Source organism: Solimonas terrae (assembly GCF_011067135.1).
GTDB classification, from domain to species: Bacteria; Pseudomonadota; Gammaproteobacteria; order Nevskiales; family Nevskiaceae; genus Solimonas; species Solimonas terrae.
Genome location: NZ_JAAMOW010000008.1, coordinates 1 through 56970, shown reverse-complemented (window position 1 = coordinate 56970; position 56970 = coordinate 1). Strand labels below are relative to the sequence as shown.

The window sequence follows — 56970 nt, the reverse complement described above, 5'->3', positions numbered from 1 at the left end:
GCCGGTTCGTTCCAGTCCAGCACTGTCCATTCGTAGCGGCCGCAGCCGCGTTCGACGCCGATGCGCGCCACCGCTTTCAGCAGGCGTTTGCCGATGCCGGCGCCGCGATGCTCGGACCGCACGAACAGATCTTCGAGATAGATGCCGGGCCGGCCGAGGAAGCTCGAGAAATTGTGGAAGAACAACGCGAAGCCGACACCGGTACCGCCCGTCTCGGCAATCAGGGCTTCCGCATACGGCCGCGCGCCGAACAGATGCTCGCGCAGCGAGGCCTCGGTCGCGACCACTTCGTGCGCGAGCTTCTCGTAGTCGGCCAGGGCGCGCACCAGTGCCAGCAGCAGCGGCACGTCGTCCCGGGTCGCCGCGCGAATCGTGATGTCGGCCATTGGCGTCGACAGGTCCTAGCCGAGCACGTCGCGCATGCTGTAGAGGCCAGCGGGCCGGCTGGCGACCCAGGCCGCGGCACGCACGGCACCGTTGGCGAAGTTCATCCGGTTCGACGCCTTGTGCGTGATCTCGACGCGCTCGCCGTCGCCGAGAAACATCACCGTGTGATCGCCGACCACATCGCCGCCGCGGATCGCCTGGAAGCCGATCGTGGCGCGCCGGCGGGCGCCGGTATGCCCTTCGCGCGCGTACACGGCGCAGTCGGCGAGCTTGCGGCCGATACCACGTGCAACCGCCTCGCCCATCATCAATGCGGTGCCGCTGGGCGCGTCGACCTTGTGGCGGTGATGCGCTTCGACGATCTCGACATCGAAGTCGTCGCCGAGCGCACGCGCGGCGTCCTCGAGCAGCTTCAGACACAGATTGACGCCGAGGCTGAAGTTGCCGGCCATGACGATCGGAATCTGCCCGGCCGCAGCCTCGATCTGCGCCTTCTGCTCGGCGGTGAAGCCGGTCGTGCCGATCACCATCGCCTTGCGCGCGGCGACGCAGGCCGCCAACGCTGCCAGCGTGCCCTCAGGGCGCGTGAAGTCGATCGCGACGTCGAAGTGCATCGCCGCCGCCGCGATGTCGGAGCCGATCGCGATGCCGTCGGCGTTCAGCAGCTTGCCGATGTCGGCATGCCCGGCCCGCTCGAATGCTGCGCCGAAGGCGACCAGACCGGACGCAGCGACGGACGCGGCGACGGCCTGCCCCATGCGGCCGGTGGCGCCGAGAATCGCGATGCGGGGGATTGCGCTCATGGTGATCTGTCGGAAAAACGGGCGCATAGCTTAGCGGCGCCCGCCGCCGCACGCAGCGTCGCGGCCTCAGATGTCGACGTCGTGCGGCTCGGCCGCGAATGCCAGACCCAATGCGCCCTCGCCGACGTTGATGCCGCCGGTCACGCTCATCACGCTTTCGAGCACTTCGATGCCGTTCTCGCGGCAGGTCCGCAACAGCTCGCCATAGCCCGGCAGCTTGCGCAACTCGCCGAGTTCGCCGCCGTAGCAAAGGCCCAGCGTCGGCGTCAGCAACCCGCTGACGACGCGCTGCGCGGCATACGCGAACAGCCGCGAGCAGGCATCGTCGAAATGCCGCAGCTTGGCGACCGGCCCGGTTTCGTTGCGGTAACCACGAATGATCGGCTTGATGTCGAGCATGGTTCCGAGCGCGGCGCCGAACCAGCCGACACTGCGATCGCCCTTCTTCTGGCCACGCACGCGCAGGTAATGCAGATCGCGCGGCACCATGTAGCCGTAGGTGTTCTGCACGATCAGCTCGGCGCGTTCGCGGATCTTGTTGGGATTCTGCTGCCCGGCTTCGATCATGCGCACGACTTCGACCGTGCTGATCGCCTGCGCGACGAACAGGTTCTGCGTATCGATGACGCGCAGCGCGAACGGGCCGGCAATGCCGGCCTGTGCGCGGATCGGCTTGTAGCCGTTGAGAATCGCGAACGAAGCCTGGGTGGCGTTGGCGTTGATCGGGCTGCGGCTGCTCGCGATCGTCAGGCAGAACACGTAGTCGTAGTCGAGCACCAGCTTGCTCAGGAACACATCGCGGATCTGCTCGACCGAAAATGGCGACGAGCCGGCGTCGCCCTTGGCGCCGAGGTGTTCGCGATAGAAGCGCAAGGTCGTCTCGGCATCGCGCTGGTCGACCAGATCGTGGCCGTCGAGATGAATCGTGATCGGCAGTATCTGGATCCGGTGCCGCTCCAGATAGTCCATCGGCAAATCACAGGCCGAATCGACGACGACGCCTATGCGCATTGTTTGACTCCCCCACCGCGGCGCGGCCTTGGCGGCCGCCTGACCTTACCGGTCCTGTTCGGCACGCTTGGCGTCCTGCCAGCGTGCTTCCATTTCATCTAGGCGACGAGGATCGCCGATCGGCGACAGTCCGACAAGGTCGCTGCAGACATGCGCGAAGCGTCGGGCGAACTTGGCATTGGCGCCGGCAAGCGCCGCCTGCGCATCGACACCCAGGTGTCGCGCGAGATTGACCGCCATGAACAGCAGATCGCCCAGCTCGTCCTGGACGCGATCCGGACCTTCGGCGACCGCCTGCTGCAGCTCGTCGGTTTCCTCGGCGAGCTTGGCCCACAACTCGTCGAGCCGGCGCCAGTCGAAACCCAGCGCCGCCGCCTCGATCTGCAGGCGCAGGGCCTCGCGCAGCGGGTCCGCGTTCATGCCGACTCCATGCGGCCGGCCAGATCCCAGAGCATGCCGGCCGTCGCGCCCCAGACCCGATGTTGCTGCCACTGCAATTCGAAGAACGGCACATTGATGCCGTCGCGGCTGAGAATCTTGCGCACGAAGTTCCGGCGGCTGGCAAGGATCTCGAACGGCACCTCGAAGACTTCGGCGACTTCGTCGGCGTCGATCGCCAGCACCGGCTCGGCATCGACGATGCCGACCACCGGCGTGATGCGGAAACGGCTCAGCGTCGGATAGTCGTCGAGATAGCCGATGATCTCGACGGTCGCCGGATCGAGCCCGACTTCCTCCTGCGCCTCGCGCAGCGCGTTGTCGACGGCGGTGACGTCGGCGGCATCGCGGGCGCCGCCCGGGAACGCGATCTGCCCACCGTGCGAGCGCAGCTTCGCCGAGCGTACGGTCAGCAGCATCGACAGGCGCTCGCCGCGACGAATCAGCGGCAGCAATACCGCCGACGGCCGCAGATTGGCAAGCAAGGTGGCATCGAACAGTCGGCCGAGCATCTCCGGCATGCCCAGCGACACCATGGCTCGCGGCGTTTCGAGATGGGTATCGGCCAGCGCCGCGCGCAGGCGGCGTTCGAGTTCGCTCATCGGGCGGCGGGTTTCGGCCACATTCATGCGGGCAGTTTAACGAAACTGATGCGTTGACCTTTAGAATCGGTCGATGGACAGCTCCACGTTTATTGCCGCACTGCGCGAGCGCTATCTCGAACTGTCGCCGCACATGGCCGAGTGCGGGCTGACGATCAGGCAGCTGTCCGCCGACAGCGCGACCCTCGAACTGCCGTCGCGCGAGGACTGGCTGGGCGATGTCGAAAGCGGCCGCTTCAATCCGGGCATCGTCTCGGTGCTGGTCGACAACAGCGCCGGGCTGGCGGTGATCGCCCATGCCGGCCGTCGCGACGCGATCGCGACCCTGGACCTGCGCCTGGATTACCTGCGGCCGGCCTTCATCGGCAGCCCGTTGTTCTGTCGCGCCCGCTGCACGCGCATGACCCCCAGCATCGCGTTCGCGCATGCCGTCGTCTGGCAGGACAACGAGGCCGCCCCGATCGCCACCGCCCAGGGGGTGTTCATGCGCAGCGGCGCGAACCGCGTGACGGGCGGCGACGCATGAGCAGCCACTGGAGCGAGGCGCGGCGTGCTGCGCGCGAACGTCACGACTATCAGGCGCTCATCGAGCTGATTCCGTATGCGCGCTTTCTCGGCATTCGCGCCGAAGGCGGCAACGGCCGGCTGTGTCTGCGGCTGCCGTTTCGCGACAGCCTGATCGGCAATCCGCGCCGGCGCGCCTGGCACGGCGGCGTGACCGCGGCATTCATGGAAAACGCCGCCCTGCTGCAACTGCTGCTGCAGCTCGACGAAGACCGCGTACCCAAGAGCATCGATTTCGCGATCGACTATCTGCTGCCGGGCCGCGCCGAGGACCTGCACGCCGACTGCACGGTGTCGCGGCTCGGCAGCCGCGTCGCCCATACCGTGATTCGCTGCTGGCAGCGCGAGGCCGACCAGCCGATCGCGGTCGCACGCGCGCACTTCCTGCTGTCGGCGTCGTAATGAACGCTGACCGGCAGTGGCGAACGCTGCGCGAGATCGATCGCGCAGCGAGGCTGCCGAAAGGCAGCGGCTTTCGCATGTTCAGACAGCTTGCGAGCACCTGGACGGAAGGCCGTGATTTCGTCGTCCTCGACCCCGGACAGGATGCCGCGACCATCGCCGCGCTGCGCGAGAGCGGCCGGATCTATGCCGGCAGCATCAAGCTCATCCTGCTCAGCGAAGCCGCTGCACGGACCCTGATCGACCGCCTTGCCACCGCGCCGTCGGCGCAACGGTAAGCCGGCTTTCCGCTCGTCCGTTTGCAGCTTGTACAGCGGTCCGGTCAGCGCTTAGGATGCGGCTCCTTTTTTGACATTTCCGGAGAGAGATTCATGACCGCTGCTGCCGACCTGCTGAAGAAGCTGCCTGCTGCGTTCAACGCCAGCGAAGCCAGCGGCATGGACTGCACCCTGCAGTTCAACTGCTCGACGCCTATGAACGCCGTGATCAAGGACGGCACCTGCACGCTCAACGACGGCACCGCCGGCAACGCCGATGTCGCGATCACGATGGAAGACGACGATCTCGTCGCGCTGATGAAGGGCGAACTCAATGGCATGACCGCGTTCATGACCGGCAAGCTGCAGGTCGAAGGCGACCTGATGCTCGCGCAGCGCATCGCCAGCATCTTCGACGGCAGCAAGCTCTGAGTTGACGGACACGCAGGACAGGACCCCGGGCGAGGCTGCCCGGGGTTTTTCGTTTGTGCTGGCGCAAGGCGCCGGCGGCCTCGAACTGCGCGCGCCGCAGCATCCGGGCTTCAAGCCGATCCACTGCGACTGGACCGACGCCGAGATCCGCCGCCGCGTCGCCGCCGGCAAGCAGCAGCTGCTGGCGCGCGCGATCGGCCTGCACAAGCACAAGGACCTGACGGTGCTCGATGCCACCGCCGGCCTTGGCCGCGACGGCTTCGTGCTGGCCGCGCTGGGTGCACGCCTGACGATGGTCGAGCGCCAGCCACTGTTCGCCGCCCTGCTCGCCGATGCGCACGCACGCGCGCTGCTCGATCCGCTCACGCAGGCGGCAGCGCGGCGCGTGCAGGTGCACGCCGGCGACGCCGTCGCCTTGATGGACGGCACGCTGCGCTGGGATGTCGTGCATCTCGATCCGATGTATCCACACCGCGACAAGCACGCACTGCCGCAGAAGGAAATGCAGGTCCTGCGCGAGCTGACCGGCAGCGATCCGGACGCCGACACCCTGCTGGCGCCGGCACTTGCGGTTGCGGTCCGCCGCGTCGTCGTCAAACGTCCCAGCCACGCGCCGTTCCTTGGCGGTCGCGAACCGGCGTTCCAGCTCAAGGGCAAGCAGGCGCGCTACGACGTCTACCTGCCGATCACGCCGACGACGACGTAGACTCGACACATCCCCCCAAGAGCAGGCTCATGCGCCACCTGACGATCGTCCGCCATGCCAAGTCGTCCTGGGACAGTCCGGACCTCAGCGACTTCGAACGCCCGCTCAACGAGCGCGGCCGCCGCGACGCCGCGCGCATGGCGATGTGGACGCGGCGGGCGATCGGCGTGCCGGATCGCATCGTCACCAGCCCGGCACTGCGGGCAATCACCACGGCACGAGTTTTTGCCGATGCAATGGGTATTGCCCACGACCATCTGCTGATCCAGGCAAGAATCTACGAAGCGTCGCTGAGCACCTTGCTGCGTCTGCTGCGCGGCTTCGACGACGAGACGCCGCACATCATGCTGTTCGGCCACAACCCGGGTCTGAGCGAACTGGCCGGCGCCCTCGCCCACTGCCCGTTCGACGGCCTGCCGACCTGCGCAGTCGTGCACCTGGAACTGCCGGACAAGCGCTGGGAAGACGTCGCCGAAGGCGGCGGCGAACTGCTGCGTTACCAGTTTCCGAAAGAACTGCGCGACGCCTGATCAACGGCCGGATGCAGCCCTGCCGTGCTCAGACCGGAACCGTCTCGACGGCCGGCAGCGGCTGCGGATCGAAGGCGTGGCCGCGTTCGAGCAGATAATCGAGCCACTTGTTCAACAGCAGGTTGCGCCGCCATTGGGCCGACAGAAAGGCGTGCGCGGCGGGATCGGCGTCGTCTTCGGCCTGCCACGGCGGCCGCTGGCTGCATTGCAGCGCTTCGGCGACCGCGGCATCGCGATACAGGCGCACCCACAGATCCGGCTGCCGGCGTACGCCGCTCTCGTCGGTGAATTCGTAGGTCAGGCGCAGGGTCTGCGTGTAGCGATCACGCTCGACGACTTCCAGATGCAGCGGACAGTCATGCTCGCTGCGCGACACTGCGCGCTGCCGGGTCGCGTGCCCATCAAGTTCCGGCAGCAAGCGCAGCAGCATGCGGTAGTTCCGCTCGTAGAGTTCGAGCAGATGCGCAATGCTGCGCGGTTTGCCGCAGCATGGACAAAGATGCGTAGTAGCCTGCATGGCGCGACTATAAGATACCGATCGACTTCCCACCAAAGACGGAAACAATAACGATGCCAGTCCGCGAGCTGCCCACCAAGCCCTATCACGACCAGAAGTCCGGCACGGCCGGCCTGCGCAAGAAAGTGGCGGTGTTCCAGCAGCCGCACTACCTCGAGAACTATCTGCAGTCGATCTTCGACTGCGTGCCCGAACTCAAGGGCAGCACCCTGGTCATTGGGGGCGACGGCCGCTATCACAACCGCGACGCGATCCAGACCGCCGCGTCGCTGGCGGCGGCCAACGGCGTCGCCCGCATCATCATCGGCCAGGGCGGCCTGCTGTCGACTCCCGCCGCCTCGAATCTGATCCGCATCCGCAAGGCCGCCGGCGGCCTGCTGCTGACCGCGAGCCACAACCCGGCCGGTCCGGACGGCGACTTCGGCATCAAGTTCAATGTCGCCGGCGGCGGACAGGCCAGCGAAAGCCTGACCTCGCGACTCTACGAACACAGCAAGACCATCCAGCGCTATCGCGTGCTCGAGGGCGCCGCGATCGACATCGACCGGCGCGGCGAACAGATGCTGGGCGACAGCACTGTCGAGATCATCGATTGCGTCGACGACTACGCGCAGCTGATGCAGCAACTGTTCGACTTCGACCGTTTGCGCGACTGGCTCAAGCGCGGCGCGCGGCTGCGGTTCGACGCCATGCACGCCGTGACCGGCCCGTACGCGCAGCGCATCTTCGTCGACATGCTCGGCGCCGCCAACGGCAGCGTCATGAATGCCGTGCCGCTGGAGGATTTCGGCGGCGGCCATCCGGACCCCAACCTGATTCACGCCAGACATCTTGCCGAACTCGCGTTCGAAGAAGATGCCCCGGACCTGATCGCCGCCAGCGACGGCGATGGCGATCGCAACATGATCCTCGGCCGCGGCCTGTTCATCTCGCCCGGCGATTCGCTGGCGATGCTGGCTGCCAATCTGCATCTGCTGCCGGGCTATCGCGATGGCGTCAAGGGCATTGCCCGCTCGATGCCGACCTGTCGCGCCGCCGACCAGGTCGCCAAGGGCCTGAAGGTGCCGCTGTTCGAAACCCCGACCGGCTGGAAGTTCTTCTGCAACCTGCTCGATGCCGGTGAAGCCACGATCTGCGGCGAAGAAAGTTTCGGCACCAGCTCCGCGCATGCGCGCGAGAAGGACGGCCTCTGGGCGGTGCTGGCCTGGGCCAACGTGATGGCCGCCAGCGGCAAGTCGGTGCGCGAAATCGCCGACGCACACTGGAGCCGGTACGGGCGCCATTACTTCGCGCGCCACGACTACGAAGAGCTGACGGCGAGCCAGGCCGAAGCCGTCATGCAGGCCGCTGCCGGCGAGATGGCCAGCCTCGCCGGCAAGCACTTCGCCGACTGGACGGTCAGTCTTGCCGACGACTTCAGCTATCGCGACAAGACCGACGGCAGCATCGCCAGCGGTCAGGGCCTGCGTATCGTCTGCGGCGACGATGCCCGCGTCGTCCTGCGCCTGTCCGGCACCGGCACCAAGGGCGCGACCCTGCGCGTCTACCTGGAGCGCTACGCGCACGAAGCCGGCAGCCTGCACTGGAAGACCTCGGACGCCGTCGCGCCGCTGGCCGCGGCGATCGACCGCCTCGCCCGCATTGCCGAACTGACGGGCCGGCGTGCGCCGGACGTCATCACCTGAACCCGATATTCCGGATCACCCATGAGCAAGCCTTCAGCGGCGGACAGACTGGGTATTTCGCGCAGGTTGTTGACCGACAGCAGCCTGCGCGCCAAGACGCTGTGGGCCTTGAGCATCACCATGGGCCTGTTCGTGCTGACCGCCGGCGCGTTCCTGATCAACCAGCAGCAGGTGCGCGAAGCACGGCGCTGGACCGACCACACGACGGAAGTCCTGTCGCTGACCGACGAGCTGCAGCTGCAGGTGCTCAAGCAGGAAAGCAATCTGCGGGGTTTCGTCGCCACCCGACGCGACGAATTCCTGCCGCCGTACAAGGCGGCCGTGCGGCATTTCGACACCACGATCGGCGAGCTGCTGGAGATGACCACCGACAATGCCGAACAGCAGGCACGCCTGCATCGCATTGTCGGCATGATGGCCCAGTGGCGCGAGGAAATCGCGACCGTCGAAATCAGCGAAATCGGCAACAGGGACGACAAGGACGCGACCGCGCTGGTGGCAACCGGTCGCGGCAAACAGCTCACCGATGCGATCCAGACCCAGATCAAGCAGTCCGCCGACGCCGAACAGGCCCTGCTGACGATCCGCAATCAGCTGCTCAGCCGGCAGCTCGACAACATCCGCCTGCTGGCGATCGCGTCACTGCTCGCGGGACTGCTGTTCTGCGCGCTGGCACTGGCGGTCGTGCAGCGTTCGCTGGCAACACCGATGCGCCATCTCACCGAGCTCGTCGCGCGGCTCACGGCAGGCGACCTGCGCATCGAAGTGCCGCACACCGAGCGCGGCGACGAGGTCGGCGCGATCGCCCGGGCGATCGAAGCCTTTCGCCACGCCTCGCAGGAAGTACAGAAGCGCGAGTGGTTGAAACGTCATCTCGCCGCGCTCAGCAGCGAGTTGTCGCAGCAACGCGACTACGAGAGTTTCGGCAACGCGATCCTCGCCTATCTGTGCCCGTTGACCGGTGCCGGCTACGGCGTGCTGTTCCGGGCGCTGGACGAGGAGCTGGCGCTCAGCCCGGTCGGCAGCTACGGCTACAAGGAGCGTCGCGACCAGGCTCGCACGCTGCGCGAAGGACTGGCGGCGGAATGCCTGCGCAGCGGCAAACCGATCACGCTCGACCCGGTACCGGCCGACTATCTGCGCATCGCCTCCGGTCTGGGCGCGGCCACGCCGAGCAGCGTGCGTCTGTGGCCGCTGCGCGGCATCGAACGCGTCGTCGGCGTGCTGGAGCTCGCCAGCTTCGCGCCACTCGGCGCCGCTGGCGAGGAACTGCTCGAAGAAGCGACGCGCCTGACCGGGCTGGCCATGGAGGCGCTCAGCAGCGCGATCCGCACGCGCGGCCTGCTCGAGGAAACCCGCGCGCAGGCCGAAGAGCTGCAAGCCTCGGAAGAAGCACTGCGCGTGCAGCAGGAGCAACTGCGCACGGCCAACGAAGCGCTCGGTACGAAGAACAGCGCACTCGAAGAACAGGGGCGACGTCTGCAGGCCTCCGAGGAGGAGCTGCGCGTGCAGACCGAGGAATTGCGCAATGCCAACGAGACGCTCGGCGACAAGAGCCGCGCGCTCAACGAATTCAACGATCGCCTGCTCGCGTTCCAGCAGGAACTCGAAAGCAAGAACCGAGACCTCGAACAGGCGAGTCGCTACAAATCGGAATTCCTCGCCAACATGTCGCATGAGCTGCGCACGCCGCTCAACAGCCTGTTGATCCTCGCCAAGGATCTGGCCGACAACGGCAGCGGCAACCTCACCGCCGAACAGGTCGAATCGGCCCAGATCGTCCATGACAGCGGCCAGAATCTGCTCGGCCTGATCAACGACATCCTCGACCTGTCGAAGATCGAAGCCGGGCGCATGGACGTCGACTGGGAAGAGGTCGCGCTCGACAGCATCGGCGGCAACGCCGATCGCAGCTTCCGTCGCGTCGCACGCGATCGCGGCCTCGAATTCTCGATCGACATCGAGCCGGGATTGCCGGCACGGATTCAGTCCGACGGCACCAAGCTGAACCAGATCCTGACCAACCTGATCGGCAACGCCCTGAAGTTCACGCACGCCGGCTCGGTCAGGCTGTCGATCGGCCGGCCGGGCGACGACTTGCCGACGCCCGGCGAGCTGCCGCGCGAACGGACGCTGGCGCTGAGCGTCAGCGACACCGGCATCGGCATCGGCCCCGAAAAGCTGGCGCGACTGTTCCAGCCGTTCGAACAGGGTGATGGCACGACCAGCCGGCGCTACGGCGGCACTGGCCTCGGCCTGTCGATCAGCCGTGCGCTGGCGCAGATGCTGGGGGGAGACATCGTCGTGCAGAGCACGCCCGGCAGCGGTTCGCGGTTCACGTTGCTGCTGCCGGAAGACGGTCGCGCCTTTGCCGGCAAGGCCACCGCCGGTGAAGCGACGATCGCCGTCGCCGCGACCGCACCGGCCGCGGCGCTGACGCCGACCGCCACGGTCGCCGCGCCGCCAGCCGCGGCGGTGCCTGTCGTCGCGCCGCCGGCCGCGCGCCGCGGCCCGCAGATTCCCGACGACCGCGAGCAGCTGCAGCCGGGCGACATCTGCATCCTCGTGATCGAGGACGACGGCGCGTTCGCCCGCGTGCTCGCCGAGATGACGCGTCGCAAGGGCTATCGCGCGCTGGTCGCGACCGATGGCGAAAGCGGTCTCGAACTGGCGCGCCGCTATCGGCCGAGCGGCATCCTGCTCGACGTCGATCTGCCGGTGATGAGCGGCTGGTCGGTCATGGAGCAGCTCAAGGGCGACATCGCCACCCGCCACATCCCCGTGCATTTCGTCACCGCCAACGACGAAGCCTCGCGTGGCCTGGCGATGGGCGCGGTCGGCTTCCTGACCAAGCCGGCGACGCGCGAGTCGCTGGACGTCGCATTCCAGCGCGTGCTGCAGGTCGGCGACGGCGAGCGCCGCCGCGTGCTGGTGGTCGAGGACGACCCGGGCGCACGGCATGCGATCGGCCGCCTGCTCGCCGGTCAGGCGATCGATCTGGTCGAAGCCGACACCGCCGCGCGCGGCCTGCAGCTGAGCCAGGAGCGCCGCTTCGACTGCATCGTCCTCGACCTGAGCCTGCCCGATGCCAACGGCCTCGAATTCCTCGAACAGCTCGCGCGGCGCGGGCCGGTGCCGCCGGTCGTGATCTATTCGGCGCGCGAGCTGAGCCGGGAAGAAGACCTGCGCCTGCGCGAATACACCGACAGCATCGTGATCAAGGGCGCGCAATCGCCGGGCCGCCTGCTCGACGAGGTCTCGCTGTTCCTGCACGCCGTTCGCAAGCCCTCCAGTCCGACGCCGACCGCGCAGCAACCGTCCGACCTGGCCGGACGGACGGTGCTGGTGGTGGACGACGACATGCGCAACGTGTTCGCGCTGTCGAAGACGTTGCGCGGTCATGGCCTGAAGGTGCTGGTCGCGCAGGATGGCCAGAAAGCGCTGGCGCAGCTCGAACAGCACAGCGATGTCGACTGGGTGCTGATGGACGTGATGATGCCGGGCATGGACGGCCATGAGGCGACGCGGGAAATCCGCAAGCGCCCGCAATGGCGCGAACTGCCGGTGATCGCGGTCACTGCCAAGGCGATGAAGGGCGATCGCGAGAAGTGCCTGGAGGCCGGCGCCAACGACTACCTGACGAAGCCGATCGACATCGACAAACTGCTGTCCATGATGCGCGCCTGGCAGCGCCACGTCTGAGCGAGCATGGAACCGGCGAAGCGGCAGGACATCGAGATCGACCTGTTCATGCGGGCACTGCAGCAGTGCCACGGCTACGATTTCTCCGAGTACGCCGCGGCGTCGTTCAAGCGCCGCGTGCAGGGCCTGCTCGATCACTTCGGCCTCGCCAACGTCAGCCAGTTGACCGAACGCGTATTGCATTGCGACGACCTGATTCCGGACATCATCGCGCGCCTCTCGGTGCCGGTCTCCGACATGTTCCGCGACCCCGACGTCTTCGCCCGCCTGCGTCGCGACGTGCTGCCGGTGCTCGCCAGCTATCCGCACATCAACATCTGGCAGGCCGGCTGCGCGCACGGCGAGGAAGTCTATTCACTGGCGATCCTGCTGACCGAAGCCGGTCTGTACGAACGCACGCAGATCTACGCCACCGATATCAGCGCTCACGCGCTCGACGTCGCGCGGGAAGGCATCTACGCCTCGCGCGACCTGCAGCAATGGGCCGCCAACTACCTGCAGGCCGGCGGCCAGCGTACGCTGTCGGACTATTTCCACGCCCGTTACGGCCATATCAAGCTCGACGAATCGCTGCGCCGCAACGTCGTGTTCGCCGCCCACAATCTGGCGGCGGATGCGGTGTTCTGCGAGGCACAGCTGATCCTCTGCCGCAACGTGCTGATCTACTTCCGGCCGCCTTTGCAGCGGCGTGCCGTCGCCCTGTTCCGCGACAGTCTCGTGCGCGGCGGCTATCTGTGCCTCGGCACCAAGGAGTCGCTGTCGTTCACCGGGCATGCCGGCGCATTCACCGTCGTCGACGGCAGCAGTTCGCTGTACCGGCTTGCCGATGTCGACTCGTCGTCCGTCTGAGCGCATCGTCGTCGTCGCCGCGTCGGCCGGCGGCGTCGCCGCGCTGCGGCGCCTGTTCGCCGGGCTGGCCGCCGATTTCGACTGGCCGCTGGTCGTGGTCCTGCATATCGCCGGCGACAACATCGACAGCCTGCTCGAAGTCCTCGGAGTCGACAGCGCGCTGCCGGTGATCGAGGCGCGGCACGGCGCACGACCGTTGCCGGGCACCATTCACGTCGCGCCCAGCGGCTATCACCTGCTGATCGAGGACGAGCACAGCTTTGCGCTGTCGGTCGACCCGCGCGTGCGCTTCGCCCGGCCGTCCGCCGATGTCCTGTTTTCGTCGGCTGCCGATGCCTGCGGCGAGCGCGTGATCGGTATCGTGCTGACCGGCACCAACGACGACGGCGCACGCGGCCTGGCCGACATCCGGCGCCATGGCGGACTCGGCTTCGTGCAGGACCCGCGTGAAGCCGAGGAGGCGGCGATGCCGCGAGCCGCCATCGAGCGCGCCGGCGCCGACGCGGTCCTGACGATCGATGAACTGGCACGGCGCCTGCTGATGGAATTCCGCCAATGACGACATCCGATGCATCACCGCCCCGCCCGAAGATCCTGGTCGTCGACGACACGCCGGCGAACCTGGTCGCGATGCGTCGCCTGCTGGCGAAGATGGACTGCGACGTGGTCGAGGCCGGTGACGGCAACGCCGCGCTGTCGGCCTGCCTCGATCACGAGTTCGCCCTGATCCTGCTCGACGTGCAGATGCCGGAAATGGACGGTTTCGAGGTTGCGACGCTGCTCGCCGAAAGCAGCGAGTGCAAGCGCGCGCCGATCATCTTCGTCACCGCCGCCTACAAGGACGATCTCAACCGCCTGAACGGCTACGAGGTCGGTGCGGTCGATTACATCGCCAAGCCGATCAACGAATTCATCCTGCTGTCCAAGGTCAAGGTATTCCTTGAACTCTATCGGAGCCGTGCCGCGCTGAAAGTCGCCGAGGCGGCAGCACGCCATCAGGCGACGCACGACCCGCTCACCGACCTCCCCAACCGCATGCTGTTCGCCGACCGGCTCGGCAACGGCATCGCGCGCGCGCGCCGCGAATCGCGTCGGCTGGCACTGATCTACATCGACATCGACCGTTTCAAGCCGGTCAACGACCGTTACGGCCACGGCGCCGGCGATGCGCTGCTCAAGGCGATCGCCGCGCGCCTGCGCGGCATGCTGCGCGCCTCCGACACGATCGCACGGCTCGGCGGCGACGAGTTCGCGGCCATCCTCGAAAACGTCGAGAACCGCGCCGACGCCGAAGCGCTGACGGTCCTGATGCGCGACACGCTGTCGCAACCGTTCCGCCTGACGCTCGCCGATCGCCCGCAGCCGCTCGAGGTGCAGGTCGGCGGCAGCCTCGGTCTGGCGATGTTTCCCGAAGACGGCAACAGCGACGAGGCGCTGATCGCGTGCGCCGATGCACGCATGTACGCGCTCAAGCATGCCGGCACGCGCTGAAACGCGGCCGACGCGCGGCGCTCAGAACCCGAGGTTCATTCCCGGCGGCAGCTGCATGCCGGCGGTCACCTTCGCCAGCCTGGCCTTCGACGCTTCATCGACCTTCTGGGCGGCATCGTTGATCGCGGCCGCGATCAGATCCTCGACGAATTCCTTGTCTTCCTTGAACGCCTCGGCGCTGATCTCCACCTTGCGCGCCTGATGCTTGCCGGTCAGCGTGACCTTGACCATGCCGGCGCCGGATTCGCCGGTCACTTCCATGCGCGCGATCTCCTCCTGCGCACGCTGCATGTTCTCCTGCATCTGCTGCGCCTGGCGCATCAGATTGCCCATGCCACCTTTCATCATCTTGATCTCCGTGGATCGCTGCCCCGGCCTGCGGCCGGGATCGGTTTCGTTGTCAGGAATCGAGCGGGTGTATCGAACCGGGCCTGATCGTCGCGGCGAACTGTTCGCGGAAGCCACGCACCACCGGATCGGCGAAGATCGCGCTTTCCGCTTCCTGCTGACGCTGGGTTTCGCGCTGCTGGGCCAGCTGCGCGGGCGAGGTCAGGGCTTCGTCGATGCCGACTTCGATCACCAGCCGCAAGCGCTCGCCGAGTTGCGCCGACAGGGCCTGTTCGATGGCGCTGCGGCGCTCTTCATTGAGCAGGTGGCGGGCCTTGGCGTCGAGCATGAGCGTGACCCGCTCGCCCTCGCGGGCCTGCCAGGCGCTGTTGCGCGCCAGCTGGCGGGCGAAGCCTTCGAGCACCATCGCCTCGACCAGATCGCTCCACGCCGCCGCATCGAGTCCACCGCTGCGCGGCTTCGTCTCACGCGCGGGTGCGGGTGTGGGGGCCGGCGCCGTCACCTGCGATGGCCGCGACGGCACCGCGGCGGCCGGCGGCGGCGCTGCGGCCTCGCTTGCCGACGGCACTGCAGCAGCGCTCGCACCGCGACTGCCGGCGCGCGCGATCGGCGGCGTGCCCGAGGGCGCCGCCCCTGGCGTCGCGTCGTCGGGACGGAAAGCGGCCATGCGCAACACGGTCATTTCAAAGCCGAGCCGCGGGTCCGGCGCCCAGGGCAGATCGCGACGCCCCTGGACGGCGATCTGATAGTAGAGCTGCACGTCCTCCGGCTGGAACGCCGCCAGCAGCGCGACCAGGGCGTCCTCGTCCTCGTCGCTGCGCGCGGCCGGCAGCATCTGCAGCACGGCGATGCGCTGCAGGTGCGTCGCCAGATCGTTGATCAGTGCCGCGTAGTCGGGTGCCTGCGCTTCGAGCTTCTGCAGGCTGGCGATCAGGGCGCCGGCGTCGCCGGCGGCCAGTGCGCGCAGCAGCTCGAACAAGACCTCGCGGCCGCTGGTCCCGAGCATGTCCTCGATCGCCTCGCGCGCGAGCGTGGCGCCACCGGAGAACGCGATCGCCTGATCGACCAGCGACAGACCGTCACGCATCGAGCCGTCGGCCGCGCGCGCGATCTCGGCCAGCGCCGGCAGCTCGTAGGCCAGGCCTTCCTGATCGAGCACCCTGGCAAGCTGGTCGCGGATCAGCGACACCGGCAGGCGCTTGAGATTGAACTGCAGACAACGCGACAGCACGGTCACCAGCAGCTTCTGCGGATCGGTGGTGGCGAGGATGAACTTCACATGCGGCGGTGGCTCCTCCAGCGTCTTCAGCAGCGCGTTGAACGCACTCTTCGACAGCATGTGGACTTCGTCGATCAGGTAGACCTTGTAACGACCGCGGGCGGGTGCGTACTGCGCGTTGTCGATCATCTGCCGCACATCATCGACACCGGTATTCGACGCCGCGTCGATTTCCAGCAGGTCGACGAAGCGGCCCTCGTCGACTTCCCTGCAGGCCGAGCACACGCCGCAGGGATCGGCGCTGACGCCCCTGGTTTCACAGTTCAGGCACTTGGCGACGATACGTGCCAGCGTGGTCTTGCCGACGCCACGCGTGCCGGTCAGCAAGATCGCCGGGTGCAGCTTGTCGCCGGCCAGCGCGTGCGACAGCGCCTTGACGACATGGCCCTGCCCCATCACGTCGGAAAACACGCGGGGACGGTATTTGCGGGCGAGCGCGAGATAACTCATGCGAAAAGAAACACCGGCAGACGGAATCGGGCGGCAGAATGCCGGCCCTGATTGTCGGAGATCAGCCGCGCGGATACCAGCGCGGACACCGCGCAAATGAAACTTCTGCCAGTTTCGCGGCTCCATACAGCGGCGATGCTATGGTCCGCGCCATTCAAATCAGAATATCGGCAGCTTTTCTTCGTGAGACTTCTGGCTTTATCGCTGGCCGGCCTGACCGGCATGTGGCTGAGCTGCGCGGTTCACGCCGCCGATGCGCCGCCGGCCAAAGCGCTGAGTCTTGCCGAATTGACGGCGCTGGCACTGCACAACAATCCGCAGACGACGATCGCCTGGAGCGCGGTCACGCAATCCGAGGCGGCCGAACGGATCGCGCGTGCCGGCTGGTGGCCGACCCTGACCGCGAGCTACAGCGGCCAGCGCTCGCGCTCGGTCGCGTCCAGCGGCGACGCGGCGCCGATACAGACACGCTACGGGCCGAGCATCAGCCTCAGCTATCTGCTGTTCGACTTCGGCGCGCGCGGCGGCGGCATCGATCAGGCGGCGGCGCAGCGCCTCGCCGCGCAGTACAACCTCAACCAGACCCTGCAGGATCTGGCGCTGACGGTCGAATCGAATTACTACACGGTGATCGGCAGCCGCGCGCTGGTCGACGCCAATCAGCAGGCGCTGGCCGAAGCACAGGCCAATCTCGACGCCGCCCGCACACGCCACACCGCCGGCCTGGCGACGATCGCCGATGTCTATCAGGCCGAAAGTGCCGCCGCCGCTGCACAGCTGACGCTGCAGCGGAGCCAGGGCCAGCTGCGCATTGCCGACGGCGCGCTCGCGGCTGCCGCCGGTTATCGCCCCGACACGTCGCTGCGGCTCGCCGACTGGAATCCGCAGGCCGACGCCATCGAACTGCCGACCCGGAGTCTGGACGAGCTGATGACGCGCGCGCGCGATGCCAGGCCGGAGCTGCTCGCTGCGCAGGCCGGCGAACAGGCCGCGGCCGACGCCGTGCGTGCGGCGCGCGGCAGCGCCCTGCCGAGTCTCAGCGTCAACGCCAGCGCCGGCCGCACGCGCATCGCCGATCGCGGCAGCAGCGACCCGTTCAGCGTCGGCGCGACCCTCAGCGTGCCGCTGTTCCAGGGCTTCGCGCTGCAGTCGGCGATCCGCGGCGCGCGCGCCGCGCTCGACAGCGCGCATGCGTCGACCGAGAGCCTGCGGCTCGAAGTCGAGCAGGAAGTCTGGGTGGCCTGGCAGAACCTGCAGACCGCCTACGGCAATGTCGACGCCAGCCGCGCGCAACTGGCATCGGCACAGCGCGCGGCCGACGCGATCCGCGCCCGTTACCGGAACGGCCTGTCGAACATCCTCGAAGTGCTGAGCACCGAGGCGGCGCTCGCACAGGCACGCGTGGTCAACGTGCAATCGTATCTGGACTGGTATCTGGCACTCGCCACGCTTGCCCACGACGCCGGCGGCCTGCCGGCCGCCACCGACGGAGTTGCCCCGTGAGTGTTCGCCGCCTGGCCATGATCGCCGTTCTTGTCATCGTCGTGGCCATGATCTGGCACTGGCACAAGGCCGATGGCGGAGCGCCGCAGCACGCACACGCGCCGACCGCCGTCGAACTGACGACAGTGCGCAGCGGCGCGGCGCCGGTGCAGTTGTCCGCAGTGGGCAATGTCGTCAGCCCGCACACCGTCAACGTGCGCACGCAGGTGAGCGGCACGCTCAAGCAGACCTTCTTCACTGAAGGTGACGAGGTCGCGGCCGGCGCGAAACTGTTCCAGATCGATCCGGCGCCCTACGAAGCCACGCTCGCGCAGGCACGCGCGCAACTCGCCGTCGATCGCGCGTCGCTGGCTGCGGCCAGGGCCCAGTACGAGCGCATGAAACCGCTGGTCGACAAGGACTACGTGACCTCGCAGGAATACGACAACGCACGTGCCACCGCCGACGAAGGCGCGGCGCGGCTGCTCGCCGATCGGGCGAACGTGCAGACTGCCGAAATCAATCTCGGCTACACGCTGATCCGCGCGCCGATCGCCGGCCGTACCGGCAGCATCGGCGCCAGGACCGGCAACCTGGTCGCCAGCAGCGACGCGCTGCCGCTGGTCGTGCTCAACGAAATCGACACCGTGCAGATCCAGTTCGCGATTCCGCAGGACCAGCTGCCGGCCGTGCAGCAGGCGCTTGCCGCGGGCCGGCTGCCGGTCGAGGTTCACGGCGACGACCCGCAGCAACTGCTCGCCAGCGGCCATCTGGTGTTCGTCGAAAACGCCGTCGACACCAGCACCGGCACCGTCACGCTCAAGGCCGAGGTCGACAATCACGAGCACAAGCTCTGGCCCGGCGCATTCGTCAGCGTCAGCCTGACCCTGTCGGTGCAACCCGATGCGCTGCTGGTGCCGGAAACCGCGGTGCAGCCGGGGGCCGACGGCCAGTACGTGTTCGTCGTCGGCGACGACCACAAGGCGCAGCTGCGCACCATCGTCGTCGATCGCCAGGTCGGCGCCGATGTCGTCGTTGCCAGCGGCCTCAGGCAAGGCGAAACCATCATCGCCCGCTCGCCGCACAATCTGCAGCCCGGAACCGACGTGATCAGTGCCGACGCGGCCCGTGCGCAGGCGCAGGAGCGAGCGGCCAGACCGTGAGCGTTTCCGAGATCTTCATCCGCCGACCGGTCGCGACCACCACGCTGATGGTGGCGCTGGTGCTGTTCGGCATCTTCGCCTACCGCGCGCTGCCGGTCGCCGAACTGCCGAACGTCGACTTCCCGACGATCAGCGTCAGCGCGAGCCTGCCCGGCGCCGATCCGGAAACGATGGCCGCCACGGTGGCGACCCCGCTGGAACGCCAGTTCTCGCAGATTCCCGGCGTCGACATCATGACCTCGAGCAGCAGCGTCGGCACCAGCCAGATCACGCTGCAGTTCGCGCTCGAACGCAACATCGACGCCGCCGCGCAGGACGTGCAGACGGCGATCGCGCAGGCGCGGCGGCAACTGCCGACCGACATGCCGCAGGACCCGACGCTGCGCAAGATCAACCCGGCGGACTCGGCGATCCTGTACATCGTCATGAGCGCCACGACGATTCCGCTGACGCAGCTCGACGATTTCGCCGAAACCCGCGTCGCCGATCGCCTCTCGCAGGTCGACGGTGTCGCGCAGGTCGTGGTCTACGGCGCAAAGAAATATGCCGCTCGGCTGTACCTGAATCCGCAGGCGCTGAACGCACGCGGGCTGTCGCTGCTGCAGGTCGGCGACGCCATCAACAACGCCAACAGCAACCAGCCGAGCGGCACGCTGTACGGCGCACAGCGCAGCTATACCGTGCAGGCCGACGGCCAGCTGCGCGACGCCACCGCCTACAACAACACCGTGATCGCCTGGCGCGACGGCGCGCCCGTGCGCCTGCGCGATGTCGGCCGCGCCGTCGACAGCATCGCCGACGACAAGCAGGCGACCGAGTTCAACGGCCGGCCGTCGATCATCGTCGCGGTCTCGCGCCAGCCCGGTACCAACACGGTCAGCATCGCCAGAGCCGTGCGCACCCTGCTGCCGGCGCTGGAAAAGCAGGCGCCCGGCGACACGCATGTCGACATCATGTTCGATCGCAGCGACTTCATCGGCGAGTCGATCGACGACGTGAAGCTGACGCTGGTGCTGTCGATCGTGCTGGTGGTCGGCGTGATCTTCCTGTTCCTGCGCGACACGCGCGCGACGATGATCGCTGCCCTGGCGCTGCCGTCGTCGCTGTTCGGCACCTTCGGCATCATGTACCTGTTCGGCTACTCGCTGGACACCTTGTCGCTGATGGCGCTGACCCTGTCGGTCGGCTTCATCGTCGACGACGCGATCGTCGTGCTCGAAAACATCTCGCGTCATCGCGAGGCCGGCATGCCGGGCGCGCAGGCGGCGAGCTTCGGTGCCCGCGAAATCGGTCCGACGGTGATCTCGATGACCCTGGCACTGGTCGCGGTGTTCATCCCGATCCTGTTCATGGGCGGCCTGATCGGCCGCCTGTTCCGCGAATTCTCGATGACCGTGGCGATCGCGATCCTGCTGTCGGCGCTGGTCTCGCTGACGCTGACACCGATGCTGTGCTCGCGCTTCCTGCGCGATCACGAGCTGCCCTCGCACGGCCGCCTCTACCAGTGGATCGAAAACGGCTTCGACGCCGTGCTCGCCGTCTACGAACGCAGCCTGCGCTGGGCATTGCACCACTACCGCCTGATGCTGCTGATCGCGGCGTCGACGCTGATCGCGACCCTGCTCGCCTTCCGCATCGTCCATACCGGCTTCATTCCGCCGCAGGACGCCGGCATCTTCAGCGCCAATGTGCAGGCGCCGGACGGCATTTCGTTCGACGAGATGAACCAGATGCAGGGCCGCCTCGCGCGCATCGTCCTGCAGAACCCGAACGTGCAAGGCGTGCAATCCTCGGTCGGGCAGGCGCAAGGCGGCGTCTCCAGCACCAACAGCGGCCGCATCATCGTGCGCATGAAACCGCTGTCGGAGCGCAGCGACAGCGTCGACCAGACCATCGAGCAGCTGCGCAAGGCGGTCAAGGTCATTCCGCTGCTGCAGGTCTATTTCCAGAATCGACCGGCGATCCGCATCGGCGGCTTTCACGGCAGCGGCAACTACGAATACGTGCTGCAGGGCGACGACTTCAGCGCGCTCGGCAAGGCTGCGGCAGCGCTGGAAGAAAAGATGGGGACGATCGCCGGCCTGCGCGATCTGAACACCGATCTCGAACTCAACAATCCGCAGATCGACGTGCATATCGAGCGCGATCGCGCGGCGGCGCTGAACGTCTCGGTCGCCGACATCCAGCGCACGCTGTACGCCGCCTACGGCACGCAGAAGATCAGCACCATCTTCACCAGCACCAACCAGTACGACGTGATCCTGCAGGTGGAGCCTCGCTTCCAGCGCGACATCGACGCGCTGCGCGCGCTGTACGTGCCGGCCGCCGACGGCAAGCTGGTCCCGCTCGGCAGCGTCGCCCGCATCGTCCGCAGTGTCGGCCCGGTCGCCATCACCCACTACCAGCAACTGCCGGCCGTGACGATCGCGTTCGACCTGCTGCCCGGCGTCTCGCTGGGCCAGGTCACGCCGGCCATCGAACGGCTCGCCGCGCAGGCCCTGCCCGACAACGTCTCCGGCAGCTTCTCCGGCACCGCCGAGACCTATCAGGAATCGCTGGTCGATCTGCCGGTGCTGTTGCTGTTCAGCATCGTCGTCATCTACATGGTGCTGGCGATCCTCTACGAACACTTCATCCACCCGCTGACCATTCTCACCGCACTGCCGCTGGCCCTGATCGGTGCGCTGATCTCGCTGTGGCTGTTCGGCTCGGAGCTGAACGTGTTCAGCTTCGTCGGCCTGATCCTGCTGGTCGGGCTGGTGAAGAAGAACGGCATCATCATGGTCGACTTCGCGATCGCCCGACGCCGCGAAGGTGCGTCGGCACACGATGCGATCCTCGAAGCCTGCACCGTGCGCTTCCGGCCGATCATGATGACCACGCTCGCCGCGATCCTCGGCACCCTGCCGATCGCCCTTGGCCTCGGCGCCGGCGCCGAGTCGCGGCAGCCGCTCGGCATCGCCGTGGTCGGCGGCCTGCTGACGTCGCAGTTGCTGACGCTGTACATCACGCCGGCGTTCTATCTGACGATGGAAGGGCTGAGCGAGCGATGGGCACAGCGCAAGGCATCGCGGTCGGCGTTGCAACACTGAAGCGATTGCTGGACGGCGGGAGGTGAAGCCGGCTGTCGCCGCTTGTCTCTGCTTTGATTTCGCCCTGCCGTGCGAGCGACTTTTCTCTGCTTGTCCAAAGACAAAGTCATCAAAGGAAACGACACCCTGGCTACCGCGCCGGTGCCGCGCACCGATGCCCTGCGATGCTCGCCACGCCGGCCGTCGCTGGAACTCGCGCTGCTGCGCAGCGCTCAGACAGTCAGCGACGGACAACCCCGGCGTGCCTGTGCTTTTCGGCGCATCGCAAAGGGCCCGAACGTCAAGAGCAAAAGCGCGGTTCGATTCACCCCATGCACCAGTTCCCTCTCCCGCGCGCGGGAGAGGGCCAGGGCCTGTCAACGCGATGGACGATCGCTGCGTTGCTGCCAGCAATCACGCCAGGCAAGGCACGAGCCGCAGGGCTTGGTGGCGCCAGGCGCAAGGCTCGCAACGTCGCATGGCGCGATTGCTGGCGCAATCCGAATGGGGCGGGGCCGTTTTGGCGCAGGGCAAGGCTTTTGATGCCGAAGTCGCCATGGGCCGCACCGAGCGGCGCAGGCTTGCCCGCACGGCGGTTGCGGTCCTCGGGGCGTCCTTTCTTTTCTTTGGACGAGCAAAGAAAGGAACCTCGCCGACAAGGCGAAAACAAGAAGTCAGATCGGGAACCGAAGCGTCGGCAGATGACAACACCCGGATAAAGCATCCATCCAACTCGCGACCGTGTCGAAAGACGTCGCGGTCCTCGAAGGCGGCAGCCCGTACCAGCTTGCTCCGGCGCCCGGCATCACCGACACCGTTGCTCCCTTCCGGGCCTGGCGGGGTTCACGGCTTTCCGTCGCGGAGGGCCGGCACGGGCCACCATCGAAGCCCCGCGGAACGCGAGGGACGCGCAGTGTGCCTGAAACGGCGTCACGCTTCCAGACGCGAGATGCAATGCTAGGTCGGCATCGCGCGACGGGCGCGCTGTTCGATGAGCGTCAGGGCCACCTTGTTGCGCAGGTATTGCGGCACGAGTTCGGCGGCACCGATCACCCGTCCGTTCGCGAAACATGGCTGCGCCAGTGCCAGCGCGTCGGCGGCACGCGGCAGAGCCTGCCCGTCGCAGGCGAGCAGCGTCGCGGCGCTCGATGCTTCCAGCGCGGCCCGGTACGCCTGCCAGCCGCTGCCGACAGCATGCCAGGCGCCGGCCTGTGCGGGGACGTCGGCAGGTGCACTCACCACGGCCTCGCCGATCGCCTCCGGCAGCCCGTCGGCATCGCGCTGCCAGGCCGCGAAATACACCTCGTCCATGCGGGCATCGATCGCCGTCAGCACGCGCTGCGCGCCATCGCGCATCGGCGGCAGCGCCAGCATCCGCAGCGATGACACCGGCACCACCGGACGATCGTGGGCGAGCGCCAGACCCTTGATGAAACTGACGCCGATGCGCACGCCGGCAAAGCTGCCGGGGCCGGTGCCGCAGACATAGCCGTCGAGTTGTGCGAAGCCGATGCCGGCCTCCGCCATCACCGCACGCACCATCGGCACCAGCTGCTGGGTGTGGCTGCGCCCGGCCACGTCAAAACGCACGCAGATCTGCCTGCCGGTCTGCAGCGCGACCGAGCAGGCTTCCGTGGCGGTGTCGAGTGCAAGCAGGTTCATGGCAGGTCAGTCCGTCGCAGCCTGTGGGGCCAGCGTCGCCAGAAATTCCCGCACGGCGGCCAGCTCGCGAAGTACCGGCATCTTCGGCAGGCTGGCGATCACGCGACGGCCGTAGGATTTCGAGACGATGCGCGGATCGCAGAGCATGAGCAAGCCGCGATCGTCCGGATCGCGGATCAGGCGACCGGTGCCCTGGCGCAGCATGACGATCGCCTCCGGCAACTGCAGTTCGACGAATGGCGTGCCGCCGCGACGTCGCACGGCATCGAGCTTGGCCTCGAAAACCGGATCGCCCGGCGCCGCGAACGGCAGACGATCGATGATGACGACACGCAGCGCCGCTCCCTTGACGTCGACCCCTTCCCAGAAGCTGCTGGTGCCGACCAGCACCGCATTGCCGTCGTCGGCAAAGGCATCGAGCAGCGCCGAGCGGCTGTCCTCGCCCTGCACCAGCACGCGCAAGCTCAGGCTCGCCCGCAGCCTTTCGGCGATCTGCCGCAGCGCGCGATGACTCGTGCACAGCATGAAGGCGCCGCCACCGGCGGCTTCGATCACCGGCGTGGCGGCGGCTGCGACCGACGCCGAATAGGCCGGATCGTTCGGCTCCGGCAGATCGCGCGGCAGATAGAGTCGCGCCTGCTGCATGTAATCGAAGGGGCTGTCGAGCCGCAGCGTCCGGGCGTCATCGAGTCCGAGCGCACGATGGAAATGACCGAAGTCCTCGCCGACCGCGAGCGTCGCCGAGGTGAACAGCCAGGTGCCGGGATAGGTTTCGCGCATACGCTGGAAATCCTCGGCCACCTCGATCGGCGTGGCATTGAGACTGCCGCCGCGCTGCAGTGCTTCGACCCAGCGCACTTCGCGGCCACCCTCGTCCGGCACTTCGAGCACATGCCGCCAGCGCTCGGCCAGACCGACCGCGCGTTCGAGCGCCGCCGAGAGCTCGGCATTGCGCTCCTCCAGCGGCGCCAGCAGGCCGCGCAGCGACAGCAGCGATTCACCGACCTGCGCGGCCGCACCGTGGCGATCGCGATCGGCGAGAAAGCCGGCCAGCGGCTGACGTTGCGGCTGACCCGCGAACAGCATTTCGAGACGGCTGACGTCACCGGAAAAGACCTGCGCCGCCTCGGCGAGCGCCGCCAGATCACCATGCACCTGGGCCTCGGCCTGCACGTCGCGCGCAAGCTCCTGCAGCTGTCGCGTCGACACGCGACGGCCGAAGAATTCGGCCGCGAGCTCCGGCAGCTGATGGGCCTCATCGACGATGATCGCATCACTGCCGGACAGGATCTGGCCGAAACCCTGATCCTTGAGCACGAAATCGGACAGCAGCAGATGGTGATTGACGACCACCAGATCGGCCGCCTGCGCATTGCGCCGCGCCTGCGCAACGAAGCATTTCTCGAAGTCCTCGCAGCGGCTGCCCAGGCAGTTGTCGGCGGTCGAGGTGATCTGTCGCAGCAGACCGTCTTCGCCGGAGAATTCGCCAAGCTCGGAAATCTCGCCGGACTGCGTGCGTCGTGCCCAGTCCTCGATCGTGCGCAGACGATCCCAGGCCCAGCGCAAGGCCGGCAAGCCACGCGCGCGCTTCATGCGGTACAGGCACAGATAGTTGGCGCGGCCCTTGAGCAGCGCGACGCGCGACGGCGTGCGCAGGGCGTCACGCACGCGCGGCAGGTCGCGATGGAACAGCTGATCCTGCAAGGTACGCGTGCCGGTCGACACCAGCGTGCGCTTGCCGGACATCAGTGCCGGCACCAGATAAGCATAGGTCTTGCCGGTGCCGGTGCCGGCTTCGACGATCAGGCTGGCGTCACTTTCGAACGCACCGGCCACGGCAGCCGCCATGCGCTGCTGCGGCAGGCGCGGCGCAAAGCCGGCGAGATCGGCAAACGGACCGCTGCCGCCCAGCAGGTCCGCGGTTTCGTCCGGCGTCACGTCGCGTCGCTCGGGGACATCCGATCCATCAGCTCCCTCGTTCCTTGCTCTGCGACACCGCGACGCAGCGGCGCCGACCGGCGCTGCCGATCAGGGCGTGTCGGGCTGGGCAGCATCGAGCCGCGCCTGCAGCGCAGCGATCTGCGCCGCCGCGTCGGCCGCCCCGTCGGCGTCGCCCTGCCCGTTGCGCGCAGCGGCGATGGTCTTCCAGTTTTCCAGCGTGACATAGATATTGCCGCGCGCCAGCGCATTCGATTTCTGGGCCATCGACTCGGCCTGCGCGTAGTTCTTCTGCGCCAGATGCGCCTGCGCCAGCGCCGACCAGACGAAGTAGTTCCGCGGTTCGATGCGCAGGGCACGTTCGAGCGTACCGGCGGCCTGATCCGGCTGCCCGTCCTGCCGATACTGGCGTGCGCGCTTCATCAGCGATGTGACGGCCGCACCGCTGATCTGCTCGGCGGTCTTCGGATAGTCCGGCAAGGGCGGCGGCACCACCGGCAAGGGTGGCGGCAGCGGCTGGGCGTCGACGGGGCCCGGAGGCGGTGGCAGCGGTTCGCCTTCCGGTCCCGTCGAACCGGGATAGACCTGATGGGTCCCGGAGGTGGTCTGACAGGCCGCGAGCAGCAGCGCGGCGAACAACACCATCAACTTCGAGCGCACGTGTGAATCCCGGGGGAACAATGACGGGCGTCATTGTAACGGTGCGCCGCCGCCGGCAGGTGATCGCGGCGGCGCACCGAGGCCTGCGATCAATGCCCGAAGATATCCTTGAGCCACTGCATCGGTCCGTTCTGGCTGCCCTGCGCGGCGCAGGGTGCCCAGTCCTGCGGACCGGCATTGCTCAGATACGGCACGGTGATCGCATCGACGCATTGCGCGTCGGCGCGCAGACCGCTGTCCGGGTCGATCGACACTTCCTCGACCGAGGCCGGCGGAATGTTGTCGAGACTGCGCACGTGCAGATCCTTCATCACGCGCATCCAGACACGCAGGGCACCCGACGACCCGGACAGGCCGGTCGACTGGTTGTCGTCGCGGCCGACCCAGATCACGGTCACGCGATCGGCGCCGAAACCGGCAAACCAGCTGTCGCGGAAATCGTCGGTGGTTCCGGATTTGCCGGCCACGGCGGTGTCCGGCGACAGCAGCGAATAGGCCGAACGGCCGGTGCCGATCGTCATCACCTTCTGCATCGCCCAGGTCAGCAGATAGATCGGCCCGTCGGCGAACACCTGCTTGATCTGCAGCGGATAGCGCTGCAGCGGCTTGCCCTCCTTGGTCTGCACTTCGCGGATCGCCGACGGCGAGGCGTGGAAGCCGCCGGACGCGATGGTGCCGAACATCTCGGCCATCTGCAGCGGCGAGGCGTCGACCGCGCCGAGGAAGATCGACGGCAATGCCTTGGCGTCGCCGTCATAGCCGGCTTCGTGCATGGTCTTGAGCACGGCAGGCGCTCCCAGCGACAGGCCGAGGCGCACGGTCGGCAGGTTCATCGACTGGGCAAGCGCCATGTACAGGTGCTGCGGACCGTGCAACTGGCGGTCGTAATTCTTCGGCGCCCAGACCGGCGCACCCGGCAGTTTCAGTTCGATCGGTTCATCATCGATCACGGTTTCGAGGTTGTACTGCTCGGGATGCTCGAGCGCCGTCAGATACACGAAGGGCTTGGCCAGCGAACCGATGGACCGCCGCGAGTCGAGCGCACGGTTGAAGCCGGGGAAACGCACGTCGCGTCCACCGACCAGTGCCAGCACCTCGCCGCGATCGGCGCTGGTCACCGCACCTGCCGCCTCCAGCGTGCCGGCCTTCATCTTGCGTGACTTCTCGATCTCCGGCAGCTGCTCGACGATATGCGTCTCCAGCACTTCCTGCACGCGCGGGTCCAGCGTCGTGAAGATCCGCAGGCCCTCGTTGGTGAGATCCTCGTCCTTGTAGTCGTTCTCGAGCTGGCGTTTCACCAGTTCGACGAACGCCGGATAACGCTCGACGCCGCCGCCACGACCGCCGACCACGCCGAGCGGCAACTGGATATCGGCCTGGTATTCGGCGTCGGTGATCAATCCTTCGTCGCGGAACACGCCGAGCACCAGATTGCGCCGCGCCGTCGCCCGCTGCGGATTGCGCCGTGGGTTGTAGTAGGACGGCCCCTTGACCAGGCCGACCAGCAGCGCGATCTCGTGCGGGCGCAGCTCGTCGAGAGGCTTGTTGAAATAGAAGTGCGCCCCGAGACCGAAGCCGTGCACGGCGCGGCTGCCGTCCTGGCCAAGGTGCACCTCGTTCATGTATGCCTCGAGTATCTCGTCCTTGCTGTAGTGACTTTCGAGCAGCATCGCCATCGACGCTTCGTTGAACTTCCGGTTCCAGGTCTGCTTGCTGGTCAGGAAGAAATTCTTGATCAGCTGCTGGGTCAGCGTGCTGCCGCCCTGCACCACGTGACCGGCGCGCAGATTGGCGATGCCGGCGCGGAAGATCGCCTTGATGCTGATGCCGGAATGCGAATAGAAGCCGTGATCCTCCACCGCGACCAGACCCTTGGGCAGCAGGGGCGGCACGTCGCTGAGCTTGATCAGCACGCGATCCTCGCCCTGCTTCGGATAGATGCTGCCGATCAGCATCGGGTCGAGGCGCACGAGATCGAGCGGCTGGTTCTTGTCGATGTCGGTGATGCCGGTGACCACGTCACCGCTGAAGCTGACGCCGAGGCGTTCCGGCGCCTGCACACCGTCCCAGAAATCGAAACCGCGCGCATAGACATCGACATGTTGTGCGCCGGCGCTGTAGGTGCCGGTCATTTCCAGCCTGGCGTCCTGGCGATAACCGAGCCGCTGCAATTCATGCACCAGATCGTCACTGTTGAGCGGCAGACCGGCATAAAGCTCCTGCGGCGCCGCATAGACCTGAGCCGGCAGCGCCCAGCGTGCACCGGCAAAGCGCTCGCGTATCTCGCGATCGAGCTTGACGAGGTAGCCCGCGAAAATGGCACCACCGATACTGGCAACCAGCACGAGCAGCGAAACGAGAATGACGAGACGGGAGCGGGATTTGACGGCCATATCGCCGGGATTTTAGTGGATTCAGCCGCTTCGGGGCGCGTCGCGCGAATCCATCAGCGAGCGCCTGTCTCGTCACTGAACTGTCATCTTTCGGAAACAGGCTCGTCATGTGACGCTCGCAGACTGCGCACGCCTGGACTTTGGGGGGATCGCTCAGCCAGGCCGCGCGGTCATGCCGGGCGTCTCCAAATCCTTAAGGAGTTTTCTGAACATGCGTGACAATCTCACCGCGGTAGCAGCGGCCCTCGCAATTGGCGCGGCCAGCTTTGGGGCACATGCTTCCGACGTGAAGGTCGGCGGCAAAATGTACATGGATCTGACCGACAAGACGGACAAGGTCGGCGGCAACAAGACCGACGCCACGGGCTACGGCGTCGACGTGCCGCGCTTCTACCTGAGCGTCGACGGCAAGCTGGACGACGTCTGGTCGATGAACTTCACGACCGACTTCAAGTACAGCTCGTCGGATGGCAAGTCCCAGCCGTTCGTCAAGAAGGCCTATGTGCAGGCCAAGCTCGACCCGCTGTTCGTGCTGCGCGCCGGTTCGGCGGACATGCCGTGGATTCCGTTCGTGGAAGGCGTGTACGGCTTCCGCTATGTCGAGCCGACCACCACCGATCGCCTCGGTCTCGGCAACTCGGCCGACTGGGGCCTGCATGCCGGCGGCAGCGATTCGATGTTTGACTACGCCGTGTCGATCGTCAATGGCGCCGGTTACAGCAACGTCAGCAGCCGCAGCAAGCGCATGGACTTCGAAGGTCGCGCCGACGTCAAGCCGTTCGACGGTCTGACTCTCGCCGCCGGTTTCTACAACGGCAAGCTCGGCCAGGATCATGAAGTCACCGCGGCGGACAACACCGCGAGCCGCTATGACGGCCTGATCTCGTATGTCGGCAACGGCCTGCGCTTCGGTGGCGAATACTTCTCCGCCAAGAACTTCTCCAAGACCGCCGTGCTGAGCGGCCCGGAAGACAAGGCCGACGGTTACTCGTTCTGGGCTTCGTACGACATCACCGACATCATCACGGTGTTCGGCCGTTACGACGATGCCAAGCCGAGCAAGGACCTGGCGCCGAACGTCAAGGTCAAGTACTACAATGCCGGCGTGCAGTACGTTGCTGCCAAGGGCATCTCGCTGGCGCTGGCGTACAAGGGCAACAAGACCGACACCGGAAGCTCGGCCACCGACAAGAAGACCGACGAAGTCGGCATCTTCGGCGAGTTCAAGTTCTGAGGTCGCTGCAGTACGTTTGACCGCTGCGGAGGCGGGCCTTCGGGCCCGCCTTTTTGTTGTGTCGCTGCTTTTCGAAGCATGACCGTCAGCCGCGCCACGGCAGCGAGGCGGATGCCGCTGCATCGCTCGGCAGGCGCTCCCGCCGCCGCCAGCCGCACGGCGCTCAGCTCACCGCAGTCCCGCGATGCAGCCGGATCGGCTCATGTGCCGATCGACCGGCCCCGGCCGGTGCGTTGCAGCCTTGTCGCCATGACGACGTTCGCGCCACGGAACGACCATCGCACCGAGCGCGGATCGCAACCGCCGGCGGACGCCGCTCGCAACGCCCGCCCCGCCCCTGGGCGGCAAACGACGGCCAACACAACAAAAAGGCCGCGACAGGGTCGCGGCCTCGGCGCGTCTTCGTGCAGCTCTCAGCGCTGCTGGATTTCCTGCTCCGCGGCTTCCAGTGTCAGGTGGCGAATGTCCTTGCCCTCGACGAAGTAGACCACGTACTCGGCGATGTTCTTGGCGTGATCGCCGATCCGCTCCAGCGCGCGCACGCACCAGATGATGTCCATGACGCGTCGGATCGTGCGCGGGTCCTCCATCATGAAGGTGATGCACTGGCGCAGCAGCGCTTCGTATTCGCGATCGACCTCGCGATCCTGGCGCGCGACATTGAGCGCCGCCATCACGTCCATGCGCGCGAATGCGTCGAGGGCGTCACGCACCATCTGCGAAACCTGGCGCGACAGATGCTGCACCTCGCGCATGTTTTCCTGGATGCGCTCCTGCGAGGCCAGATCCTTGGCCATGCGGCCGATCTTGCCGGCTTCGTCGCCGATGCGCTCGAGATCGGTGATGGTCTTGATGATCGCGTAGACCAGACGCAGGTCGCTGGCGGTCGGCTGACGACGCGCGAGGATGCGCGAGCACTCCTCGTCGATCGTCACTTCCATCTGATTGATCTTCGCGTCGTTGCGGCTGACCTGCTCGGCCAGCTCGGCATCGAGACTCATCAACGCGCTGGTCGCATCGATGATCTGCTGCTCCACGAGACCTCCCATGGCCATGACGCGCTGGCGGACGTCCTCGAGCTCGGCATTGAACTGGCTCGAAATGTGTTGACGGAAAGTCGGCTTGTCCATGGTTTTACTTTGCAAGGTCCGGTATGTGTGGGCCGCGGCATCGCTGGCGACTATAGGCATCCACCCGCCGATTTCACAATGCAGCGCGTAGGCCCGCGAGCGCGCGGAAGCGGCACTGTGCGCGAGCTTTGTGAAGAAAGCATGACAGGCGCCGGCCCGCAGACCGAAGGCGCTGATTTTCCTTTGTAAATACAGCGGACTTCGTGCCACCGCCGGCAATTTCACGGACTGCAACGAAACTGTAAAACGAAGTGACTACCCTTGCGGCGCTCATCAAAGAGACGATCCTGTCCACCTAAGGGAGCTTCCTGTGACCGTTATCCGCAAAACCCTCGCGCAACTCGCGCTGGCCACGGCCGGTGCGCTGCTCGCCACCAACGCCATGGCTGCCGACATCTCCGGCGCCGGCGCCACCTTCCCGTATCCGATCTACGCCAAGTGGGCGGACGCCTACAAGACCGAAACCAACATCGGCCTGAACTACCAGTCGATCGGCTCGGGCGGCGGCATCAAGCAGATCAAGGCCAAGACCGTGACCTTCGGCGCTTCCGACAAGCCGCTGAAGCCGGAAGAACTCGATGAAATGGGCGCCATCCAGTGGCCGATGGTGATGGGCGGCGTGGTGCCGGTCGTCAACCTGCCGGGCATCAAGCCGGGCGAAATGAAGCTGGACGGCAAGACCCTCGCCGACATCTACCTCGGCAAGATCACCAAGTGGAACGACAAGGCGATCGCCAAGCTGAACCCGGACGTCAAGCTGCCGTCGACCGCGATCCTCGTTGCGCATCGTTCGGACGGTTCGGGCACGACCTTCAACTTCACCTACTACCTGGGTGCGGTCAGTGACGGCTGGCGCACCAAGGTTGGCGTCGACGCCTCGGTCGAATGGCCGGTCGGTATCGGCGGCAAGGGCAACGAAGGCGTTTCGGCCACGGTCACGCAGACCGAAGGTTCGATCGGCTACGTCGAGTACGCCTATGCGCTGCAGAACAAGATGACGTACACCGACATGATCAACAAGGATGGCAAGACCGTCGCCCCGAGCGCCGAGACCTTCGCCGCCGCGGCCGCCAACGCCGACTGGTCGAAGACCAAGAACTTCTACCTGATCCTCGCCGACCAGCCGGGCGCCGACAGCTGGCCGATGACGGCTGCGACGTTCATCATCATGTACAAGAAGCCGGACAATGCGGCCGACTCGCTGACCGCGCTGAAGTTCTTCGACTGGTCGTACAAGAACGGCGGCAAGATGGCCGGCGAACTCGACTACGTGCCGATGCCGGACAGCGTCGTCAAGCTCGTCGAGAAGGCCTGGGTCGACAACATCAAGGACGGCGGCAAGTCGATCTGGAACTAAGCTGAATCTGCTTCACGCAAGCTGCTGAACCGGGAGGGGGCGACATCGCCCCCTCCTCTCGCTGTCCCGTTAGAATCCATCGCTGCATCGCGCTTCAGGGAGTGTCGTGAATACCGCCGTCACCGCCGTTGCCGGTAACCCCTCGCCCACGCTGGCCCGCCACAAGCTCATGGAAAGCCTGTTGCGGATCCTGACGCGCTGCGCCGCCATCACCGTCCTGATCATGCTCAGCGGCGTGATCATCTCGCTGATCGATGGCTCGCTGCCCGCACTGAAAGCCTTCGGGTTTTCGTTCTTCCATACCGAATCCTGGAATCCGGTGACCGAAAAGTTCGGCGCCGCCGCGCCGATCTACGGCACCCTGGTCACGTCGCTCATCGCCATGCTGATCGGCTTCCCGATCAGCATCGGCATCGCCGTGTTCATCACCGAGCTGTGCCCGCCGAAGCTCAAGCAGCCGATCAGCACCGCGATCGAACTGCTCGCCGGCATCCCCAGCATCATCTACGGCATCTGGGGCCTGTTCGTGCTCGCCCCTCTGCTGCAGAAGTACGTGCAGCCGCTGCTGATCAAGGCGTTCGACGGCGTGCCCGGCCTGTCGACCCTGTTCGCCGGCCCGCCCTACGGCATCGGCGTACTCACCGCCGGCCTGATCCTGAGCATCATGGTGTTGCCCTTCATCACCTCGATCACGCGCGACGTGTTCGAGACCGTGCCGCCGATGCTCAAGGAGTCGGCCTACGGCCTGGGCTGCACGACCTGGGAAGTGGTGCGTCATGTGGTCCTGCCGTTCACCAAGACCGGCGTCATCGGCGGCGTCATGCTCGGCCTCGGCCGCGCGCTCGGCGAGACGATGGCGGTCACCTTCGTGATCGGCAATGCACACCGCATCAGCCACTCGCTGCTGGCGCCCGGCACGACGATTTCCGCGAGCATCGCCAACGAATTCACCGAAGCCGACGGCACGCTGTACACCTCGTCGCTGATCGCGCTCGGCCTGATCCTGTTCATCATCACGTTCATCGTGCTCGGCGCCGCGCGCCTGATGCTGCTGCGCATGAAGCAGTCCGAGGGCCGCTAGATGAACAACGCTCACATGAACATGGCCCTGTACGCGCGCCGTCGGCGCTTCAACCGCGTAGCCATGCTGTTGTCCTTCTCGTCGGCCGCCGCCGGCATGGTCGCGCTGGCCTGGATTCTCGCGACCCTGTTCCTGAAAGGCGCGGCCGGCGTCTCGCTGTCGGTCTTCACGCACATGACGCCGCCGCCCGGCAGCGCCGGCGGCCTGCTCAACGCCATGTACGGCAGCCTGGTGCAGACCCTGATCGCGACCCTGATCGGCACCCCGGTCGGCATTCTCGCCGGCACCTACATGGCCGAATACGGTCGCAACACCAAGCTGACCTCGGTCGTGCGCTTCATCAACGACGTGCTGCTGTCGGCACCGTCGATCGTCGTCGGCCTGTTCGTCTACGAGATCATGGTGCAGCCGATGGGTCACTTCTCGGCCTGGGCCGGCTGCGTGGCGCTGTCGATCCTCGTGCTGCCGGTCGTCGTGCGCACCACCGAAGACATGCTGCTGCTGGTGCCGGACAGCCTGCGCGAAGCGGCCAGCGCGCTCGGCGCGCCGCGCTGGCTGGTGATCCAGCAGGTCTGCTATCGCGCGGCCCGCGCCGGCCTCATCACCGGCACGCTGCTGGCGATCGCCCGCGTCAGCGGCGAAACCGCGCCCCTGCTGTTCACCTCCCTGAACAACCAGTTCTGGAGCACGAACATGAACGCGCCGATGGCCAACCTGCCGGTCGTGATCTTCCAGTTCGCACTGTCGCCGTATCCGGACTGGCAGCGGCTGGCGTGGACCGGCGCCCTGCTGATCACGCTGACCGTGCTCGCCCTCAATGTCTTTGCCCGCACCATCGCGCGTCCGCGCTCCAGCGGGCACTGATCGCCCATGGAACCCAGCGAATCCTCTACCATGCAAACTCGTCCGAACGTCGAACTGATGAAAGCCGAACTTACAGAGCCGATCAAAGATGCGCTGACGGAGAAGGTGTCGATCCGCAATCTCGACTTCTTCTACGGCGACTATCGCGCGCTGAAAAGCATTTCGCTGCCGCTCTACGACCGCAAGGTCACGGCCTTCATCGGCCCGTCCGGCTGCGGCAAGTCGACCCTGCTGCGTATCCTCAACCGCATGTACGACCTCTATCCGGGTCAGCGCGCGGCCGGCGAGGTATTGCTCGACGGCAAGAACATCATCGACCCGAAGACCGACGTGAACCTGCTGCGTGCGCAGATCGGCATGGTGTTCCAGAAACCGACGCCGTTTCCGATGTCGATCTACGACAACATCGCGTTCGGCATCCGCCTGTACGAGAAGGTTCCGAAGGCGGACATGAATGACCGCGTCGAGGATGCGCTGAAGCGCACCGCGCTGTGGGACGAGGTCAAGGACAAGCTGCAGGCCTCGGGCCTAGGCCTGTCCGGCGGCCAGCAGCAGCGCCTCTGCATCGCCCGTTCGATTGCCGTGCGCCCGCAGGTGCTGCTGCTCGACGAACCGACCTCGGCGCTCGATCCGATCTCGACCGCCAAGATCGAAGAACTGATCTATCAGCTGAAGGCCGACTACACGATCGCGATCGTCACCCACAACATGCAGCAGGCCGCGCGCGCCGCCGATTTCTCGGCCTTCATGTATCTGGGTGAACTGGTCGAGTTCGGCACCACCGACCAGGTCTTCACCCGGCCGCGCGAACAGCGCACCGAGGACTACATCACCGGCCGCTTTGGGTGAGCAAAAAAGGACCGCCTGAATGGCGGTCTTTTTTTGCGAACGCCCGGCCACGGATGGCCGGTCCGGGGTTCAATCGAGAAGTGCGGTCCCGCCCGGCATCGCAAGCACGCCGTTCAGATTGCCCGAGACCGCCCGAATGGCGGTCTTTTTCGTGAACGCTTGACCAGATCATGCGTCGCGACCGCAGCCTGCGTCGCCAGCTTCTCAGTGAAACTGCGGCAGATCATCCGGCAGGAAGAAGTCCGGTGCCAGATTCTTTTCGGGGGTTCCCGGCACGGCGGCGTACTGCGAAAAATCCCGCACGCCGGTTTCGTGCAGCACGACATCGTCGATGCAGAAATGGCCGCTGAACTCGCGTGACGGCTTGTTGAGAATCACGTGCGCCGCGTCGGCCATGATCTCCGGCGTGCGCGATGCCCTCATCACGGCGTCCCCGCCGACCAGCCTGATCGCGGCGGTCGCGATCGCGGTGCGCGGCCACAGGGAGTTGGCGGCGATGCCGTCCTTCCTGAACTCCTCCGCCCAGCCCAGCGTGCACAGGCTCATGCCGTACTTGGCCATCGAATAGGCGACGTGCGGCGCGAACCATTTCTTGTCCATCGCCAGCGGCGGCGACAAGGTCAGGATGTGGGCGCTGCCGTGGTTCTGCGCAGCCTTCTTCAGGTGCGGAATGCAGTAACGGCCGGCCATGTAGGTGCCGCGCGCATTGATGCCGTTCATGAGGTCGTACTTCTTCATGTCGGTGATCAGCGTGCCGGTCAGCGAAATCGCACTGGCATTGTTGACGAGGATGTCGATGCCGCCGAAGGTCGCGACCGTCTGCTCGACCGCAGCCGCGAGCTGTGTCTCGTCGCGCAGATCGCAGAGTATCGGCAGCGCCTTGCCGCCGGCTTTCTCGATGTCTTCGGCCGCGCTGTAGATCGTGCCCGGCAGCCTGGCATGCGGTTCGCCGGTCTTGGCGGCGACCACGACATTGGCGCCATCCCGCGCGGCGCGCACCGCGATCGCCAGACCGATACCGCGTGACCCGCCGGTAATGAACAGCGTCTTGCCTTTCAGACTCACAGCCCTTCTCCCGTTTCGCTCGTCGACCACAACGCCCAGGCTGCAGATCCTAGCCGCAATGTGTCGGGAAAGGCGGATTGCCACCAGCTGCGGCATCGCGGATGGCCGCGCCGGACACGAAATCCGGACGCCGGAGCATCGATCGACGCCGATCCACGACGCAGACTTGCGCATGCCGAATCCCGGCAACCAGCTCACGAAGCCTGCCGTCGATCATGGCAAGGGCGCAGTCAAAACGATCCAGCTCGCCATGATGGCGTCTCGCACCATCCCGTTCACGCGCCTGAAGGAACCGACATGCATCGTCACACCACGACCCTCGCAAACGGCTGCGCGGCTCTGATCCTGCTGCTGTCCGCGACCGTCGGCGCCGACGCCGCCTCGCCGGCACTCGGCAGGCCGGCGCCCGCGTTCACGCACCGCGACGCAGCCGACTGGCTGAACTCGAAACCGCTGACGCTGGCCGGTCTGCGGGGTTCGGTGGTGCTGGTCGATTTCTGGGCGTTCGAATGCTGGAACTGCTACCGCTCGTTTGCCTGGCTCGACACCATCGAACAGCGCTACGGCGAGCAGGGCCTGACGGTGATCGGCGTCCACACGCCGGAACTCGCCAGCGAGTACCGGCGCGATTTGCTGCAGGGCAAGATCGCCGAATACCGCTTGCGCAATCCGGTCATGATCGACAACGACCATTCGTACTGGCAGGCGCTCGGCAACCAGTACTGGCCGGCGTTCTACCTGATCGACCGCCACGGCATCGTTCGCGGCGCGTTCGTCGGCGAGACCCACGAGCACGACGCGAATGCCCGGCAGATGCAGGCTGCGATCGAGCAGCTGCTCGCCGAGCAGTGATGCCCGGCGATTCGCGGCTTGCTACTGCAGCATCGCCGTCGCGCGCGCCAGGCGTTCGGCCTGAATGCGATTGAGATTGCGCAGGACCAGCGCCGCGACCTTGGGGTAGCGGATGCGCAGCCGCTCCAGATCCTGGGAGTCGAAACGCAGCAGACGCACCGGCGACAGTGCCTGCACATTGGCGGTACGCCGCTGGCCGAAGTAACCGGCCTCGCCGAGCACCGCGCCGCGGCCGAGCCGGGCGAGCGACTTGTGCTCGTCCTGCCGTTCGATCCAGACCTCGAGTTCGCCGTCGACGACCACGTAGATGTCGCGCGCCAGATCGCCCTGCCGGATCACGCGCGTCGCCTGCGGATGCTTTTCGAGCCTGGACATCAGCGCGAACACGCGCGCCTGGCGCAGCGACAAACCCGACAGCAGCGGAATCGTATGCTGCGGCGACTCGCCGAGATCGAGCCGCAGCATGTCCCACAGCGTGACGATGCGCAGCTTGGAGCCCAACGCCGGCGTCAGCGTGATGTTCATCACCCAGGCCAGGAACAGCGTGAACGCCGACAGCAGGCCGAACTGCACCTGGGTCGCCAGCGTACTGCCGGCGAAAACCAGAAAGCCCGAGCACAGCGCGATCGTGCTCAGGGTGATCGGACGCAGCACGGCGGCAAGCGCGCTCGCCACGGCGGGTGCCTCGTCGGCCCCGGCGCGCGCATCGGCATTGAAGCGGGCCAGAAACTGGATGGTGTCGTCGACGGCGATGCCGATCACGATGCAGGCGATCAGACAGGTGGTCGGGCTCAGGGCGATGCCGAGCAGGCCGAGTGTGCCGAAGTAGATCGCGACCGGTACGACCGTCGGCAGCAGTGCGATCAAACCGGCACGCGCCGAGGTGAACATGAAGGTCAGCAGCAGCCAGATCGCGACGCTGGCGATCGCGATCGACAGGAACTGGCCGGAGGCAATCTCCTGCACGGTACGCGTTGCCAGAATCGGCGTGCCGGTCACCACACCATTCAGCGGCGCCGGCATCGCCTGCAGGCGCAGGTCGATGCGCTTGACCAGGGCATCGACCTCGCGCGAGCCGTCGACCTTGATGCGCAACTTCATCAGGGCCGAGCGGAAGCGCGGATCGATGACGTTGCGGATCGCATCGCCGCCGCCGAACACCAGCAGCTGCTTGACGGCCGCCGCGCTGTCCGGAATCGCATAGGCGGCCGGATCGCCATCGTTGAAAGCGCGATTGATCAGCTTCAGATGATCGACATACGACACCGCCGCGCCGACTTCCGGCTGCGCACGCAGCCACTGCTCCAGAGAGTCGAGCTGGCCGATCAGCGCCGGATCGGTCAGCGCGTCGTTGACATGCGTGTCGATGTAGATCGACATCAGGTTGGCGCCGTCGAAATCGCGATTGATCAGCTCGTAGTCGCGGCGCACCGTCGAGCGTTCGGAGAAACTCTTGCTGAACTCGGTGCCGGCGTGAATGCGCGACGCCAGAAAGGCGTCGACCGGCAACAGCAGCACGGCCACGCCGATGATCGCGGCCCGCCACTTCTGGTCGAACGCCGCCAGCCGCGTCGCGGTGGCCGAAAACCAGCGTGCACCGGGCGGCGCCGTTTCACGCCGGGCGCAGCCGCTGAGCGTCAGCAGCGATGGCAGGAAACTCAGCGACAGCAGCACACCGAACAGCGAACCCAGCGACGCCAGCACCGCGAAATTGCGAATCGCCGGCAAGGAACTGATCAGCAGCGACAGGAAGCTGGCGGCGGTGGTCGCCGCCGACAGCAGCAGACCGAGGCCGGCGCGATTGAGCACCCAGCGCGTGCGCACGCCACGCTCGGACAGCCACGGTTTGCCGAAGGCGTCGAAATACGCCGAGAGCAGATAGATCGTGTACGAAAGGCCGAGCGTGACGACCAGTGCCGGCACGATCGCGGTAACCAGATTGAACGGCATGCGCAACAGCACGGAGCTGGCCAGCGTCCACAGCAGGGTCAGCCCCACCGTCAACGCGGCGGCTATCGTCGCGCGCCAGTCGCGGAACGAGACGTACAGCAGCACGAGGATGATCGCGAACACGGCGGGCACCGTGAACCGCAGCGCGTCGAGCAGGGCGCGCGCGGTCGCGGCACGGCCGACCGGCGTGCCAGTGATCGCGACCGCCGCATCGCCGGCGACTTCACGCGTCGCGGCGCGTATCAGTTGCGGATAGTCGAGCGCGAGGAACTGCTGCTCGTTGACGCCGTCGACGAACAGGGCGAATGCAACGTGGCGACCATCGGCGGACACCAGGGTATTGCGATACAGCGGATTGCCGGCGATCTGCCGTGCAAAGCCGGCGATGCGCTCGGGATGCGCCGCTGCCTGCTGCGTGAAAGTGCTGACGTCGAGATCGCCGTCGATGGCGACCAGGTCCGGCGCGGTCGCCAGCGATGCCACGCCGCTGACACCCGGCAACTGCCGGTAACGCGCATTGAGCTGCTGGACCAGACGCAGGCCTTCGGTGCTGTACAGGTCCTTGAACTCGACCGCGACGATCACCGCATCGCCGTCACCGAAATGTTCGCGAACCTGCTCGTACAACGCACGATCGGCGTTGTTCGACGGCAGCAGGCGCTCGATCGACGGATCGATCTGCAGGCGCAGTGCGTGGGTCCGCGGATCGAACAGCGCCAGCGCCGCAAGTGCGCTGAGCAGCAGGCTCAGCACCAGCACGACGACCGGGCGGCCGGCAATCCATCGGACGAGTCGCTGCATCCGCTCAGCCGCCGATGTAGAACGTGCCGGGGTTGAACAGGCGGCCCGGCAGCGACTTGTCGGCGTGGATATCGAGCACCTTCAGCAAGGTCTTCGAACCTTGCTTGAGATCGGTCATCTGCAGCTGCGAGGCGTACCAGTAGCTGCCGTCCTGACGCAGGTCCCGGGCGTCGATGCTAAGGCGCTTGCGCACCGCCTGCCCTTCGTAGAAATCGACGCGCAGTGCGACACAGGATTTGGCGTCGACCCAGGCCAGCACCCGCGTAAAGCGGGCGCTGTCGCCGGCGGACGGCATCACGCTGAGCACGTGCACCGGCCGGCCATCGAGCACTTCGTCCTTGCCGATCTTCGGATCGCTGCCGCTGAAGGCATTGCCAAGCTGCTTGACGTCGGCAAACGACAGATCCGTACCCCACAGCGAACCATCGACCGCCGCACCGCTGACGCGACGGACCTTCGACAGCGCCGGGATGTAGACGTACATCTCGTCGCCGTCATCGCGCTCGCGCAGCAGGTAGGACGCACCGGCCAGATCCGAAGGCGCGGCAATGCGGATCACCGCGCGCAGCTTGTCGTCTTCGCGCGTCGCATACAGCTTGCCCTGCATGGTCCGCGTACTGCCGCTGCCGTCGCTCGCGTCGAGCTGGACATCCTTGACGGTCAGCGTCTTCGGAATGTTGGCACGCATGCAGCTCATCACCGATGCCGCCGTCACCGGGCCGGCGTCGGCCCACGCGGCGGAGGCCAGCGACAGCGTCAGGGCGCACAGGCACCCGGCGATCGTTCTCATGCGACATTCCCCCTCGTGGTCGTCGGTGACCGCGTGTTCGTCGATAACGGATTCTCGCACTGTCGGCCGCCCTCGTGCGCGACCGCGGCCACGCATCCGTGACCGCCTGCTCGCCCGATCAGCCAGCGGCGTCGAGCATGGCCTCCGCTTGCAGCTTGCCGGCATAGGCTGGCGCGCCGATCGTCACGAACGCCTGCCGCGCCAGGGCCGTGAAAGCCTCGACCTCTTCCTGGTGCTCGCTCCAGTGCGCGCGCGCCAGATGCAGCCAGGGACGGAAGCCTTCGGCACCGGTGAACGCCATCAGCTCGTCGACCCGCGCGATCGCCTCCCGTGCCTCGCCGCGCCGCGCCGCGCGTACCGGCTGCCGCAGCCAGACCAGCACGGCAAGAATTTCCCAGACCCGCGAGCCGGAACCCCGCGCACTGACGCAGGCCGCCTGCACGGTGCGTTCGGCTTCCTGCTCGCGGCCGGCCTCCTGTTCGATCAGCGCCAGGGTCGCCAGCAGGTTGGCCTCGTACAGATGCGCCAAGCCATTCGGCCCGACCATGGGTTGCGCCTCGCGCAGCACCTCGATCGCCTCGGCGCGTCGATCGTTGAGGCCCAATGCCAGGCCCAGCGCCCGCTGCGCGATCGCGCGCAGGAACGGGCTGCCGCTCTCCGCCGCACAGCGCATGCCCCGTTCGGCCGCCATCAGCGCCGGCGGAAAATCGCCGCTGAGCAAGGCCAGATCGACCAGCGCCGCGTACATCCAGCTCATTGCCGCGCCCTGCTCGGCAATGGCGATCTGCATCGCTGCCTGCAGATGTCGGTAGGCCTCGTCGAGGCGCCCCATCCAGCCCAGCATCAGGCCGTAATAGGCGCGCGACATGTAGTTCTCCTTGTCGACCGGCCGGGTGCGCCAGTCGTCGCCGGTGGCGTCGAGCAGTTCGAGTACCTGTCGCAGCCGGCCGGCGGCGTTGAACGAAATCAGGAACGCGACGCGGAAGCGGTTGATGACCGAGGTTTCGCCATGCGCCATCGCCAGCGCGATGGCCTGTTCGTGCGTGCGCGCGGCTTCGTCGACCCGGCCGCGATGCAGGAGGCGGTTGCCGTACGACACACCGAGTTCGGCGCGCAGCGCAACGTCGTCCGCGGCCACCATGCGCCGCGCTTCCTCATAGGCGCGCTCGAGCTCGTCCGCCGCGATCGGCGTGAATTGCGCGAGACGCAGCAGCATGGCGCGCGCCAGCGCACCGGTACGGATCAACGCCGGATCATCGCCGCCGGCACGATCGAGATCGGCGATCGCGACGCGACACTGGTCGGTCGCGGTCTCGAAATTGCGCGTCGATACCCAGCGCGCCGCGGCCAGGCCCCAGAGGCCGGCGCGACCGGCGTCGCCGGCGCCGCGCCAGTGATGCGCGATGCGCGTCGAGATTTCGCGCGGCGGTTCGATCGGCCCGTGTCGCTGTTCCAGCAGCCGCGCGAGTTCGGCGTGCACGCCGCGGCGGCGCGATTCCAGCTGTCCGCGATACGCGACTTCCTGCAACAGCGGGTGCGCGAACACCCAGCCCTCGTCATCGCTGCGCACGAAGCCGTCGTTGGCCAGACCCAGCAGACGGGCATCGACACGCGTCGCATCGTCACCGACCACGGCCGACAGCAGCGCCGCATCGAAGCGCTGGCCGATGACCGCCGCCGCCTGCAGCAAGGCACGCATGGCGTCTTCGAGCCGGTCGATGCGCGCCGCCAGCAGCGCCTGCACGCTGTCCGGCAAGGGCCATTCGTCGATCGGCCGTGCCAGCCGCCAGGCGCGCGCCGAGCCGCTGAGCCAGCCGCCTTCGGCCAGGGCCAGCACCGCCTCTTCGACGAAATACGGATGGCCGGCGGCGCGTTCCACCAGTGTCGCGACAATCGGCGCCAGCGACGGATCGGCACCGAGCAGCGTGCGCGCGAGGTCTTCCAGATCGGCCGCCGCCAGTGGCCGCAGTTGCAGACGATCGCCGATCACCGGGTCGAGCGCGCCGACCGGATAGTCCGGCCGGTAGTTCAGCAGCAACAGGCAGCGTTCGCGCACGGCAACGCGCGCCAGCCGCAGGATGAAGGCTTCGGTGGCCGGATCGAGGAAGTGCAGATCCTCGATCAGCAGCACGCGTGGCTGCTCGCCGCAACACAGGAAGGTCGCGAGCCGGTCGAGCATCTGCTCCTGCGCGCTGCCCTGCGCCTCGACCATGCCGCTGCCGCCATGCGCCGCGATGCCGAGAAATTCGAAGACATGCGGCAGCAGCGCTGCGGCATCGCTGATCTGCAAGGTCAGCGCGCCGGCAATCCACTGCCGCGCCTGCTCGTCGCTGGCAGCGGCCGGCACGCCGAGCCGGCCGCGCAGCAGATCGCGGATCGGCAGCAGCGGCACGCGACGCGCGTACGGCACGCCGCTGCAGCGATGCACGGCGACACCGGCGCGGGCGCAGCCTTCGACGAATTCATGACAGAGCCGCGACTTGCCGAGGCCGGCGCTGCCGATCACCGCCAGCACGCGGCCCTGCCCGCCCCGCGCATCGTCGAGCGCCCGCTGCAGCTGCGCCAGTTCCGGCGCGCGGCCGAGAAACGGCGAACCGCTGCGCGCGAGACTGCGCTGCAGGCGTTCGTGACGCACGCCGGCGTCTTCGAGTTCGAAGACTTCCTGGGGCTCGTCGTGACCGGCGAGCTGGGCGGCACCCAGCGGCCGCAGCCGGCAATAGCCTTCGAGCTGCAGCGCGGTCGCCCGTGAAACGTAGACACGGCCGGGCTCGCAGAGATGTTCGAGCCGCGCGGCCAGATTCACCGTCGGTCCCTGCGCCGTGTAGTCGCTGCGCAGGTCGTCGCCGATGCGACCGACCACGACCTCGCCGCTGTTCAGGCCGATGCGCATCGACAGGTTGAGGCCGTGTGCAAGCCGCAGCTCGTCGGCATAGCGACGCACGGCCTGCTGCATGTCGAGCGCCGCGTGCGCCGCGCGCAGCGCGTGATCCTCCAGCGCGACCGGCGCACCGAACAGGGCCATGATGCCGTCGCCGGTGTACTGGTTGACCGTGCCGTCATAGCGGTGCACCGCCTGCGTGAGAAACCCGAAGAAGCGATCCAGCACCTCGTGCCAGAGCTCGGCGCCGGCCTGTTCGGCGAGCCGCGTCGAACCCTTGATGTCGGCGAACAGCACCGTCACGCGCTTGCGCTCGCCGGCGATCGCGCCGGCCGCGCGCAGCGCACCGTCACGCAGATGCCGCGGTGTATAGCCGGCCGCCGGTGCCGGACCTGGCGACGCCGCCAGCGACGCGCCGCACTGATTGCAGAAGCGCGCGTTTTCCGGGTTTTCCGCCTGGCAGCTCGCGCATGCCTTCATGTCTGGGAACTCCAGCCTGCCGTTGTCAGCGATCGTCGACCGTGCAAGGGTAGCAGCCCTGTCGGGAGGGAATTCGATGATTCTGCTGATCGGGGCCGGGGCCGTCGGCACCACGATTGCCGCGTTCGCCGTGGCCGCCGGACGCGAACCGGTGCAGGTCCATGTCCGGGACAAGAACCGCGCCGATTTCGAGGCGGCGACCGCACTGCGCGTCGAGCGTGGCGGCACGCCGCTGGTGGTGGCGCGCCCGGGCTTGCGCACGACCCTGGACCTGCACGACGTCGACTATCTGCTGATCGGCGTCAAGCACCCGCAGCTCGATGCGCTGATCGACAGCCTGCCGCCGTTGCCGCCGGGCTGCACGATCGTCTCCACCCTCAACGGGCTGTCGGCGCTGCGTCGCCTGCGCGAGCGCCTGCCCGGCGTGCGCGTCGTGCCGATGACGGTGATGTTCAATGCCCAGCTGCTGGGACCGCTGCACACCGAGCTGACGACACGCGCCGAGATCTACATCGGCAGTGACGACCGGCGTCTGCTGCGCGCATTCGCGGCGCCCAGGATCACGGTGCGATCCAGTCACGGCGAGGCGGCTGCATGGGGCAAGCTGCTGATCAATCTCGCCAACGCGATCTGTGCGCTGAGCCATGCGACCTTCGAGGACCTGCTCAAGCCGGGTCCGCTGCGGGCGATCTATGTGGCGATACTCGACGAGGCGATCGGCGTGCTGCGCGCCAGCGGCACGCCGTTCAGGCTGCCGATGCCGATTCCGCACGCCTGGTATCGCTCTCTGCTGGCCGGCCGCAGCAGCCTGCCCTGGCATCTGGCGCGGCGCCGCAACGGTCTGCGCGAACGCGCCTATCCGTCGATGGTGGCCGACGTCGAACAGGGCAAGCCGACCGAAGTCAACGAACTCAACGGCGAGATCGTGCGCCTCGCGGCGTCCCACGGCCTGGCCGCGCCGCGCAACCAGCGGCTCGTCGAACTGGTGTCCGCGATGTCCGGTGCGCCGCCGCACTACTGGGCAGCAGCCGAACTGCGGCAGCGCGTGCTGGGCGACTGAGCGCGCGCCGAACGTCCGGCCGCGACCGGCCGATGGCCGGTACGAACCGAGCGGCTTGCGGCGAGGTGACGCTAACGCCCGCGCGGCCCGAGCAGCAGCCAGAGCACGAAACCGAGGACGGGCAGGAAGAAGATCAGCAGAATCCACAGCACTTTCTTGCCGGTCGTCGCATTGCTCTGCAGAACGCTGACCAGCGCCCAGATGTCCGCAATCAGGACGATCAGTCCCCACAGTCCATAGCCTTCGCCGAAGTGCATGATCCTCTCCCGCCGGTGATCCTGACCGCCCTTATAACAGAGCCGACTGAACGCGGGCGGGCAGCGTGCCGGGGGTATGGGGATGCCTGTCGCCGCCGGCCGCGAAGCGAATCGGTCCGTTGCGCGGCGGTTCTCGTCGCGATCCCCCATTCGGACCGGCGCCCGAACGGCTAAAGTGGCCATTCGTTTCCCGACACCGCACTCCGTGCCGCTCACGCTCGATCAACTGCACCTCGACAATCGTCTCGCCCGGCTCGGCGACGCCTATGGCGCACGCGTGGCACCGACGCCGTTGTCGCAGCCGCGGCTGCTGCACGCCGATGCCGAGGTCGCCGCGCTGTTCGATCTCGATCCGTCGACGCTGAGCAGCGAGGCCTTCGTCGAAACCTTCGCCGGCAACCGACCGCTGCCGGGCGCCGAGCCGTTCGCGGCGCTGTACGCCGGGCACCAGTTCGGCGTCTACGTGCCGCAGCTCGGCGACGGCCGCGCGATGCTGCTCGGACAGGTGCGCAACGCGCGCGGCGAAAGCTGGGACCTGCAACTGAAGGGCGCCGGGCAGACGCCGTATTCGCGCTTCGCCGACGGTCGCGCCGTGATCCGCTCCAGCGTGCGCGAATATCTGGCGAGCGCCGCGATGCAGCATCTCGGCATTCCGACCACGCGCGCGCTGAGCCTGATCGTCGGCGACGATCCGGTACGCCGCGAGACGATCGAACGCGCCGCCGTGATCTGCCGCGTCGCCCCTTCGCATCTGCGCTTCGGCAATTTCGAGGTGTTCTACTACCGCAATCAGCCGCAGCGGCTGGCACCGCTGGCCGATCACGTCATCGACGAACACTTTCCGCAGCTGCGCGAAACGCCGGATCGGTACGCGGCGTGGCTGGCCGAGGTCATCGAGCGCACTGCGCGGCTGATTGCGCAATGGCAGGCAGTCGGCTTCTGCCACGGCGTGATGAACACCGACAACATGTCGATTCTCGGTCTGACGCTGGACTACGGCCCCTACGGTTTTCTCGATGCCTTCGACGCGCATCACATCTGCAATCACAGCGACGAGGGCGGCCGCTACGCCTACGATCGCCAGCCGGGCATCGGCTACTGGAACTGCTCGCGCCTGCTGCAGGCGACGCTGCCGCTGCTCGATGCCGACGAGCAGCGTGCCGTCGAAATCGCCGAAAGCCTGCTCGAACGCTACGGCCCGCAGTATTCGAAAACGATGACCGGCCTGTGGCGCGCCAAGCTCGGCCTGCGCGACGAACAGGATCAGGATGTCGAGCTGATCAATCGCTTCCTCGGCCTGCTGCATGCCGGACGCGGCGACTTCACGCGCAGCTTCCGCCTGCTCGCCGACGTGGCGATGGCCAGCGACGCCTCGGCCGGTCCGCTGCGCGACGAGATGCGCGATCTGGCTGCCTTCGATGCCTGGCTGCCGGACTATCGCGCGCGCCTGCAGGCGCAGGCATTGGGCGATGACGAACGGCGCGCGGCCATGAACGCGGTCAACCCGAAGTTCGTGCTGCGCAATCATCTCGCACAGCAGGCGATCGAGGACGCCGAGCGCGGCGGCGCGAGCGAGATCGAAACCCTGCTGTCGCTGCTGCGCAAACCTTATGACGAACATCCGGGCTTCGAAACCTACGCCGCCGAACCACCGCCCGAGGCGCGTCTGATCGAGGTCAGCTGCTCGTCCTAGTCCACTGAACCACTTGGTTCGCACCGTGATCGGATTCCGTTCGTCCCGAGTGTTTCGGCGTGAGCCGAAACGTATCGAGGGACCGCTGCGCGTCGTCGGTGCGCCAGCCCCTCGATACACCGCGCGCTCTGCGCGCGGCACTCGGGGCGAACGGGGTCTTCGGTGCCATTCATCTGGTTCAGCGGACTAGGTCCTCGCTGCCGCGCCCGGCAGCGAAAGGCACGCTCGCCCGCCGCGACGGGGAAACAAGCTCAGCCGGGGCTTCCGTGCGTCGCGGTCCGCGGACGCTTCGCGTTCGACGCGGCAAGCCCGTCGGCGAGGCAGTCGCGCAGGGCCTGCAGTGCCGGACCGATGGCGTCCGGGTCGCGCAGGGCACGTCTGGCCTCGCCCAATGCGCGGCGCGGGCCGGCGCCGACCGGCGCCGCGCTGGCGAGTTGCACGCACTCGGCACTCAATCCCAGCCATCGCGCAGGCCGCCGCAGCGGCGCCTGGTGGAATGCAAGTCGCGCCCCGGCACGCCACGGCGGCGCGAGTTCCTCGAGCCGCAGCAGGGCCTGCTCGATTCGCAGCGGCGCCGTGGGTGTCGGCGCCGCCCAGGTCTCGGCGAGCACGGCAAGCAGCTCGGCCAGACGCCGGCGCAGTACGGCTTCCGAACGCACCGGCAGCACGAACCACGACGGCAGCACGCCGCAAAGCCCACCGAGCACGATGGCGAACACGCGTTCCCACAGCACATCGCCCGGCAGCGCCGGCGCCACCCCGCCCATGACCGGCTGCAGCAAGGCGACGGTGAGCGTCATCGCCAGCGCCCAGGCGGCATACGTCCATTCACGCAGCCACAGACCGCAGCCGACGATCGTCAGCACGATCAGGCTCAGCAGGGGGCCGGGCAATTGCGCGATCGGCAGGCGCTGCGAGACGCCGGCGACCACCAGCGTCCCGACCAGCGCGCCGACGACCCGCAGACCGCTCTTGTACAGCACATCGGCGCGGCCGCGATTGCCGCTGCAGACCAGCAGCGCGGTCAGCACCACCCAGCTCACATGTTGCGGAAACAGCAGATGACCGGAGACGAAAGCCGCGACCAGGGCCAGCGCCAGCTGGATCGCCATGCGCGTGCTGGCGATCGGCCGCAGGTTCGACGCGGCGGCCGGCATCGCGAGCGCCGGAGCCTCCACCGGCCGCCTGGTCTGCGGCGCCGTCAGCACGCGCAAGGCCGCACTGACCAGCAAGGCGAGCACGGCCAACGCCACGGCATGGGCGGGCGGCACGCCGGCCGCCGGGGTGATCAGCAAGGTGATGAACGGCAGCGCCAGCAGCGCGCCGGCACGCGAGCCCGGCGGCCCGAAACGTCGCAGCCAGATCGAGAGAAACATGGCGGCCACGTACGCAAGCGCGCCGGCGACCGGCCAGTGCACGAACAACAGGCCGACGCCATGCGTGATCATCGCGATCAACGGCAACAGCAACAGCGCCTCGAGCAGTCCGCGCCGGCTCGCCAGCAAGCGACTGCGCGACAGCGTCATCACCAGCGCCGCGACCAGCAGACAGGCCTCGCGGCGCCCGCCCGCCAGCGTGACGATGCCCATCGCCAGCGCCATGCCGGCGACCACCGACAGGGCGGTTCGCGCGTGCAGGCGCGCCGCACGCGGTGCGGCAAACGCGGGCAAGGCGGCGGGTGTGGTCATCGGCGGAATCGCGATCGGAATGGTCGGGCGATTGTGCCACCACCTGCGCGTCGCGCCGGCGCCGGTCGAGACGCGCCGGATTCACCGGGCAGCCCGGACGCTGCCGGAGCGGGCGCGCCTCGCCCGCCGCATGCAAAGCCCGAAACGGCCGCGCGACGGTGGCACCTGCCTCGGGAGATTCAGCGCCGGACCGGCAAGACAATACCGGCCGCTGAGGCGATCAGCGCAGGACGCCGACGTATTTGTTCGGTGTCTTGCCGCCGGTGAGTGTGGCAGCTGTCTCGCGTGCCGCCGTCGCGGCGGCCGGCGCAGGCGGTGCCGGGCTGCGCGGCTGCACGGTACCGAACAGCAGCTCTTCGAGACGCGCACCCAGTCTCTGCACTTCGCCGTCCACATGGCCCGCCGCGAGCCTGAGGATTTCGTGCGCGTACTCGGCGTTCTGCGTCAGCCAGGTCACATCGATCACGCGCCCGCCATTGGCGCGCATCCGTACGTACAGCCGTGTAGCCACCAGCAAAGCTTCGTTTTCGGTCATGACGACATCTCCGGTCGGCCGGCATCACACCGGCCGCAAACAAGAAACGGGTCCTCCATGTACAGAAGCCTGGTCATGCGCTTTCTCTTGTCACCCGGACCGCCGCATCGCGCCTGCCGATGCCCGTCACCGGAACAGTGCCCGCGAACCGCGGCGCGCCGACATGCGCCGTGATTTCGGGCACTGCCCCGGTGCGAAACACCGGGCGCGATGGCGATCCGGAATTGATTATGGGATGGCCTCCCCGTGCAGCGACAGGTCGAGACCGGTCAGTTCCTCTTCGGCGTTGACACGCAGGCCGACGGTGTACTTGAGGATCACCAGGATCAGCAGCGAGACGGTACCGCTGTAGATCAGCGTCGCGAACGCGCCGATCGCCTGCGTCAGCAAATGGCCTTCCGAGCCACTGATGTTCTTGTCGGCAAACACGCCCGTCAGCAAGGCGCCGACGATGCCGCCGATACCGTGAATGCCGAACACGTCGAGCGAGTCATCGGCACGCAGCAGGCGCTTGAGGCCGGTGGCACCCCAGTAGCAGGCGACGCCGGCCGAGACGCCGATCGCCAGCGCGCCGCCGACATTGACGAAGCCCGAGGCCGGCGTGATCGCGACCAGACCGGCGACCGCGCCGGACAGGCAGCCAAGCAGCGACACGCGGGCACGGATCAGCCACTCGATCGTGCTCCAGGTCAGTGCAGCCATCGCCGTCGCGGTCTGCGTGACCAGCATCGCCATGCCGGCGCGACCGTCGGCCGCCACCGCGGAACCGGCGTTGAACCCGAACCAGCCGACCCAGAGCAGCGAGGCGCCGATCATCGTGAAGCCGAGATTGAACGGAATGAAGGGTTCGCTGCCGTAGTGCGTGCGGCGCCCGAGCATGTACGCGCAGGCCAGACCGGCCGCGCCGGCATTGATGTGCACCACCGTGCCGCCGGCGAAGTCGAGCGCGCCCATGCTGGCCAGCCAGCCGGTCGGCTCCCAGACCCAGTGTGCGACCGGTGCATAGACCAGCAGCGACCACATCGCCATGAACAGCACCATCGCCCCGAAGCGCATGCGCTCGGCGAACGCGCCGGCGATCAACGCCGGCGTGATGATCGCGAAGGTCATCTGGAACATCACGAACACGGATTCGGGAATCGTCGGCGCGACGTGGCTGACGGTCAGCTTGCCGGCGTCGTGCAGGTAAAGCATGCCCTGCAGCGCGAAGCGATCCAGCCCGCCGATCCAGGGGCTGCCCGGCGTGAACGCGAGGCTGTAGCCGACCAGCACCCAGAGCACGCTGACCAGGCAGGTGACGAAGAAACTCTGCAGCGCGGTGGCGAGCACGTTCTTCTTGCGCACCATGCCGGCGTAGAACATTGCCAGGCCGGGGATCGTCATCAGCAGCACCAGTGCCGTCGACGCCAGCATCCAGGCGGTGTCGCCGGCACTGATCTGGTCCGCCGTGACGAGGTGGGGCCGGGCCGCCGCGTCTGCGTAGGCCGGCAGACTCGCGAGTGTGGAAAGAGCGGCCAGCAGGCCGACCGGAAGCGTTAGCCGCGAAAGGCTGAGGCGCACGAAAGAATCCCCCGAAAACGTGATCGACGTTGATCCGTCCGGAGATTCAGAAGCATGTTTGATGCCATGGCCCGGCGCGCCAAAACGAGGCGCGAAATCGCCGAGCGGACGACCGCCGGGCCTGCCCGTGATCCATCACGGAGCAGCGCGCGTCCCGGCCCTCCCGCCCTGCGGGCGTGCGCATCGGGCGCGAGGTTTTTCCGCGTCCGGGCGGCTCCGGCCGCGTCCGGCCGGGGCCGCGCCAAGCGGCCCTATCGAGCGACGTCCTCCGGCTTCATCAGGGATTCGATGATCGATACCGGTGCACTGCCGTAGCTGAGGAATTTCTCGTGGAATTTCTTCAGATCGAAGCGCGGCCCGAGTTCGGTCTTGAGCCGCTCGCGATAGTCGTAGATTGCCGAAAACCCGGCGAAATAGAAGGTCAGCTGCACGCTCGACAATTGCACGCGGCGCCACTTGCCGCGCGCCTCGGTCTGGCTCTGGAACGCGTCATGCACGAGCAGGTTCATGGCGTCGTCCTCGCTCATGCCGAGCACATGCACGCCGTAATCGAGAATCGTGTTGCACACCACGCGCAGCGCCCATTTCGAATACATCAACTCCATTTCCGGCTCGTGCGCCGCCGCGCCGCCCGGCCAGCCGCTCTCCAGCATCATGCGCTCGCTGTAAACCGCCCAGCCCTCGATCATCGCGCTGTTGCCGAAGATCGCCTTGATGCGGCTCGGCGACTTGTTGGCGTACAGCAGCTGCACGTAGTGGCCGGGCACGGCTTCGTGGATCGCCAGGATCTGCATCAGCCAGTGGTTGTACTCGCGCAGGAAGCTGTCGGCCTGCGCCGGCGAGTAGTCGTCCATCGGCATGACATCGAAGAAGGTCCTGGCGGTCGGATCATAGGGGCCGGGCGCGGCGAGCATCGCCATCGCGTACCCGCGCTGGTACGGCGGCGTGACCCGCACCTCCAGCGGGCGGCTCGGATCGAGCGTCAGCAGATCATGGTCCGTAACCCAGGCTTCGAGGCGCGGGATCAGCGCCTTGGTCTGCGGATAGAACTCGGCCGGCGTGACGTGGTTGTCGGACAGCTTTTCGATCAGCTGGCCAATCTTCGTGACCGGATCGGCCGGGGCCGGGACATCCGGGAAATACTTCGGCCAGAGCTGATCGGCGAGCACGCTCATGCGCGCATGCAGCTTGTCTTTCTCCTGCAAGGCACGCTGGTAGAGCTGCGCCGCCGTGCCGCCGGTCTGCACCTCGAAGGCGAAGGCCTGATCGTAGTACGGCTGGCCGAGACGGAAATCGCGCGCGCCGCCGTCCTTCGCCTGCCGAGCATCGAGCTGCTTGAGAAACGCCACGTAGCCGTCAATCGCGGCACGCGCGGCCTTCAGGCGATGCAGGAACAGCACGCGCTCGTCGGCCGTCAGCTGCGAACCGGCCACCTGCTTCTCCAGCGCATCGCCGAATACGTCCAGCGCGCCCTGGTTCTGCTCGATCGCCAGCTGCGTGTGCACCCGCGTCGGGTGCGAGATCGCCCGCTCGGCAGCGGCGTAGTAAGCCGGTACCTGCGTCAGTCGCCTGGAAACGGTACGCAAACGCACCGCTTCATCGGCGTACGGCGTGTTCAGCAGCAGCGAGAATGCGTCGGCGACGTTGTAGCCGGACGGGACCCACTGCCAGTCACGCAGCTCGTCTAGCGACCAGCGTTCGTAGCGCAGCTGGTTCAGCAGCATCTCGCGATCGGTGCGCAGCGCATCGCTCATCTGCGCGCCGGGCAGCTTTTCGAGCTTGCCGATCGACTCGTCGAGAAACGCCTGCAGTTTCGCGCGATACCGGGCATCCGGCGCCGTCAGCCGATCGGCATGGCGGTAGTAGCCGACCGTGATCGCGTAATCGTCATGCAGGGACCAGTAGCGATCGAGGAAAGCATCGCCGAACTGTTGCTGGAACGCACTGTTGGCGTCGGCATGGGCAAGGCCCGAAGCCAGCGACAGCGCCACGGCGGCGCCACGCGCCAGAAGATGGAAACGATTCATGGATGCGGTCCGTGTCAGGTGCCCGCATCATAGCGACGCAGCACGAATCGCAAGAGCGGGCTTTCCCTCATGCCCGCGACAACAGGAAACGCCATGGAGAAGAGTTCTACCCCCGCCCGTCGCCGCGTCGCGCTGATCGACTGGGTCATGCTGCTGCTGGCCCTGGCCTCGGTTGTCGCGCTCGGCTACGAAAGCTGGGGCCCGGTCACCGACACCCAGCGGCGGCTGATCATCGCCGGCGACTTCACGTTCTGCGCGATCTTCGCCCTGGAATTCCTGTGGCGCTGGCGCGGGGTGCGCTGGGAAGCTGCGTTCCTCAAGCGCAACTGGTACGAGATCCTCGGCATGATCCCGGCCGCGCACCCGGCGATCCGCGCGTTCCGGCTGTTTCGCGTGTTCCGGATCGTCGTCATGCTCTCGCGCGTCGGCGCCGCCGCGGACCGCGCGCTGGGCGAAGACTTCACCTATCTGTTCGTCAACCGCTTCAAGAACGCGATCGTCGATTCGATCAGCGACGCCGTCACCGTCGCGGTACTCGACGAGGTGGCCGACGTGCTCGGCCGCGGCACCTACACCCGCAACATCTCGCGCGCCCTGCGCGAGAACGAAGCCCACCTGCGCTCGATGATCTTCGAGAAACTGCGCCAGGACCCCAAGGCCGGCCGCTTGTCGCGGCTGCCGTTCTACAAGGACATCAGCGAAGCGCTCGTCGACGCCGGCTTCCGCATCGTCGAGGAAGTGCTGTCCGACCCGCGCACCGACGAACTGGTTGCCGACATCCTGCGCGAAAACATCAAGCAATTGCGCGGTGCCGTCGTGCTCAACAACGCGACGCCCTGATGACGGGCCACGGCGCACCCGCTCTGCCATTCAATATCGAGTGTTCAAAAGCGATCCAGCGGGCTGAGGATGCCGCGTCCGCCACGATTCAGAACGTGCGTATAGATCATCGTCGTGCTGACGTCTTCATGTCCGAGCAGTTCCTGGACCGTGCGAATGTCGTAGCCGCTCTGCAACAGGTGCGTGGCGAACGAATGCCGCAGCACATGCGGCGTGCACGGCTTGACCGTAACGCGATCCTTGCCACCCTTGCCTTCCCGAACGACGATCTCGCGCCGCTCGAATTCGATGTCCTTGACCCGCAGGCGCAAGCCTTCGAGAACCCGCATGCCGGTTCCATACAGCAAGGCCACGACAAGCCAGGTGGTGCCGGACAGCTCACCGAGCAGAGCCACGACCTCACGCGTCGTCAGCACAACCGGCAGACGCCGCGACGGTTTTGCCTGGATTACCTCATCGAGCCAGGAAAGCTCGACGGCGAGCACATGGCGATAAAGAAACAGCAGCGCCGCCTTCGCCTGATTCTGCGTCGATGCGGAAACCGAACGATCCACCGCCAGATGACTGAGAAACGCCGCCACTTCCGGCGCGCCAAGCGTTGCCGGGTGGCGCGTCCCGTGGAAATGAATGTAGCGGCGAACCCAGTGCAGGTAACTGCGCTCCGTACGCAGGCTATAGTGCCGGACACGCAGCGCGTCCCGAACCTGGACCATGAGCTTTGGAGCTTTTGGCGGTGTCGTTTCCATACGCCGATTCTTAACCCTGTTTAAATCCAAAAGTGAGACCTAAGTCATTGTTTTGGCGAACCGACGATTGTCTTATCCGGATGGCCGGCGTACTTTTCTCTTCGTATAAATCTAGTTGGGCCTAATGAAGCTAGAAATTCCTGGGCAATTCAAGGGGCCGGAATGCGTCACCATTCCAAGGGCTGCCATAGCTATACGCACGGAGCTTGCTCCAATGTTCCAGCAGGTAGAGTTCAAGGGCTTATCCAAGCTCAGTCTCATTCTTCGAGTCGGCGGAAGTCTTGGTGAGTTCGCACCAGAACCAAAAGACGGCCACCCTGTGGTAGAGCGTGAGGTTCTAATCTGCAACGTGGTGATCCGCGATCACGCATGGGAAAAGCGAAGCAACAGCGACATCAAAGCCATTGTTGCCTCGCACTTGCAGCCAGGCATGGGAGCTTGCTGCCAGTTCCTAGAGCTGAATTCGGAATTGTCGGGCCAAGTTCTCGGTGCGCTGGCCCAACTAGCGGTTCAACGCGACGGCCCCGCCTCCGGCGGGTCCGCGCGTTAACCTGGGCGTTGGGCATCAAGTCAGTGAGATGTGCAGGTGACTAAATTTCCATTCAACGATCTGCATAGCTTCAAGGATTATTTGGCGTTTGTGAGAATGTGCGCTCCCGACCTATTTCCTGTTCGCGAGGGCGTACCTGCAACTGAGCAGTGGTCACTAAGTCTTGCTTTTAAGGGCCTATATGAGGGGCTCGTTATAGCTGAGCAAGAACAAGGGCCGCGCCCCGCATTCGCTGAGTGCAAGGAGATTTTCGATGCCGCACACAAGGAGTATCTGGCTGGCAACCGCAAAGCCGGGTTCGAGCTTATGGCTAAAGCTCAGAAAGCTATAAAAGCAGTTCCCTCACAATGAGGCTGCCCAACAAGGTACTCCAGTCGACGTCCACGCTTCGCGTGGCCGCGCCTGAGTTTGGTCGTTATAAGCCATCAAGACTCCCGCAATTTTCTGACGTTTTATGAACGATGAACCCGAGCTAGAAGAATCCTCCCTCAGTGGCCCCGTCACTAGCGGCGGTCGCACAGTGGAGGTGCAAATCTACCGGCTGGTCGGCGACCCGGAATGGACGCTTGAGCTAGTTGATGAGTACAACAACTCCACCATCTGGGACGAAACGTTCGCGTCAGAGTCCGCTGCATTGACTGAAGCCAAGAAAGCAATCCTGCAGGAAACCATCTCGTCGTTCGTCGGCCCAGAGGACGGCAAATCAGATGGCAAGTGGAGGTAGCTACATGGCTTATAACAATCAGCTCCAGCGCGACGTCCACGCCTTCGGCGCGGCCGCGCCTGAGCTGAAGCGTTAGCGATTACCATGCCACGCATCATCGCAGCCCTCTTGTTGCTAGCGTTTGCCGCCCCTGCAGGCGCTGCCACACCGGCACAACCGTGCGAGAAAGCTGCTGAGCCCCTGATGTCAGTTACTTCATCTTGGGCAGAGCTATACACCGCAGGTTCTCACCTTCCCGCTGGCTGCTTTGATGGATATTTTGCGGAGGGGATCTCGGACACCATAATTCGAAAAATCGGCACAGACTGGCCTGGCTTCATTGCCGTCTTGCTCAAGCATTCAAACAGCAAGAAGTTTTTTGGGCTTGTTCTGGATTCTTTTAACGCTACAGTCGATGAAGAAGACATACAAACAGCAAATCGTCTAGCCTTAAGGTCATGCCCTTCAAAGCTAAAAATCAAATGTCTCGCCATTTCTCAACGCGCCAAAGAAGCTTTAGCTAGCTATGACCCCCCGCTTAAGCCAAGCAATCGCTAACAATGCATACATGGACTCCTCCCGCAAGCCCGCAGGTGAAGTGAATCGCTGATCGCTGGCGTGCGAAGGTGGTTGCAGTCGTACATTCGGCTTCGTCGAGGGCCTGTGATGCAGGCCGAGCCTTCATGGAAATTCGCGCCGGGAGGGCCACACGCTCACAACGAGCTTTGCATCGCTCAAGCTTGTTATCGGCTTTCTCTTCCGGACGGTCCGACCGTCTACGCCATGATCTGCTGTCTTCTCCTGCGCAACCCTCGGAAACGTTTGCTGCGGCTGTGATGAATCAGGCCGCAGCGGCCTGATTCGGATCAAACACCGTGCCGTGCCGCCAGGTCGCCCAGGCGATGCGCGCCAGCTTGTTGGCCAGTGCGCAGGTGGCCTTGTTGTGATTGGTTCGTTCTTTCAACGCCAGCACCCATCGCTGTAGCGCATTGAGGTTCTGCCCGGCGCGTTGCATCTGGCCGGCTCTGAGCAGTACGGCTCTGGCGCCGTGCGTGAGCAGCATGCGCACGTAGCGGTCGCCACGCTTGCTGATGCCGCCGAGTTTTCGGATGTGGCCGCTGGAATGCTCGCGCGGCGTGAGGCCAAGCCACGAGGCCA

Annotated in this window: 51 protein-coding genes and 1 other RNA gene (1 of these 52 only partly in view); 27 read left to right on the top strand and 25 right to left on the bottom strand. The window is 66.5% G+C overall.

The features are described from left to right. The 5 genes from G7Y85_RS15250 to G7Y85_RS15230 form a co-directional block, all read right to left on the bottom strand. Positions 1 to 386, bottom strand: partial view of a GNAT family N-acetyltransferase gene (locus G7Y85_RS15250; RefSeq protein ID WP_166259051.1) — the 5' portion only. The gene continues 100 nt to the left of window position 1, outside the view; 386 of the gene's 486 nt are visible here — the first part of the coding sequence; its start codon is at positions 384 to 386; its stop codon lies beyond the left edge, outside the window. A gap of 15 nt (positions 387 to 401) precedes the next feature. Next, positions 402 to 1190, bottom strand: coding sequence for a 4-hydroxy-tetrahydrodipicolinate reductase (gene dapB / locus G7Y85_RS15245; RefSeq protein ID WP_194241206.1), 789 nt, complete (start codon positions 1188 to 1190; stop codon positions 402 to 404). Between the two features lie 66 nt (positions 1191 to 1256). Next, positions 1257 to 2201 carry a DegV family protein gene (locus G7Y85_RS15240; RefSeq protein WP_166259048.1) on the bottom strand — a complete coding sequence of 315 codons (945 nt, stop codon included), beginning with the start codon at positions 2199 to 2201 and terminating at the stop codon, positions 1257 to 1259. Positions 2202 to 2246: 45 nt separating this feature from the next. Then, positions 2247 to 2621, bottom strand: a complete 375-nt coding sequence (locus G7Y85_RS15235; protein ID WP_166259044.1) for a MazG nucleotide pyrophosphohydrolase domain-containing protein — start codon at positions 2619 to 2621, stop codon at positions 2247 to 2249. After that, positions 2618 to 3241 (bottom strand): CoA pyrophosphatase, encoded by a 624-nt coding sequence (locus G7Y85_RS15230; RefSeq protein WP_166259041.1) that lies wholly within the window; start codon positions 3239 to 3241, stop codon positions 2618 to 2620. The genes G7Y85_RS15235 and G7Y85_RS15230 overlap by 4 nt, the downstream gene beginning before the upstream one ends. 73 nt (positions 3242 to 3314) lie before the next feature. Between G7Y85_RS15230 and G7Y85_RS15225 the strand changes: the two genes are divergently transcribed. The 6 genes from G7Y85_RS15225 to G7Y85_RS15200 all read left to right on the top strand — a co-directional run bounded on the left by G7Y85_RS15225 (position 3315) and on the right by G7Y85_RS15200 (position 6132). Continuing rightward, positions 3315 to 3767: a PaaI family thioesterase gene (locus G7Y85_RS15225; protein WP_166259038.1), complete on the top strand. Its 453-nt coding sequence runs from the start codon at positions 3315 to 3317 to the stop codon at positions 3765 to 3767. After that, complete coding sequence (locus G7Y85_RS15220) at positions 3764 to 4207, top strand: PaaI family thioesterase (RefSeq protein WP_166259035.1); 444 nt, start codon at positions 3764 to 3766, stop codon at positions 4205 to 4207. The genes G7Y85_RS15225 and G7Y85_RS15220 overlap by 4 nt, the downstream gene beginning before the upstream one ends. After that, positions 4207 to 4485: a hypothetical protein gene (locus tag G7Y85_RS15215; RefSeq protein ID WP_166259032.1), complete on the top strand. Its 279-nt coding sequence runs from the start codon at positions 4207 to 4209 to the stop codon at positions 4483 to 4485. The genes G7Y85_RS15220 and G7Y85_RS15215 overlap by 1 nt, the downstream gene beginning before the upstream one ends. A 93-nt stretch (positions 4486 to 4578) precedes the next feature. Continuing rightward, positions 4579 to 4896, top strand: a complete 318-nt coding sequence (locus G7Y85_RS15210; RefSeq protein ID WP_166259029.1) for an SCP2 sterol-binding domain-containing protein — start codon at positions 4579 to 4581, stop codon at positions 4894 to 4896. A gap of 1 nt (position 4897) precedes the next feature. After that, positions 4898 to 5602 (top strand): class I SAM-dependent methyltransferase, encoded by a 705-nt coding sequence (locus G7Y85_RS15205; RefSeq protein ID WP_166259026.1) that lies wholly within the window; start codon positions 4898 to 4900, stop codon positions 5600 to 5602. Positions 5603 to 5631: 29 nt separating this feature from the next. Then, the gene (locus G7Y85_RS15200; RefSeq protein WP_166259023.1) at positions 5632 to 6132 is read left to right on the top strand and encodes a SixA phosphatase family protein; all 501 of its coding nucleotides are present in this window, start codon (positions 5632 to 5634) and stop codon (positions 6130 to 6132) included. Positions 6133 to 6160: 28 nt separating this feature from the next. Here the strand turns inward: G7Y85_RS15200 and G7Y85_RS15195 are convergent, their stop codons facing one another. Continuing rightward, the gene (locus G7Y85_RS15195; protein WP_241696203.1) at positions 6161 to 6649 is read right to left on the bottom strand and encodes a DUF1249 domain-containing protein; all 489 of its coding nucleotides are present in this window, start codon (positions 6647 to 6649) and stop codon (positions 6161 to 6163) included. 53 nt (positions 6650 to 6702) lie between these two features. Between G7Y85_RS15195 and G7Y85_RS15190 the strand changes: the two genes are divergently transcribed. From G7Y85_RS15190 to G7Y85_RS15170, 5 genes are read left to right on the top strand one after another with little or no spacing between them, the layout of a single operon-like run. Continuing rightward, positions 6703 to 8334, top strand: a complete 1632-nt coding sequence (locus tag G7Y85_RS15190) for an alpha-D-glucose phosphate-specific phosphoglucomutase (protein ID WP_166259020.1) — start codon at positions 6703 to 6705, stop codon at positions 8332 to 8334. A 21-nt stretch (positions 8335 to 8355) separates the two neighbouring features. Continuing rightward, positions 8356 to 12036 carry a response regulator gene (locus G7Y85_RS15185; protein WP_166259017.1) on the top strand — a complete coding sequence of 1227 codons (3681 nt, stop codon included), beginning with the start codon at positions 8356 to 8358 and terminating at the stop codon, positions 12034 to 12036. Between the two features lie 6 nt (positions 12037 to 12042). Further along, a complete protein-coding gene (locus G7Y85_RS15180) occupies positions 12043 to 12885 on the top strand; it encodes a CheR family methyltransferase (RefSeq protein WP_166259014.1) in 843 nt (280 codons plus the stop codon). Further along, positions 12863 to 13444 (top strand): chemotaxis protein CheB, encoded by a 582-nt coding sequence (locus G7Y85_RS15175; RefSeq protein ID WP_166259011.1) that lies wholly within the window; start codon positions 12863 to 12865, stop codon positions 13442 to 13444. Before G7Y85_RS15180 ends, G7Y85_RS15175 begins: the two co-directional genes overlap by 23 nt. Continuing rightward, a complete protein-coding gene (locus G7Y85_RS15170) occupies positions 13441 to 14376 on the top strand; it encodes a two-component system response regulator (protein ID WP_166259008.1) in 936 nt (311 codons plus the stop codon). The genes G7Y85_RS15175 and G7Y85_RS15170 overlap by 4 nt, the downstream gene beginning before the upstream one ends. A 21-nt stretch (positions 14377 to 14397) precedes the next feature. Here G7Y85_RS15170 and G7Y85_RS15165 read toward each other — a convergent pair whose 3' ends face one another. Further along, positions 14398 to 14724 (bottom strand): YbaB/EbfC family nucleoid-associated protein, encoded by a 327-nt coding sequence (locus tag G7Y85_RS15165; RefSeq protein ID WP_166259005.1) that lies wholly within the window; start codon positions 14722 to 14724, stop codon positions 14398 to 14400. A gap of 52 nt (positions 14725 to 14776) precedes the next feature. After that, positions 14777 to 16453, bottom strand: a complete 1677-nt coding sequence (dnaX, locus tag G7Y85_RS15160) for a DNA polymerase III subunit gamma/tau (protein ID WP_166259002.1) — start codon at positions 16451 to 16453, stop codon at positions 14777 to 14779. A 183-nt stretch (positions 16454 to 16636) separates the two neighbouring features. Between dnaX and G7Y85_RS15155 the strand changes: the two genes are divergently transcribed. The 3 genes from G7Y85_RS15155 to G7Y85_RS15145 are packed head-to-tail and all read left to right on the top strand — an operon-like array spanning position 16637 to position 22190. Next, entirely contained in the window at positions 16637 to 17956 is a 1320-nt protein-coding gene (locus tag G7Y85_RS15155) for a TolC family protein (protein ID WP_166258999.1), read from the top strand. Continuing rightward, positions 17953 to 19098: an efflux RND transporter periplasmic adaptor subunit gene (locus G7Y85_RS15150; RefSeq protein WP_166258996.1), complete on the top strand. Its 1146-nt coding sequence runs from the start codon at positions 17953 to 17955 to the stop codon at positions 19096 to 19098. The genes G7Y85_RS15155 and G7Y85_RS15150 overlap by 4 nt, the downstream gene beginning before the upstream one ends. Next, complete coding sequence (locus G7Y85_RS15145; RefSeq protein ID WP_166258993.1) at positions 19095 to 22190, top strand: efflux RND transporter permease subunit; 3096 nt, start codon at positions 19095 to 19097, stop codon at positions 22188 to 22190. The genes G7Y85_RS15150 and G7Y85_RS15145 overlap by 4 nt, the downstream gene beginning before the upstream one ends. A gap of 755 nt (positions 22191 to 22945) precedes the next feature. Here G7Y85_RS15145 and ffs read toward each other — a convergent pair. From ffs to mrcB, 5 genes are all read right to left on the bottom strand, one after another. Then, positions 22946 to 23042: signal recognition particle sRNA small type (gene ffs, locus G7Y85_RS15140), an RNA gene on the bottom strand. A gap of 84 nt (positions 23043 to 23126) precedes the next feature. Further along, entirely contained in the window at positions 23127 to 23831 is a 705-nt protein-coding gene (gene tsaB / locus G7Y85_RS15135) for a tRNA (adenosine(37)-N6)-threonylcarbamoyltransferase complex dimerization subunit type 1 TsaB (protein ID WP_166258990.1), read from the bottom strand. 6 nt (positions 23832 to 23837) lie between these two features. Next, positions 23838 to 25769: a DNA repair helicase YoaA gene (gene yoaA / locus G7Y85_RS15130; protein ID WP_166258986.1), complete on the bottom strand. Its 1932-nt coding sequence runs from the start codon at positions 25767 to 25769 to the stop codon at positions 23838 to 23840. A 90-nt stretch (positions 25770 to 25859) separates the two neighbouring features. Next, on the bottom strand, positions 25860 to 26429 hold the full coding sequence (locus tag G7Y85_RS20680; protein WP_166258983.1) for a tetratricopeptide repeat protein: 570 nt from the start codon (positions 26427 to 26429) through the stop codon (positions 25860 to 25862). Between the two features lie 89 nt (positions 26430 to 26518). Next, on the bottom strand, positions 26519 to 28822 hold the full coding sequence (gene mrcB / locus G7Y85_RS15120; RefSeq protein ID WP_166258980.1) for a penicillin-binding protein 1B: 2304 nt from the start codon (positions 28820 to 28822) through the stop codon (positions 26519 to 26521). Positions 28823 to 29033: 211 nt separating this feature from the next. Here mrcB and G7Y85_RS15115 point away from each other — a divergent pair, with 211 nt between their 5' ends. Further along, complete coding sequence (locus G7Y85_RS15115; protein ID WP_166258977.1) at positions 29034 to 30056, top strand: porin; 1023 nt, start codon at positions 29034 to 29036, stop codon at positions 30054 to 30056. 413 nt (positions 30057 to 30469) lie between these two features. Here the strand turns inward: G7Y85_RS15115 and phoU are convergent, their stop codons facing one another. Continuing rightward, complete coding sequence (gene phoU / locus G7Y85_RS15110; RefSeq protein WP_166258974.1) at positions 30470 to 31186, bottom strand: phosphate signaling complex protein PhoU; 717 nt, start codon at positions 31184 to 31186, stop codon at positions 30470 to 30472. 319 nt (positions 31187 to 31505) lie between these two features. Here phoU and pstS point away from each other — a divergent pair, with 319 nt between their 5' ends. The 4 genes from pstS (at position 31506) to pstB (ending at position 35337) form a co-directional block, all read left to right on the top strand. After that, on the top strand, positions 31506 to 32543 hold the full coding sequence (pstS, locus tag G7Y85_RS15105; protein WP_436286641.1) for a phosphate ABC transporter substrate-binding protein PstS: 1038 nt from the start codon (positions 31506 to 31508) through the stop codon (positions 32541 to 32543). Between the two features lie 169 nt (positions 32544 to 32712). Beyond that, a complete protein-coding gene (gene pstC, locus G7Y85_RS15100; RefSeq protein ID WP_166259673.1) occupies positions 32713 to 33624 on the top strand; it encodes a phosphate ABC transporter permease subunit PstC in 912 nt (303 codons plus the stop codon). 21 nt (positions 33625 to 33645) lie between these two features. Further along, positions 33646 to 34488, top strand: coding sequence for a phosphate ABC transporter permease PstA (pstA, locus tag G7Y85_RS15095; RefSeq protein WP_436286640.1), 843 nt, complete (start codon positions 33646 to 33648; stop codon positions 34486 to 34488). A gap of 57 nt (positions 34489 to 34545) precedes the next feature. Then, entirely contained in the window at positions 34546 to 35337 is a 792-nt protein-coding gene (pstB, locus tag G7Y85_RS15090; RefSeq protein ID WP_166259669.1) for a phosphate ABC transporter ATP-binding protein PstB, read from the top strand. Between the two features lie 204 nt (positions 35338 to 35541). Here pstB and G7Y85_RS15085 read toward each other — a convergent pair whose 3' ends face one another. Next, the gene (locus G7Y85_RS15085; protein ID WP_366514983.1) at positions 35542 to 36402 is read right to left on the bottom strand and encodes an SDR family oxidoreductase; all 861 of its coding nucleotides are present in this window, start codon (positions 36400 to 36402) and stop codon (positions 35542 to 35544) included. Between the two features lie 297 nt (positions 36403 to 36699). On the opposite strand from G7Y85_RS15085, the gene G7Y85_RS15080 reads away from it, so the two are divergent. Beyond that, complete coding sequence (locus tag G7Y85_RS15080) at positions 36700 to 37254, top strand: redoxin family protein (protein WP_166258965.1); 555 nt, start codon at positions 36700 to 36702, stop codon at positions 37252 to 37254. A 21-nt stretch (positions 37255 to 37275) separates the two neighbouring features. Here the strand turns inward: G7Y85_RS15080 and G7Y85_RS15075 are convergent, their stop codons facing one another. From G7Y85_RS15075 to G7Y85_RS15065, 3 genes are all read right to left on the bottom strand, one after another. After that, positions 37276 to 40005 carry an MMPL family transporter gene (locus G7Y85_RS15075; protein ID WP_194241205.1) on the bottom strand — a complete coding sequence of 910 codons (2730 nt, stop codon included), beginning with the start codon at positions 40003 to 40005 and terminating at the stop codon, positions 37276 to 37278. Positions 40006 to 40009: 4 nt separating this feature from the next. After that, complete coding sequence (locus tag G7Y85_RS15070) at positions 40010 to 40795, bottom strand: outer membrane lipoprotein-sorting protein (RefSeq protein WP_166258962.1); 786 nt, start codon at positions 40793 to 40795, stop codon at positions 40010 to 40012. 118 nt (positions 40796 to 40913) lie between these two features. Next, positions 40914 to 44153, bottom strand: a complete 3240-nt coding sequence (locus tag G7Y85_RS15065; RefSeq protein ID WP_166258959.1) for an adenylate/guanylate cyclase domain-containing protein — start codon at positions 44151 to 44153, stop codon at positions 40914 to 40916. A gap of 76 nt (positions 44154 to 44229) precedes the next feature. Between G7Y85_RS15065 and G7Y85_RS15060 the strand changes: the two genes are divergently transcribed. Beyond that, positions 44230 to 45213, top strand: coding sequence for a ketopantoate reductase family protein (locus tag G7Y85_RS15060; protein WP_166258956.1), 984 nt, complete (start codon positions 44230 to 44232; stop codon positions 45211 to 45213). A 71-nt stretch (positions 45214 to 45284) separates the two neighbouring features. Here the strand turns inward: G7Y85_RS15060 and G7Y85_RS15055 are convergent, their stop codons facing one another. Continuing rightward, positions 45285 to 45470 carry a PLD nuclease N-terminal domain-containing protein gene (locus G7Y85_RS15055; protein ID WP_166258953.1) on the bottom strand — a complete coding sequence of 62 codons (186 nt, stop codon included), beginning with the start codon at positions 45468 to 45470 and terminating at the stop codon, positions 45285 to 45287. Positions 45471 to 45645: 175 nt separating this feature from the next. On the opposite strand from G7Y85_RS15055, the gene G7Y85_RS15050 reads away from it, so the two are divergent. After that, entirely contained in the window at positions 45646 to 47163 is a 1518-nt protein-coding gene (locus G7Y85_RS15050) for a protein adenylyltransferase SelO (protein ID WP_366514982.1), read from the top strand. A 251-nt stretch (positions 47164 to 47414) separates the two neighbouring features. Here the strand turns inward: G7Y85_RS15050 and G7Y85_RS15045 are convergent, their stop codons facing one another. The 4 genes from G7Y85_RS15045 to G7Y85_RS15030 all read right to left on the bottom strand — a co-directional run bounded on the left by G7Y85_RS15045 (position 47415) and on the right by G7Y85_RS15030 (position 52973). After that, the gene (locus tag G7Y85_RS15045; protein WP_166258947.1) at positions 47415 to 48851 is read right to left on the bottom strand and encodes an FUSC family protein; all 1437 of its coding nucleotides are present in this window, start codon (positions 48849 to 48851) and stop codon (positions 47415 to 47417) included. A gap of 220 nt (positions 48852 to 49071) precedes the next feature. Next, positions 49072 to 49386 (bottom strand): hypothetical protein, encoded by a 315-nt coding sequence (locus tag G7Y85_RS15040; protein ID WP_166258944.1) that lies wholly within the window; start codon positions 49384 to 49386, stop codon positions 49072 to 49074. Between the two features lie 228 nt (positions 49387 to 49614). Next, positions 49615 to 50877 carry an ammonium transporter gene (locus G7Y85_RS15035; protein ID WP_366514989.1) on the bottom strand — a complete coding sequence of 421 codons (1263 nt, stop codon included), beginning with the start codon at positions 50875 to 50877 and terminating at the stop codon, positions 49615 to 49617. A 320-nt stretch (positions 50878 to 51197) separates the two neighbouring features. Continuing rightward, on the bottom strand, positions 51198 to 52973 hold the full coding sequence (locus G7Y85_RS15030) for a DUF885 domain-containing protein (protein WP_166258941.1): 1776 nt from the start codon (positions 52971 to 52973) through the stop codon (positions 51198 to 51200). A 93-nt stretch (positions 52974 to 53066) separates the two neighbouring features. Here G7Y85_RS15030 and G7Y85_RS15025 point away from each other — a divergent pair, with 93 nt between their 5' ends. Continuing rightward, complete coding sequence (locus tag G7Y85_RS15025; protein WP_166258938.1) at positions 53067 to 53813, top strand: ion transporter; 747 nt, start codon at positions 53067 to 53069, stop codon at positions 53811 to 53813. 44 nt (positions 53814 to 53857) lie between these two features. Here the strand turns inward: G7Y85_RS15025 and G7Y85_RS15020 are convergent, their stop codons facing one another. Further along, positions 53858 to 54526, bottom strand: a complete 669-nt coding sequence (locus G7Y85_RS15020) for a tyrosine-type recombinase/integrase (protein WP_366514981.1) — start codon at positions 54524 to 54526, stop codon at positions 53858 to 53860. A gap of 247 nt (positions 54527 to 54773) precedes the next feature. On the opposite strand from G7Y85_RS15020, the gene G7Y85_RS15015 reads away from it, so the two are divergent. The 4 genes from G7Y85_RS15015 to G7Y85_RS15000 all read left to right on the top strand — a co-directional run bounded on the left by G7Y85_RS15015 (position 54774) and on the right by G7Y85_RS15000 (position 56370). Further along, positions 54774 to 55109, top strand: a complete 336-nt coding sequence (locus G7Y85_RS15015) for a hypothetical protein (protein ID WP_166258932.1) — start codon at positions 54774 to 54776, stop codon at positions 55107 to 55109. A 36-nt stretch (positions 55110 to 55145) separates the two neighbouring features. Next, positions 55146 to 55460, top strand: a complete 315-nt coding sequence (locus tag G7Y85_RS15010) for a trigger factor (RefSeq protein WP_166258928.1) — start codon at positions 55146 to 55148, stop codon at positions 55458 to 55460. 103 nt (positions 55461 to 55563) lie between these two features. After that, positions 55564 to 55833 (top strand): hypothetical protein, encoded by a 270-nt coding sequence (locus G7Y85_RS15005; RefSeq protein ID WP_166258925.1) that lies wholly within the window; start codon positions 55564 to 55566, stop codon positions 55831 to 55833. An 84-nt stretch (positions 55834 to 55917) separates the two neighbouring features. Continuing rightward, a complete protein-coding gene (locus tag G7Y85_RS15000) occupies positions 55918 to 56370 on the top strand; it encodes a hypothetical protein (RefSeq protein ID WP_166258922.1) in 453 nt (150 codons plus the stop codon). Positions 56371 to 56653: 283 nt separating this feature from the next. Here G7Y85_RS15000 and G7Y85_RS14995 read toward each other — a convergent pair. Then, the coding region (locus tag G7Y85_RS14995) for a transposase (protein WP_166258918.1) at positions 56654 to 56970 on the bottom strand (317 nt) is incomplete at its 5' end.

What these genes read in the sequence shown, in the direction of transcription:
- G7Y85_RS15020 (WP_366514981.1), bottom strand. Translation starts at nt 54,526, where the DNA reads ATGGTCCAGGTTCGGGACGCGCTGCGTGTCCGGCACTATAGCCTGCGT.
- G7Y85_RS15005 (WP_166258925.1), top strand. Translation starts at nt 55,564, where the DNA reads ATGAACGATGAACCCGAGCTAGAAGAATCCTCCCTCAGTGGCCCCGTC.
- G7Y85_RS15060 (WP_166258956.1), top strand. Translation starts at nt 44,230, where the DNA reads ATGATTCTGCTGATCGGGGCCGGGGCCGTCGGCACCACGATTGCCGCG.
- G7Y85_RS15025 (WP_166258938.1), top strand. Translation starts at nt 53,067, where the DNA reads ATGGAGAAGAGTTCTACCCCCGCCCGTCGCCGCGTCGCGCTGATCGAC.
- G7Y85_RS15185 (WP_166259017.1), top strand. Translation starts at nt 8,356, where the DNA reads ATGAGCAAGCCTTCAGCGGCGGACAGACTGGGTATTTCGCGCAGGTTG.
- G7Y85_RS15220 (WP_166259035.1), top strand. Translation starts at nt 3,764, where the DNA reads ATGAGCAGCCACTGGAGCGAGGCGCGGCGTGCTGCGCGCGAACGTCAC.
- G7Y85_RS15065 (WP_166258959.1), bottom strand. Translation starts at nt 44,153, where the DNA reads ATGAAGGCATGCGCGAGCTGCCAGGCGGAAAACCCGGAAAACGCGCGC.
- G7Y85_RS15055 (WP_166258953.1), bottom strand. Translation starts at nt 45,470, where the DNA reads ATGCACTTCGGCGAAGGCTATGGACTGTGGGGACTGATCGTCCTGATT.
- G7Y85_RS15215 (WP_166259032.1), top strand. Translation starts at nt 4,207, where the DNA reads ATGAACGCTGACCGGCAGTGGCGAACGCTGCGCGAGATCGATCGCGCA.
- G7Y85_RS15225 (WP_166259038.1), top strand. Translation starts at nt 3,315, where the DNA reads ATGGACAGCTCCACGTTTATTGCCGCACTGCGCGAGCGCTATCTCGAA.
- pstC (WP_166259673.1), top strand. Translation starts at nt 32,713, where the DNA reads ATGGAAAGCCTGTTGCGGATCCTGACGCGCTGCGCCGCCATCACCGTC.
- G7Y85_RS15015 (WP_166258932.1), top strand. Translation starts at nt 54,774, where the DNA reads ATGTTCCAGCAGGTAGAGTTCAAGGGCTTATCCAAGCTCAGTCTCATT.
- G7Y85_RS15195 (WP_241696203.1), bottom strand. Translation starts at nt 6,649, where the DNA reads ATGCAGGCTACTACGCATCTTTGTCCATGCTGCGGCAAACCGCGCAGC.
- pstA (WP_436286640.1), top strand. Translation starts at nt 33,646, where the DNA reads ATGGCCCTGTACGCGCGCCGTCGGCGCTTCAACCGCGTAGCCATGCTG.
- G7Y85_RS15235 (WP_166259044.1), bottom strand. Translation starts at nt 2,621, where the DNA reads ATGAACGCGGACCCGCTGCGCGAGGCCCTGCGCCTGCAGATCGAGGCG.
- tsaB (WP_166258990.1), bottom strand. Translation starts at nt 23,831, where the DNA reads ATGAACCTGCTTGCACTCGACACCGCCACGGAAGCCTGCTCGGTCGCG.
- G7Y85_RS15070 (WP_166258962.1), bottom strand. Translation starts at nt 40,795, where the DNA reads ATGAGAACGATCGCCGGGTGCCTGTGCGCCCTGACGCTGTCGCTGGCC.
- dapB (WP_194241206.1), bottom strand. Translation starts at nt 1,190, where the DNA reads ATGAGCGCAATCCCCCGCATCGCGATTCTCGGCGCCACCGGCCGCATG.
- G7Y85_RS15200 (WP_166259023.1), top strand. Translation starts at nt 5,632, where the DNA reads ATGCGCCACCTGACGATCGTCCGCCATGCCAAGTCGTCCTGGGACAGT.
- G7Y85_RS15210 (WP_166259029.1), top strand. Translation starts at nt 4,579, where the DNA reads ATGACCGCTGCTGCCGACCTGCTGAAGAAGCTGCCTGCTGCGTTCAAC.
- G7Y85_RS15000 (WP_166258922.1), top strand. Translation starts at nt 55,918, where the DNA reads ATGCCACGCATCATCGCAGCCCTCTTGTTGCTAGCGTTTGCCGCCCCT.
- G7Y85_RS15080 (WP_166258965.1), top strand. Translation starts at nt 36,700, where the DNA reads ATGCATCGTCACACCACGACCCTCGCAAACGGCTGCGCGGCTCTGATC.
- phoU (WP_166258974.1), bottom strand. Translation starts at nt 31,186, where the DNA reads ATGGACAAGCCGACTTTCCGTCAACACATTTCGAGCCAGTTCAATGCC.
- dnaX (WP_166259002.1), bottom strand. Translation starts at nt 16,453, where the DNA reads ATGAGTTATCTCGCGCTCGCCCGCAAATACCGTCCCCGCGTGTTTTCC.
- G7Y85_RS15045 (WP_166258947.1), bottom strand. Translation starts at nt 48,851, where the DNA reads ATGACCACACCCGCCGCCTTGCCCGCGTTTGCCGCACCGCGTGCGGCG.
- G7Y85_RS15040 (WP_166258944.1), bottom strand. Translation starts at nt 49,386, where the DNA reads ATGACCGAAAACGAAGCTTTGCTGGTGGCTACACGGCTGTACGTACGG.
- G7Y85_RS15180 (WP_166259014.1), top strand. Translation starts at nt 12,043, where the DNA reads ATGGAACCGGCGAAGCGGCAGGACATCGAGATCGACCTGTTCATGCGG.
- G7Y85_RS15230 (WP_166259041.1), bottom strand. Translation starts at nt 3,241, where the DNA reads ATGAGCGAACTCGAACGCCGCCTGCGCGCGGCGCTGGCCGATACCCAT.
- pstB (WP_166259669.1), top strand. Translation starts at nt 34,546, where the DNA reads ATGAAAGCCGAACTTACAGAGCCGATCAAAGATGCGCTGACGGAGAAG.
- G7Y85_RS15030 (WP_166258941.1), bottom strand. Translation starts at nt 52,973, where the DNA reads ATGAATCGTTTCCATCTTCTGGCGCGTGGCGCCGCCGTGGCGCTGTCG.
- G7Y85_RS15075 (WP_194241205.1), bottom strand. Translation starts at nt 40,005, where the DNA reads ATGCAGCGACTCGTCCGATGGATTGCCGGCCGCCCGGTCGTCGTGCTG.
- G7Y85_RS15190 (WP_166259020.1), top strand. Translation starts at nt 6,703, where the DNA reads ATGCCAGTCCGCGAGCTGCCCACCAAGCCCTATCACGACCAGAAGTCC.
- G7Y85_RS15175 (WP_166259011.1), top strand. Translation starts at nt 12,863, where the DNA reads ATGTCGACTCGTCGTCCGTCTGAGCGCATCGTCGTCGTCGCCGCGTCG.
- G7Y85_RS15165 (WP_166259005.1), bottom strand. Translation starts at nt 14,724, where the DNA reads ATGATGAAAGGTGGCATGGGCAATCTGATGCGCCAGGCGCAGCAGATG.
- G7Y85_RS15240 (WP_166259048.1), bottom strand. Translation starts at nt 2,201, where the DNA reads ATGCGCATAGGCGTCGTCGTCGATTCGGCCTGTGATTTGCCGATGGAC.
- G7Y85_RS15115 (WP_166258977.1), top strand. Translation starts at nt 29,034, where the DNA reads ATGCGTGACAATCTCACCGCGGTAGCAGCGGCCCTCGCAATTGGCGCG.
- mrcB (WP_166258980.1), bottom strand. Translation starts at nt 28,822, where the DNA reads ATGGCCGTCAAATCCCGCTCCCGTCTCGTCATTCTCGTTTCGCTGCTC.
- G7Y85_RS15170 (WP_166259008.1), top strand. Translation starts at nt 13,441, where the DNA reads ATGACGACATCCGATGCATCACCGCCCCGCCCGAAGATCCTGGTCGTC.